This is a genomic window from Streptomyces lasiicapitis, from assembly GCF_014646335.1.
GTDB lineage: Bacteria > Actinomycetota > Actinomycetes > Streptomycetales > Streptomycetaceae > Streptomyces > Streptomyces lasiicapitis.
In genome coordinates this window covers 574,662-632,332 of the sequence record NZ_BMNG01000002.1, presented here as the reverse complement: position 1 = coordinate 632,332, position 57,671 = coordinate 574,662, and the positions used below count along the sequence as shown (strand labels likewise).

Annotated in this window: 20 protein-coding genes and 1 pseudogene (2 of these 21 cut by a window edge); 9 read left to right on the top strand and 12 right to left on the bottom strand. The window is 72.6% G+C overall.

Annotation, left to right across the window (positions count from 1 at the left end; genetic code table 11):
* The 5 genes and pseudogenes from IEY91_RS05840 to IEY91_RS05825 all read right to left on the bottom strand — a co-directional run.
* Positions 1-4,914 carry the beginning of a type I polyketide synthase gene (locus tag IEY91_RS05840; RefSeq protein ID WP_506005009.1) on the bottom strand. The gene continues 6,354 nt to the left of window position 1, outside the view, so only the first 4,914 of its 11,268 coding nucleotides appear in the window; its start codon is at positions 4,912-4,914; its stop codon lies beyond the left edge, outside the window.
* Positions 4,915-5,217: 303 nt separating this feature from the next.
* Positions 5,218-7,041 (bottom strand): annotated as a pseudogene (locus IEY91_RS42760) (acyltransferase domain-containing protein); the annotation flags it as partial.
* Entirely contained in the window at positions 6,966-8,834 is a 1,869-nt protein-coding gene (locus IEY91_RS05835; RefSeq protein ID WP_189173112.1) for a type I polyketide synthase, read from the bottom strand. The pseudogene IEY91_RS42760 and the gene IEY91_RS05835, both read right to left, overlap by 76 nt.
* A gap of 84 nt (positions 8,835-8,918) precedes the next feature.
* Positions 8,919-18,743: a type I polyketide synthase gene (locus IEY91_RS05830; protein WP_189173111.1), complete on the bottom strand. Its 9,825-nt coding sequence runs from the start codon at positions 18,741-18,743 to the stop codon at positions 8,919-8,921.
* A 113-nt stretch (positions 18,744-18,856) separates the two neighbouring features.
* Positions 18,857-34,420, bottom strand: a complete 15,564-nt coding sequence (locus IEY91_RS05825) for a type I polyketide synthase (RefSeq protein ID WP_373287894.1) — start codon at positions 34,418-34,420, stop codon at positions 18,857-18,859.
* Between the two features lie 402 nt (positions 34,421-34,822).
* Here IEY91_RS05825 and IEY91_RS05820 point away from each other — a divergent pair, with 402 nt between their 5' ends.
* Both IEY91_RS05820 and IEY91_RS05815 read left to right on the top strand, forming a co-directional pair.
* Positions 34,823-35,773 (top strand): ABC transporter ATP-binding protein, encoded by a 951-nt coding sequence (locus IEY91_RS05820; RefSeq protein WP_204327968.1) that lies wholly within the window; start codon positions 34,823-34,825, stop codon positions 35,771-35,773.
* Entirely contained in the window at positions 35,770-36,594 is an 825-nt protein-coding gene (locus IEY91_RS05815; RefSeq protein WP_164318072.1) for an ABC transporter permease, read from the top strand. Before IEY91_RS05820 ends, IEY91_RS05815 begins: the two co-directional genes overlap by 4 nt.
* 123 nt (positions 36,595-36,717) lie before the next feature.
* On the opposite strand, the gene IEY91_RS05810 is transcribed toward IEY91_RS05815, so the two are convergent.
* Positions 36,718-38,346, bottom strand: coding sequence for a flavin monoamine oxidase family protein (locus IEY91_RS05810; RefSeq protein WP_164318074.1), 1,629 nt, complete (start codon positions 38,344-38,346; stop codon positions 36,718-36,720).
* 511 nt (positions 38,347-38,857) lie between these two features.
* On the opposite strand from IEY91_RS05810, the gene IEY91_RS05805 reads away from it, so the two are divergent.
* Positions 38,858-39,607, top strand: coding sequence for a P-loop NTPase family protein (locus IEY91_RS05805; protein WP_189173109.1), 750 nt, complete (start codon positions 38,858-38,860; stop codon positions 39,605-39,607).
* A gap of 18 nt (positions 39,608-39,625) precedes the next feature.
* On the opposite strand, the gene IEY91_RS05800 is transcribed toward IEY91_RS05805, so the two are convergent.
* Entirely contained in the window at positions 39,626-42,445 is a 2,820-nt protein-coding gene (locus IEY91_RS05800) for a helix-turn-helix transcriptional regulator (protein ID WP_189173108.1), read from the bottom strand.
* Between the two features lie 1,175 nt (positions 42,446-43,620).
* Between IEY91_RS05800 and IEY91_RS05795 the strand changes: the two genes are divergently transcribed.
* Together IEY91_RS05795 and IEY91_RS05790 are read left to right on the top strand one after the other, a co-directional pair.
* A complete protein-coding gene (locus IEY91_RS05795) occupies positions 43,621-44,904 on the top strand; it encodes a glycosyltransferase (protein WP_189173107.1) in 1,284 nt (427 codons plus the stop codon).
* Positions 44,901-45,710, top strand: coding sequence for a 4'-phosphopantetheinyl transferase family protein (locus IEY91_RS05790; RefSeq protein WP_189173106.1), 810 nt, complete (start codon positions 44,901-44,903; stop codon positions 45,708-45,710). The genes IEY91_RS05795 and IEY91_RS05790 overlap by 4 nt, the downstream gene beginning before the upstream one ends.
* On the opposite strand, the gene IEY91_RS05785 is transcribed toward IEY91_RS05790, so the two are convergent.
* Positions 45,670-46,245 (bottom strand): TetR/AcrR family transcriptional regulator, encoded by a 576-nt coding sequence (locus IEY91_RS05785; protein ID WP_189173105.1) that lies wholly within the window; start codon positions 46,243-46,245, stop codon positions 45,670-45,672. The two genes, IEY91_RS05790 and IEY91_RS05785, sit on opposite strands and share 41 nt — an antisense overlap.
* A gap of 149 nt (positions 46,246-46,394) precedes the next feature.
* On the bottom strand, positions 46,395-48,314 hold the full coding sequence (locus tag IEY91_RS05780; protein ID WP_189173104.1) for an ABC transporter ATP-binding protein: 1,920 nt from the start codon (positions 48,312-48,314) through the stop codon (positions 46,395-46,397).
* Between the two features lie 168 nt (positions 48,315-48,482).
* Between IEY91_RS05780 and bglX the strand changes: the two genes are divergently transcribed.
* Positions 48,483-50,786, top strand: coding sequence for a beta-glucosidase BglX (gene bglX / locus IEY91_RS05775; RefSeq protein ID WP_189173103.1), 2,304 nt, complete (start codon positions 48,483-48,485; stop codon positions 50,784-50,786).
* An 81-nt stretch (positions 50,787-50,867) separates the two neighbouring features.
* Here bglX and IEY91_RS05770 read toward each other — a convergent pair whose 3' ends face one another.
* Together IEY91_RS05770 and IEY91_RS05765 are read right to left on the bottom strand one after the other, a co-directional pair.
* Positions 50,868-51,746: a GNAT family N-acetyltransferase gene (locus IEY91_RS05770; protein ID WP_189173102.1), complete on the bottom strand. Its 879-nt coding sequence runs from the start codon at positions 51,744-51,746 to the stop codon at positions 50,868-50,870.
* Positions 51,747-51,895: 149 nt separating this feature from the next.
* Positions 51,896-52,612, bottom strand: a complete 717-nt coding sequence (locus IEY91_RS05765; protein WP_164318092.1) for a TetR/AcrR family transcriptional regulator — start codon at positions 52,610-52,612, stop codon at positions 51,896-51,898.
* A gap of 138 nt (positions 52,613-52,750) precedes the next feature.
* Here IEY91_RS05765 and IEY91_RS05760 point away from each other — a divergent pair, with 138 nt between their 5' ends.
* Positions 52,751-53,902, top strand: coding sequence for a medium chain dehydrogenase/reductase family protein (locus IEY91_RS05760; protein ID WP_189173101.1), 1,152 nt, complete (start codon positions 52,751-52,753; stop codon positions 53,900-53,902).
* A 12-nt stretch (positions 53,903-53,914) separates the two neighbouring features.
* Here the strand turns inward: IEY91_RS05760 and IEY91_RS05755 are convergent, their stop codons facing one another.
* Positions 53,915-55,270 (bottom strand): MFS transporter, encoded by a 1,356-nt coding sequence (locus IEY91_RS05755; protein ID WP_189173100.1) that lies wholly within the window; start codon positions 55,268-55,270, stop codon positions 53,915-53,917.
* A 26-nt stretch (positions 55,271-55,296) separates the two neighbouring features.
* On the opposite strand from IEY91_RS05755, the gene IEY91_RS05750 reads away from it, so the two are divergent.
* Together IEY91_RS05750 and IEY91_RS05745 are read left to right on the top strand one after the other, a co-directional pair.
* A complete protein-coding gene (locus tag IEY91_RS05750) occupies positions 55,297-55,818 on the top strand; it encodes a CGNR zinc finger domain-containing protein (protein ID WP_189173099.1) in 522 nt (173 codons plus the stop codon).
* Between the two features lie 260 nt (positions 55,819-56,078).
* Positions 56,079-57,671, top strand: the 5' portion of a protein-coding gene (locus IEY91_RS05745) for an ABC transporter ATP-binding protein (protein WP_229696726.1). Its footprint extends 480 nt past the window's final position; 1,593 of the gene's 2,073 nt are visible here — the first part of the coding sequence; the start codon lies at positions 56,079-56,081; its stop codon lies beyond the right edge, outside the window.

Sequence of the window (57,671 nt, the reverse complement as noted above, 5' to 3'; positions counted from 1 at the left end):
GTGCGCGTCGCGGGCGGACTCGTCCAGGGCGAGGAGGGAGACCACACCGGCGAGTCCCGGCTCGGCCACGTCATGCAGCCGTGCGGTCAGGGCTTCTCGGGTCAACTCAACTGCGGGGAGCGCGAGGTCGACGACCTCGGCACCGGCCTGCGCCAGCGCCTCACGCGCACCGGCCACCCACAGGTGTTCCGCCGCGTTCTCCGGGAGTACGAGAAGCCAGCGGCCGGACAGCCCGGATGCGGGCAGGGTGCCGCTCGGCAGCGGCTTCCAGGTGACCCGGTAGCGCCAGCCGTCGAGGGTGGACCGCTCACGCTTCTGCTTGCGCCACGACGACAGGACCGGCAGTACGGCGCCCAACTCGGCAGAGGCGGTACCGTCCGCCACCTCCAGTTCGGCCGCCAGCTCCGCCAGGTCCTCGCGCTCCACGGCCTCCCAGAACCGGGCCTCCACGTCGGCCACGGCGGACAGCGGCATGCCGTCCGGCACCTCGCCGTCGTCGGTGAGCCAGTAGTGCTGGCGCTGGAAGGCGTAGGTGGGCAGGTCGACGACGGCGCCCGCGCCGGGGAAGAGGGCCTTCCAGTCGGGTTCGGCGCCGTGCACGTGGGCCTCGGCGAGCGAGGCGGCCAGTCGGTCCGCGCCGCCTTCGTCGCGGCGCAGGGAGCCGAGCGACACGGCCGTCTCTTCGCAGCCTGCGGCCTCGATGGTGGCCTGGACGGGGACGGTGAGCACCGGGTGCGGGCTCATCTCCAGGAACAGACCGTGTCCCTCGGCGAGGAGACCGCGCGTGGCGTGCTCGAAGAGGACCGTCTGGCGCAGGTTGCGGTACCAATACCCGCCGTCCATCGGGGTGTTGGCGGCCAGCCACTCCCCCGTGAGGGTCGAGAAGAGCGGGACCTCGGCGGCCTGCGGGACAACCCCGTCCAAGGCCTCCGCGATCTGCTGCTCGATCTGTTCCACGTACGAAGAATGCGAGGCGTAGTCGACGGGGATGGTGCGGGCGCGGATGTCGCGGGCCACGCACTGCGCGACCAGTTCCTCCAGCGCCTCGGGCTCGCCCGAAACCACCACCTGGGCGGGGCCATTGACGGCCGCCAGCTCGATCCGGCCTCCCCAAGCCGCGATGAGCTCCCGGACTTCCTGCTCCGGCAGCGGCACGGACACCATGCCGCCCTTGCCCGACAACTCCCGGATGGCGAGGCTGCGCAGCGCCACCACGCGGGCCGCGTCCTCCAGCGACAGCACACCCGCCACACAGGCGGCAGCGATCTCACCCTGACTGTGGCCCACCACGGCGGCGGGCTTCACACCCGCCGCCTGCCAGACGGCGGCCAGCGACACCATCACCGCGAAGAGGACGGGCTGGACCACGTCGACGCGGTCGAAGTTCTCGCCGCTCAGCTCCTCAAGGAGGTCCCAGTCCACAAAAGCGGACAACGCCTCGGCGCACTCCCGCATCCGCTCCGCGAACACCGGGCTGGAGTCGAGGAGTTCGACCGCCATCCCGGCCCACTGCGAACCCTGTCCCGGGAACACGAACACCGGCCGACCGGCACCATTGACCGCCCGTCCCGCCACGACGTGCGCGGCGGTGAGGTCGCTCTGCGCCAACCGCTCAAGTCCGGCGAGGAGTTCGTCCCGGTCCCTGCCGAGTACGACGCCCCGGTGCTCGAAGCGCGACCGCGCCACGGTCAGGGACCAGCCGACGTCGGCGAGACCGATGCCGTCGGCCGTGCCGCTGCCTCCGATGCTGTCGTCGGCGAGCAGCCGCTCCCGCAGCCGTGTCGCCTGCGCCCGCAGGGCGTTCTCGCTCTTGGCCGACAGGGCCAGCGGGACCACGCCCGGGAGCACCGACGGCGCGGGGGCGGCGTCGGTCCGGTCACCGGCTCGGGGGTCGGTGTCGGTGTCGGTGTCGGTGTCGGTGTCGGCGGGCAGTCGACCTTCCATGGGTGCCTGCTCCACGATCACGTGCGCGTTGGTGCCGCTCATGCCGAAGGAGGAGACGCCCGCGCGACGCGGCCGACCCGCCTCCCGCGCGGTCCATTCGCGCGCCTCGGTCAACAGCTCGACGGCCCCTTCGGACCAGTCGACCTCGGTCGTCGGTGCCTGTGCGTGCAGGGTCCTGGGCAGCACGCCGTGCCGCATGGCGAGGACCATCTTCATGACGCCCGCGACGCCCGCGGCCGCCTGCGCGTGCCCGATGTTGGACTTCACGGAGCCGAGCCACAGCGGCTCCTGGTCCTCGGGGCGGTCCTTGCCGTAGGTGGCGATGAGGGCCTGGGCCTCGATCGGGTCGCCCAGCGAGGTGCCCGTGCCGTGGGCCTCGACCGCGTCCACGTCGGCGCCGGTGAGCCCGGCACTGGCGAGGGCGGCACGGATGACGCGCTGCTGGGAGGGGCCGTTGGGGGCGGTGAGGCCGTTGCTGGCGCCGTCCTGGTTGACGGCGGAGCCGCGTACGACCGCGAGGACCCGGTGGCCGTTGCGGTGGGCGTCGGACAGGCGCTCCAGGACCAGCATGCCCACGCCCTCGCCGACGCCGAAGCCGTCGGCGCCCTCGGCGAAGGGCTTGCAACGGCCGTCGGCGGCGAGGCCGCGCTGGCGGCTGAAGGCGACGAGGGTGTCGGAGGTGGCCATGACGGTGGCGCCGCCCGCGAGAGCCATGTCGCACTCGCCGTTGCGCAGGGCCTGCGCGGCCAGGTGCAGGGCGACGAGGGACGACGAGCAGGCCGTGTCGACGGTCACCGCCGGGCCTTCGAGACCGAAGGAGTACGAGATGCGGCCGGAGATGACGCTGGTGGAGTTGCCGGTCATCAGGTGGCCTTCGAGGCCGTCGGGGACGACCCGCACGCTTTCGCCGTAGCCCTGCGACGAGGCGCCGACGAACACGCCGCCCGCGCTGCCGCGCAGCGTGGCCGGGTCGATGCCCGCGCGCTCGAAGGCCTCCCAGGAGGTCTCCAGGAGGAGGCGCTGCTGCGGGTCCATGGCCAGGGCCTCGCGCGGGGAGATGCCGAAGAACGAGGCGTCGAACTCGCCGGCCTCGTGCAGGAATCCGCCGCCGCGCGAGTACGTGGTGCCCTGGTGGTCGGGGTCGGGGTCGTAGAGGGACGCGGTGTCCCAGCCGCGGCCCTCGGGCAGCCCGGAGGTGGCGTCGGCGCCCTCGCCGACCAGCCGCCACAGGTCTTCGGGGCTCGCCACGCCGCCGGGGAAGCGGCAACTCATGGCGACGATGGCGATGGGGTCGTCGGCGTGGCCACTACCGCTGCGCCCGGACGCGTCGGCTGTGGGACTGGCGGCCGCCACGTCCGCGTCCCCGCCCGTCAGTTCGGACTTCAGGTGGCGGGCCAGGGCGAGCGGGCTCGCGTAGTCGAAGACGAGGGTGGCGGGCAGCCGCAGGCCGGTCGCCTCATTGAGGCGGTTGCGGAGTTCGACGGCGGTCAGCGAGTCGAACCCGAGGTCGCGGAAGGCACGTTCGGTGTCCACCTGGTCGCCGGAGGCATAGCCGAGGACGGCGGCGGCCTGGCCGCGTACGTGGTCGAGGAGCGCCCGCTCCCGCTCGTCGTCCGGCAGTCCGCGCAGACGTCGTACGAGGGCCGAGGCCTCGCCGTCCGACCCGTCGCGGTCGGCGACGGCGCGCCGGGCGGGGCCGTGCACGAGGCCGCTGAGCAGCGGCGGCAGGTTCCGGCCGTGGGCGGTGCGCAGCGCGGTGGTGTCGAGGCGTACGGGGACCAGGGCGGCGGCACCGAGGCCGAGGGCGGCGTCGAGGAGGCCGAGGCCCTGCTCGGTGGCGAGGGGGGCGATGCCGGAGCGGGTCATACGGTCGAGGTCGTCGGGGGTGATCTGGCCGGCCATGCCGCCGCGTTCGGCCCACAGGCCCCAGGCGAGGGAGGTGGCGGGCACGCCCTGGCCGCGCAGGTGCTGCGCGTAGGCGTCGAGGAAGGTGTTGCCCGCAGCGTAGTTGCCCTGTCCAGCACCGCCGAGGACACCGGCGACGGAGGAGAAGAGGACGAAGGCGGCCAGGTCGGCGCCTTGGGTGAGGGCGTGCAGGTTGACGGCGGCGTCGACCTTGGGGCGGAGCACGCGGTCCAGCTGCTCAGCGCTGAGGGAGGCGGTGATGCCGTCGTCGAAGACGCCCGCGGTGTGCACGACGGCGGTGAGCGGGTGCTCGCCGGGGACGCGGGCCAGGGCGTCGGCGAGGGCGTCCCGGTCCGCGGCGTCGCACGCGACGACGTCGATGGCGGCGCCCAACTCCTCTATCTGGTCGACGAGTTCGGCCGCTCCTGGCGCGTCGGGGCCGCGGCGGCCCAGGAACAGCAGGTGCCGGATGCCGTGTGCGGCGACGAGGTGCCGGGCGACGAGGCCGCCGAGACCGCCGGGGGCGCCGGTCACCAGGGCCGTGCCGTGCGGGTTCAGGGCGGCGGGCGCCGGGTCTTGGGCGGGCTCGCCGAGGTCGCGGCCGAGCCTGGGGACGCGTACGGCTCCGGCGCGGATGGCGCACTCGGGCTCGCCCTGCGCGTACGCGGCGGGCAGCGCCCGCAGCGACTCGGGGTCGCCGTCCACGTCGGCGAGGACGAACCGGCCGGGCTCCTCGGACTGCGCCGAGCGCAGCAGGCCGAGCACGGCGGCGTGCGCGACGCCGGGCAGCGGCTCGTCCGGGGTGACGGCGGCGGCGCCGCGGGTCAGGACGATCAGGCGCGCGTCGGCGAAGCGGTCGCCTGCGGCGAGCCAGGTCTGTACGAGGGTGAGGGCGGCGTGGGCGGCGGTGTGGACGGCGTCGGCGGAGACGGGCGGGTGCGCGGCGTCGGCGGAGACGGGGGTGTGCGCGGCGTCGGCGGTGTTCGCGACGTATGCCGCGTCCGCCGTACCGGCGGGGCCGTCGTCGGCTCGGGTGCCGTCGGCCGCGACCACGACGTCGGGCACGGGCGCGGTGCCCTCGGCGACGGCCGCGGTGAGGTCCGCGAGGGTCGGGTACGAGGCGACGTCGAGGCCGTCGCCGTCCTCGCCGAGGAGGCGGCACAGCTCACCCGCGTCGGTGCCGTCGGCGCCGAGCACGGCCCAGGAGGCGGCGCGGTCCGCCCGCGCGGTGGAGACGGCGGGCGGCTCGACCCAGTTGACGCGGTACAGGTTCGGTACGCGGGTGCTGCGGGCGGCGAGGCTCTGGCGTACGTCGACGGTGCGGGACACCAGCGAGCCGATCCGGGCGACCGGCGCGCCCGCGTCGTCGGCGAGCAGCACGGAGACGGTGTCGCCGCCGGTCCCGGAGCGGGTCAGGCGTACGCGCAGGGACTTCGCCCCGGTGGCGTACAGGGACACGTCGCTCCAGGAGAACGGCAGCCGTGGCGCGCCGCCCTCGTCGCCGTCGTCCGAGTCGTCCTGGGCCAGGTGTGCCGCCTGGAGCGCGGCGTCGAGGAGCACGGGGTGCAGGCCGAACCGGCCGGCCTCGTCGTGCCGGTCCTCGGGGATGCCGACCTCGGCGAACACCTCGTCGCCACGCCGCCAGACACTCCGCAGCCCCTGGAACGCGGGCCCGTACTGGACGTCCGCCGCGGCGAACTCCTCGTACAGACCGTCGATGCCCACCGCCTGCGCGTCGCGGGGCGGCCACTGGGCGAGGTCGAATGCGGCGGCGGAGTCCGCGGTGGGCGCCGCCGCCGAGGCCAGCACACCCGTGGCGTGCCGGGTCCACGGCTCCGCCTCCGCGCCGCCCGCGTCGGGCCCGGCTTCGGGGCGGGAGTGGAAGGCGAGCGTCCGCCGCCCGGAGGCGTCGGCGGGCCCGACGGTCAACTGGAGCTGTACGCCGCCCGTCTCGGGGACGACCAGCGGCATCTCCATGGTGAGCTCTTCGACGAGGTCGCAGTCGACCTGGTCGCCCGCGCGCGTCGCCAGCTCCACGAACGCGGTCGCGGGCAGCAGCACGGCACCCGCCACGGCGTGGTCGGCCAGCCACGGATGCGTACGCAGGGAGAGGCGCCCGGTGAGCAGGTGCCCGTCCCCGTCGGCCAGCGGCACGGCGGCGCCCAGCAGGGGGTGTCCCGTGTCCCCGAGCCCGGCGGCGGTGACGTCACCGGCGGTGGGGGTGGCGTGGAGCCAGTAGTGCTGGTGCTGGAAGGGGTAGGTGGGGAGGTCTACGCGGGTGCGGGAGCCGGGGTGGAGGGCGTTCCAGTCCAACTCCGCGCCGTGTACGTGGGCTTCGGCCAGCGAGGCCGCCAGGCGGTCCGCGCCGCCTTCGTCGCGGCGGAGGGAGCCGAGGGTGGCCGCCGGGGTGGCGGTCGCGTCGATCGTCGCCTGCACGGGGACGGTCAGGACGGGGTGCGGGCTCATCTCCAGGAACAGGCCGTGCCCTTCGGCCAGGAGGCCGCGCGTGGCGTGCTCGAAGAGAACCGTCTGGCGCAGGTTGCGGTACCAATAGCCCGCGTCCATGGGCGTGTTGGCGTCCAGCCAGGCGCCGGTGAGGGTCGAGTACAGCGGGACCTCGGCGGCCTGCGGGGACACGGCCGACAGCGCCTGGGCCATCTCGGTCTCGATCTGCTCCACGTACGAGGAGTGCGAGGCGTAGTCGACGGGGATCGTCCGCGCACGGATGTCCTGGTCGACGCACTGCGCCACCAGCTCCTCCAGCGCCTCGGGCTCACCGGAGACGACCACCTGGGCGGGGCCGTTCACGGCGGCGAGTTCGATCCGGCCGTCCCAAGCCGCGATCAGCTCCCGCACCTGGTCCTCGGGCAGCGGTACGGACACCATCCCGCCCTTGCCCGACAACTCACGAATGGCCTGGCTCCGCAGGGCCACCACACGAGCCGCGTCCTCCAGCGACAGCACACCCGCGACGCACGCCGCCGCGATCTCACCCTGACTGTGACCCACCACAGCCGCAGGCTTCACACCCGCCGCCTGCCACACCGCAGCCAGCGACACCATCACCGCGAACAACACCGGCTGGACCACGTCGACACGGTCGAACCGCTCACCGTTCAGCTCTTCCAGCAGTTCCCAGTCCACAAAAGCGGACAAGGCCTCGGCGCACTCCCGCATCCGCTCCGCGAACACCGGTGAATCGTCGAGGAGTTCACGCGCCACCCCGCCCACTGCGACCCCTGCCCCGGAAACACGAACACCGGCCGGACCGTCCCGCCCAGAGCCCGCCCAGTGACCACACCACCAGACGCACCCTCGCCCTCGGCCAGCCGCTCAAGCCCGGCCAGCAGCTCGTCCCGGCCGCGCCCGAGCACGACACCCCGCTGCTCGAACCGCGACCGCGAGGCCGCCAACGACCAAGCAAGGTCGCCCAGTTCAAGCCCGGCGTCGGCCAGCAGAAGCTCCCGCACCTGCCCGGCCTGCGCCCGCAGCGCATCCCCGCTCTTCGCCGAGAGGGCCAGCGGCACCACACCCGCCACCACCGACGGAGCGGCAGCTCCCTCCGCCTCCTCGGCAGCCGGCTCCTCCGCCACCGGAGCCTGCTCCACGATCACATGCGCGTTCGTCCCGCTCATGCCGAAGGAGGAGACACCCGCGCGCCGGGGCAGCCCCGGCTCCCGCTCGGGCCAGTCCCGCGCCTGCGTGAGGAGTTCGACGGTGCCCGCGGACCAGTCGACCTCGGAGGTCGGGCTGTCCACGTGCAGCGTCTGCGGAAGGACACCGGCCCGTATCGCCATGACCATCTTGATCACACCGGCGACACCGGCGGCGGCCTGCGTGTGCCCGATGTTGGACTTCAACGAGCCCAGCCACAAGGGCTGTTCCTCCGAGTGCTCCTTGCCGTACGTGGCGAGGAGCGCCTGGGCCTCGATGGGGTCACCCAGCGTCGTACCGGTGCCGTGCGCCTCGACGGCATCGACGTCACCGGCCGCCAGGCCCGCGTTCGCCAGCGCGGCCCGGATCACCCGCCGCTGCGAGGGACCGTTCGGCGCGGTCAGACCATTGCTCGCACCGTCCTGATTGACCGCGGAACCTCGTACGACCGCAAGCACCCGATGACCGAGCCGCCGAGCATCCGAGAGCCGCTCGACCAACAGCATGCCGACGCCCTCGCCCCAGCCCGTGCCGTCCGCCGCCTCCGCGAACGCCTTGCACCGGCCGTCGACAGCGAGCCCGCGCTGACGGCTGAACTCCACGAAGGTCTCCGGCGACGACATCACCGTCACGCCGCCCGCGAGGGCCATCGTGCACTCGCCGTTGCGCAGCGCCTGCGCGGCGAGATGCAGGGCGACCAGGGACGACGAGCACGCCGTGTCGACGGTCACCGCCGGGCCCTGGAGGCCGAGGACGTAGGAGAGGCGGCCGGACATGACGCTGGTGGTGTTGCCGGTGAGGAGGTGGCCCTCGACGCCTTCGGGGGCCTGCCGGACGCCCTCGCCGTAGCCCTGGTAGCCGGAGCCGACGAACACGCCGGCGCGGGTGCCGCGCAGGGTGGCCGGGTCGATGCCCGCCCGCTCGAACGCCTCCCACGCGGTCTCCAGGAGGAGGCGCTGCTGCGGGTCCATGGCGAGGGCCTCGCGGGGCGAGATGCCGAAGAAGGCGGCATCGAAGTCGCCCGCTTCGTGCAGGAAGCCGCCGTGGCGGGCGTAGAAGGTGCCCTGCTTGTCCGGGTCGGGGTCGTAGAGGCCGTCGACGTCCCAGCCGCGCCCTTCGGGGAGTTCGCCGATGGCGTCGGCGCCGTCGGCCACCAGGCGCCACAGGTCCTCGGGACCGCGTACGCCGCCGGGGAAGCGGCAGCTCATGCCCACGATCGCGAGGGGCTCTCTGGAAGCCGCCGTGAGCTGCTGGTTCTGCCGTCGCAGCCGCTCGGTCTCCTTCAGAGACGCGCGCAGCGCTTCAACGACCGTGTCCGAAGGCCTCGTCATGTCCGGCTCCACATCCGTGCTGCGTCATTTCGTGCTGCGTCAGTTCGTGCGGCGTAATCGCGTGCTGCGTAATCGCGTGCTGCGTCAGGAATCGTTGTTGTCCAGGGCGAGCTGGATCAGGTTGTCCAGGTCCATGGCGTCGATCGAGGCGTCCGCGTCGTCGTCATCGGCCGGGGCCGAGGCATGGGCTGCGTCCGGGGTCGCGTGCTGTGCGGCGAGGCGCAGGACGGCGTCCATCAGGCCTGCCTCGCGGAGGCGGGCGAGGGGTACGGACGCGAGGGCCCTGCGGACCTCGGCGTCGGCTTCGGTGTCCGCCGGGTCGCCGTCCACGTCACCGGATCCGGATCCCGCTCCGGCATCGGGCAGGAGTTCGGCGAGGAGCTGCAGGGACAGTTCCGCCGGGGTCGGGTGGTCGAAGACGAGGGTGCTGGGCAGGCTCAGGCCGGTCGCGGCGTTCAGGCGGGTGCGGAGTTCGACGGCGGTGAGCGAGTCGAAGCCGAAGTCCTTGAACGCGCGGTCCTCGCGGACGGCCTCCGTGCCCGTGTGCCCGAGTACGGCGGCGACCTCCTCGCGTACCAGCTTCAGTACGGTCCGCTCACGCTCGTCGGCCGAAGCCGCGGCGAGCCGCTCGCGCAGGGCGGCCGCGGCGTCGCCGGTTCCGGTCCCGTCGGCCGAACGCGCACCAGGCGCGCCCGACGCGGCGTCCAGGGCCCGGCGGGCCTCCGGCAGGTCGTCGAGCAGCGGGCTCGGCCGCCGCACCGTGAACGCCGGGGCGAACCGCTCCCAGTCCACGTCGGCAACGGTGACCAGGGTGTCGCGGACGCCGAGCGCGTGCCGCAGCGCGGCCACGGCCGACTCGGGCCGCATGACGGGCAGGCCCCGCTTGCGCAGGTGCGCCGCCGCCTCGTCGTCCCCGGCCATCCCCGAACCGGCCCACGGCCCCCAGGCCACCGACGTCACCGCACGCCCCTGCGCCCTGCGGCGCTCGGCGAGCCCGTCGAGGAAGGCGTTGGCTGCCGCGTACGCCGCCTGGCCGCCGCTGCCCCACACGCCCGCGATGGACGAGAACAGCACGAACGCGTCCAGCGGTGTGTCACCGAGCAGCTCGTCCAGGTGTGCCGCGCCCGCGGTCTTCGCCGTGACGATCTCGGCGAAGTCCGCCGGTCCCGTCTCGCCGATCACGCGGTCCTGCCCCAAGCCCGCCGCGTGCACGACTGCGCTGAGCGGCGCGTCCACGGGGATCTCCGCCAGGAGTCCGGCGAGCGCGTCCCGGTCGGCGACGTCGCAGGCGGCGATGGTGACCTTCGCGCCCAACTCCTCCAACTCGGCGCGGAGTTCGGTGGCTCCGGGCGCATCGTGGCCGCGCCTGCTCGTCAGTACGAGATGACGCGCGCCGCCGCCCGCGCACCACCGCGCGACGTGGGCGCCGAGGGCGCCGGTGCCGCCGGTGATCAGTACGGTGCCGCGCGGCTGCCAGTGCCCGGCGGGAGCCGTGCTCCTGGGCGCGCGCACGAGACGGCGTACGAGGACTCCCGAGGGGCGGACGGCAAGCTGGTCCTCGGTGGAGTCCTCCGTGGCGGTGCGGGAGAGGAGGGTCGTGAGGTGGGTGCGCGCGGAAACCGTGACGGTCTCGGAGGCGTCGGCGAGGTCGAGGTCGATGAGGCCGCCCCACACCTCCGGGTGTTCCAGGCCCACGACCCGCCCGAATCCCCATGCCTGCGACTGCGCGACCCCGCGCACGGACTCGGTGGCACCGACGGACACCGCGCCGCACGTGGCGATCCACAGCCGCCCGCCGACCTCGGCGTCCACGACGGCCTGCGTCAGGGCGAGGGTCGCGGCCATGCCGTGGGTGAAGGCTGCCGACTCCGCGAGCGCCCCTGAGTGCCCGTACGGGCGCTCGTCCAGGGCCAGGAGCGAAAGCACCCCGGCGAGGGGGGCGTCCAGCTCCCGCAGGAGCGTCGTCATCTCCGTACGATCGGCGGCCTCGTCCCCTACGACGACGCGCTGAACGTCCGCACCGGCGGCGGCGAGCGCCTCTTCGGCGGCCGCGCACCACGGGTGGCCGGCGGCGGCGTCCGGGACCACGAGCGCCCAGGTGCCCTGGAGGGCCGGACCTGCGCCGGGCGCGGAGGTTCCGGACAGCGGCTTCCACGTGACCTGGTAGCGCAGAGCGTCCACCTGCTGCTGTTCCTGCTGCCGGCGCCGCCAGGACGCGAGCGCGGGCAGCACCGACTTCAGGGACGCGTCCTGATCGAGTTCCAGCGTCTCCGCAAGCCCTTCGAGGTCCTCGCGCTGGACGACCTCCCAGAACTCGGCGTCCACACCGGTGCCTTGACCGTCGGCCGACGCGGACTCCTTCGGCTGCGGCCAGTAGCTCTGGTGCTGGAAGGCGTACGTGGGGAGTTCGACGCGGGCGCGGGACTCGATCGGGGCGTACAGCGGCTCCCAATCGACCTCTGCCCCGCGCACATGGAGCTGGGCGAGGGCGGTCAGGAAGGTGTCCGCTTCCGGGCGGTCCTTGCGTACGGCGGCTATGAGGCCCGCCTGCGCGGTGGGGTCGGTGAGGGTGTCGTGCGCCATCGCCGTGAGTACGGAGTCGGGGCCGAGCTCAAGGAGTGTCGTCGCGCCGAAGCCGGTGAGAGCACCGAGGCCGTCGTGGAAACGGACCGCCTCGCGGACGTGACGTACCCAGTACTCGGGGTCCTTGAGCTGGGCCGACTCGGCCAACTCACCAGTGACGTTCGAGACCACCGGCAGCTTCGGGTCCTGGTAGACCAGCCCTTCCGCGACCTTGCGGAAGTCGTCGAGGACCGGGTCCATCAGCGGCGAGTGGAACGCGTGCGAGACCTTCAGCCAGCGCACCGTACGCCCCTGCCCGCGAAGGATCTCCTCCAAGCCCTCCAGGACCGAGCGGTCACCGGAGAGGACCACCTGCGCGGGACCGTTCACCGCCGCCACACCGGCACGGTCCTCCATCCCCACCAGCAGCGGCAGCACATCGGCCTCCGCCGCCTGCACGGCGAGCATCGCTCCACCCTCGGGCAGCGCCTGCATCAACCGCCCGCGCGCAGCGACGAGTTGGGCCGCATCCTCCAGCGACCACAGTCCGGCTACGTACGCAGCCGTCAACTCACCGATCGAATGACCGCCGACGATCTCGGGACGCACCCCGAACGACTCAGCCAGCCGGAACAGGGCCACCTCGACGGCGAACAGCGCGGGCTGCGCGTACCCCGTCTGCTCCAACAGCCCGGCGTCCGTACCGAACATGACCTCCTTCAGGGGCCGGTCGAGGAGCCCGTCCAGGTGTGCGCAAACCTCGTCCAGCGCGTCCGCGAACACCGGGAATGCCTCGTACAACTCACGGCCCATACCGAGCCGCTGGCTGCCCTGCCCGGTGAAGACCACCCCGAGGCGGCCCTCGACAACGGACCCCGACACCACGCCCGAACGGCTACCGGAAGCCAACGCCTCCAACCCGGACAGGAACTGTCCTCGTCCCTGCCCGAGGACCACAGCCCGGTGCTCGTGCACAGCACGACCCGAAAGCAGCGACCAGCCCACGTCCACGGGCTCAAGCTCGGCGCGTCCGGTCACGTGCTCGCGCAGCCGCTCGGCCTGCGCCCGCAGTGCGTCCGCGCTCCGGCCCGACACCAACCATGGTGTCGCAGTAGATAGAACGCTCGTTTTAGCAGCGACAGTAGGTGCCGCCACCGACGCCTGCTCCACGATCACATGCGCGTTCGTCCCGCTCACACCGAACGACGACACACCCGCACGACGCGGCACGCCCTCACGCCCCGGCCACTCCCGGGCCTCCGTCAGCAGCTCGACCGAGCCCGCCGACCAGTCCACATGTGTGCTGGGCGCGTCCACGTGGAGTGTCGGCGGAAGTGTCCCATGGCGCATCGCCATGACCATCTTGATGACGCCCGCGGCGCCGGCGGCGGCCTGGGTGTGGCCGATGTTCGACTTCACCGATCCCAGCCACAGCGGCCGGTCGGCCGCCCGCTCCTGCCCGTAGGTCGCGAGGAGCGCCTGCGCTTCGATGGGGTCGCCCAATGACGTACCGGTGCCGTGGGCCTCGACGGCGTCGACGTCACCGGCCGCAAGGCGGGCGTTGGCGAGAGCGGCGCGGATCACGCGCTGCTGGGACGGGCCGTTGGGGGCGGTGAGGCCGTTGCTGGCGCCGTCCTGGTTGACGGCGGAGCCGCGTACGACCGCGAGAATCTCGTGGCCGTTGCGGCGGGCGTCCGAAAGGCGCTCCAGCAACAGCAGGCCGACACCCTCGCCCCAGCCCGTGCCGTCCGCCGCGTCCGCGAACGCCTTGCAGCGGCCGTCGGCGGCGAGACCGCGCTGGCGGCTGAACTCGATGAAGGCGCTCGGCGTGGACATCACGGTCACGCCGCCCGCGAGGGCCATGTCGCACTCGCCCTGCCGCAGGGCCTGCGCCGCGAGGTGCAGTGCGACGAGGGCCGACGAGCACGCCGTGTCGACGGTCATGGCGGGGCCTTCGAAACCGAAGGCGTACGACAGGCGGCCGGAGACGACGCTGGCGGCGTTGCCCGTGCCGATGTAGCCCTCGGCGCCGTCGGGCGCGTCCTTGAGGAGGTCCAGGTAGTCCTGGCCGTTGGTGCCCGCGAACACGCCGGTGCGGCTGCCGTGCAGCGTCGGCGGCGCGATGCCGGCGCGCTCGAACAGTTCCCAAGCGGTCTCCAGGAGGAGCCGCTGCTGCGGGTCCATGGCGAGGGCCTCGCGCGGCGAGATGCCGAAGAAGTCCGCGTCGAACCCGGCCGCGTCCGGCAGGAATCCGCCCTGGCGGGCATAGGTGGAGCCGGGCGTCGCCGGGTCGGGGTCGTACAGCGTGCCCGTGTCCCAGCCGCGGTCGGCGGGGAACTCGCCCAGCGCGTCGACGCCGTCCGCGACCAGCCGCCACAGGTCTTCCGGGCCGCGTACTCCGCCGGGGAACCGGCAGCTCATCGAGACGATCGCGATGGGGTCGTCGTCGGCTGCCGTCCCCGTGACCGTCGGCGTCACGGTGGCGCTGTCGGTGGTGTCGGCGGTGAGGAGGTGGCCGGAGAGGTAGTCGGCGACGGCGCGCGGCGAGGGGTGGTCGAAGACCAGGGTGGCCGGCAGGTTCAGGCCGGTCGCGGCGCCGAGCCGGTTGCGGAACTCGACCGAGGTGAGCGAGTCGAACCCGAGGCCCTTGAACGCGCCGTCCCCGGGAACCGCCTGCGTGCCGCCGTGTCCGAGCACGGCCGCCGCCTGGGTCCGGACGAGGTCGAGCAGGGCACGCTCGGCGTCCGGGCGGGACAGCGCGCTCAACTGCTGCTTCAGGGGCGGGGTTTCGGAGTCGTCCGCACCGGTGGGGCGGGCCGTGCGGGCGGCTGCCGCCTCCGGCAGGTCGTCGAAGAGGGTGCTGCGGCGGGTCGCGGTGAAGCCGTCCGTGAAACGGTCCCAGACGACGTCGGCGACGACGAGCGCGGCGTCCTGCCGGATCGGCGCCGGGCTGTCCGCCTGGCTGCCGTGCGTCGCGCCCTCGCCGTACGTCGCGCCCTGGGCGCCGCGCGTCGCCGCCTGACCGCCTTGCGTCGCCGCGTGGAGCGTCGCCCTGCGCAGTGCCTCGGTGGCGCGTGCGGGGTCCATGACCGGCAGTCCGGCCTGGCGCATCCGCTCCTCGGAGCCGTCGTCGGCGGCCATGCCGCCACCGCCCCAGGGTCCCCAGGCGAGCGAGACGGCGGGCAGTCCGGCGGCGCGCCGCCGTTCGGCGAGGGCGTCGAGGAAGGCGTTCGCGGCGGCGTAGTTGCCCTGGCCGGGCGCGCCCACGGTGCCGGTGAGGGAGGAGAAGAGGACGAACGCGGTCAGGTCCGCCGCGTCGCGGGTCAGCTCGTCCAAGTGCCGGGCCGACTCCGCCTTCGCGCGGAACACGGAAGCCATCCGGTCTTCGGTGAGGCCGTCGAGCACGCCGTCGTCCAGGACTCCGGCCGTGTGGAAGACACCGGTCAGCGGCGCGTCGTCGGGTAGGTCGTCCAGGAGGCGAGCCAGCGCGTCGCGGTCCGCCGCGTCGCACGCGGCGATGGTTGCCCGTGCCCCCAACTGCGCCAGTTCCGCCCGGAGTTCAAGGGCTCCGGGCGCGTCGGGGCCACGACGGCTCGTCAGTACGAGGTGTTCGGCGCCCTCGCGTGCCAGCCACCGCGCGACGTGCGCGCCGAGGGCACCCGTGCCGCCGGTGACCAGTACCGTGCCGCCGCGCGGGGACCACTCGCCCGCCGGCCCGCCGGACACGTCCGCGTCGCCGAAGGGCGCGCGCACCAACCGGCGTACGAACACGCCCGACCCGCGCACCGCCACCTGGTCCTCGCCCGACGCGGCCCCGAGGACCTGCGCGAGCCGCGAAGCCGCGCGCGCGTCCGCCGTCTCGGGCAGATCGACCAGACCGCCCCAGCGCTCCGGGTGTTCGAGGGCCGCGACCCGGCCCAGGCCCCACACCGCCGCGCCGTCCGCATCGGCGGTGGCGTCCGAGGCGCCCACGGAGACCGCGCCGCGCGTCGCCACCCACAGTGGCGCGGTCACGTCCGCGTCACCAAGGGCCTGGACGAGGGCGAGGGTGCGGAGCACTTCGGCCGGGACGGACTCGCCGTCGACGGCGCGCGTCTTCGAGGCCTCCGATGTCGGCACGCAGGCCGGCAGGGACAGCACTCCGGTCACAGAGGTGCCCTGGCTCTCGCCGATGTCCGAGAGGGCGCCCTTCAGCTTCTCCAGCAGCACGGTTCGGTCCGCGTCCAGCGGCTCGACCCGCAGCACGCGCGCCTGCGCCCCGCTCTGCTCCAACGCCCTTACGGAGGCGTCGATCCACGGCTCCGCCGCGTCCCCGGCGGGCGCCACGACCAGCCACGTGCCCGTGAGCCCGGGCCGCGCCACCTTCGCGAGGGGCTTCCACGCGATGCGGTACTGCCAGCGGTCCAGCTCGGACTGCGCGTGCCGCTGCCGCCGCCATGCCGTCAGCGCGGGCAGCACCGAACGGAACGGCGCCTCCTCGTCGACTTCCAGGGCGCCCGTCAGCGCCGCGAGGTCCTCGTCCTCCACGGCCTTCCAGAAACTCGCGTCCACGGGGTCGGCACCCGCCCTCGCCTCCGCCGCCTTCTCCAGCGGGTTGAGCCAGTAGTGCTCGTGCTGGAAGGCGTAGGTGGGCAGGTCCACGCGGCGTCGGGACTCGACCGGCTCGAAGAACCGGGTCCAGTCGACAGTGACGCCCCGTACGTGGAGCCGGGCGAGGGCGGCCAGGAAGGTGTCCACTTCCGGGCGGTCCTTGCGTACGGCGGCGACCAGGCCCGCCTGCGCGGCCGGGTCGGTGAGGGTGTCGTGCGCCATCGGGGTCAGGACGGCGTCCGGGCCGAGTTCCAGAAGCGTCGACACGCCCTGCGCGGTCAGAGTGGTCAGACCGTCGTGGAAACGGACGGCCTCGCGGACGTGCCGCACCCAGTACTCCGGGTCCTTGAGCTGGGCCGACTCGGCCGGCTCACCGGTCACGTTGGAGATGACCGGCAGCTTCGGGTCCTGGTAGGCCAGCCCTTCCGCCACCTTGCGGAAGTCGTCGAGCACCGGGTCCATCAGCGGCGAATGGAACGCGTGCGAGACCTTCAGCCAGCGCACCTTCCTGCCCTCACCGCGCAGGGTCTCCTCCAGGCCCTCCAGGACCGAGCGGTCACCGGAGAGGACCACCTGCGCGGGGCCGTTCACAGCCGCCACGCCGACACGGTCTTCCATGCCCTCCAGCAGCGGGAGGACATCGGCCTCCGCCGCCTGGACGGCCAGCATCGCCCCGCCCTCGGGCAGCGACTGCATCAACCGCCCGCGTGCCACGACCAGTTGGGCCGCATCCTCCAGCGACCAGACTCCAGCCACGTACGCAGCCGTCAGCTCACCGATCGAATGCCCGCCGACAATCTGGGGCCGCACCCCGAAGGACTCGGCAAGGCGGTACAAGGCCACCTCGACGGCGAACAGCGCGGGCTGCGCGTACCCCGTCTGCTCCAACAGCCCGGCATCCGCCCCGAACATGACGTCCTTCAGGGGCTTCTCCAGCGAGGCATCCAGGTGGGCACACACCTCGTCCAGCGCGTCCGCGAACACCGGGAAGGCCTCGTACAACTCCCGGCCCATACCCAGCCGCTGACTCCCCTGACCGGTGAACAGGACAGCGAGGCGCCCCTCGGCCACAGTCCCCGACACCACACCCGGACCACCGGAGGCGACGGTCTCAAGCCCGGCCAGGAACTCTTCCCGCTCCCGGCCGAAGACCACAGCGCGGTGTTCATGCACAGCCCGGCCCGACAGCAGCGACCAACCCACGTCTGCCGGGTCGAGGTCGGCCCGCGCCACCGCGTGCTCGCGCAGCCGCTCGGCCTGCGCCCGCAACGCCTCCGCGCTCCGGCCCGACACGAACCATGGTGTCGCAGTAGATAGAACGCTCGTTTCAGCAGACTCAGTTACTTCCGCCACCGACGTCTGCTCCACGATCACGTGGGCATTCGTGCCGCTCACTCCGAACGACGACACACCCGCGCGACGCGGCCGCTCGGCCTCCGTCCACTCGCGGGTCTCCGTCAGGAGCTCGACAGCTCCGGCCGACCAGTCGACGTGTGAGTTCGGCCGGTCCACGTGCAGTGTGCGGGGCAGCACGCCGTGGCGCATCGCCATCACCATCTTGATGACGCCCGCGACACCGGCGGCGGCCTGGGTGTGCCCGAGGTTGGACTTGACCGAGCCGAGCCAGAGGGGTTCGCGGTCGCCGGAGGGGCCAGCCGGCCGTTCCTGTCCGTACGTGGCGAGCAGGGCCTGGGCTTCGATGGGGTCGCCGAGCGTGGTGCCCGTGCCATGGGCCTCCACGGCGTCGACGTCGCTCGCCGCGAGGCCCGCGTTCGCCAACGCGGCGCGGATGACGCGCTGTTGGGCGGGTCCGTTGGGGGCGGTCAGGCCGCTGCTCGCGCCGTCCTGGTTGACGGCGGTGCCGCGTACGACGGCGAGGACCTGGTGGCCGTTGCGGCGGGCGTCCGAGAGGCGCTCGAGGACTAGGAGTCCGACGCCCTCGCCCCAGCCGGTGCCGTCGGCGGCCTCCGCGAACGCCTTGCAGCGGCCGTCGGCCGCGAGGCCGCGCTGGCGGCTGAACTCCACGAAGGTGTCCGGTGTGGACATGACGGTCACGCCGCCCGCGAGGGCCATCGTGCACTCGCCGTCGCGCAGGGACTGAGCGGCCAGGTGCAGGGCGACGAGCGAGGACGAGCAGGCGGTGTCGATGGTGACGGCGGGGCCTTCGAGACCGAAGGTGTAGGAGACGCGTCCGGAGGCGATGCTGCCCGCGCTGCCGTTGCCGAGGTAGCCCTCGAATTCCTCCAGGCCCTCGGGGTTGCTGAGGATGCGGTTGCCGTAGTCGCCGTACATGACGCCGACGAAGACACCCGTCCTGGAGCCGCGCACGGACAGCGGGTCCACGCCCGCCCGCTCGAACGCCTCCCAGGTGGCTTCGAGGAGCAGGCGCTGCTGCGGGTCGATGGCGAGTGCCTCGCGCGGGGAGATGCCGAAGAAGGCCGGGTCGAACTGTGCCGCGTCATGCAGGAAACCGCCCTCGCGCGCATAGCTCTTGCCGGGGGTCGTCGGGTCGGGGTCGTGGAGGTCCGCGTCCCAGCCCCGGTCGTCCGGGAAGGGGGAGATCGCGTCCCCGCCGTCGGCGACGAGCCGCCACAGGTCTTCCGGTCCGGCGACCCCGCCGGGGTAGCGGCAGCTCATCGCGACGATGGCGATGGGCTCCCGGCTCACGGACTCGGCGTCCTGTAGACGCTGCCGGGTCTGGTGCAGATCCGCGGTAACTCGCTTGAGGTACTCGCGGAGTTTCTGCTCGTTCGCCATTTCGGTGCGACTCCTTCAACGCAGAGGGCCGACACCATCACATCGGCGGGAGGGCAGGAGCAACAACCCCTACCCTCCCCCTACGGACCCTTTATGAATTCACTGGGATTACTTCAGGAGACGCCGAGTTCGTTGTCGATGAAGTCAAACATGTCATCGTCGTCGGCGTCTTCCAGCTTGTCCGCGACGGCCTCGGCGGCCAGTGCGTCCGCTCCGCCCGGTTCCGCGGCGTCCAGCCTGCCGAGCAGCGCCCGCAGCCTGCCGCGCACGGCGGCACGTTCGTCGTCGGACGGCGGGCCCGCGGCCAGGGCCGCCTCCAGGCCCGCGAGTTCGGCGACGACGCCTCCGGGGCGTGCCCCCACGGAACTCTCCGCCGCCGTGCCGTCGGCGTGCGGCAGGCTCTCGTCCAGATAGTCGGCGAGCGCGGTGGGCGACGGATAGTCGAAGATGAGGGTGGCGGGAAGGCGCAGCCCGGAAAGGGAGTTGAGCCGATTCCGGAGTTCCACGGCGGTGAGTGAATCGACGCCCAATTCCAGGAATCCGCGGGTGGCGCCGATCGCCTCCGGCCCGGAATGGCCGAGCACCGTCGCCACATTTCCGCGCACCGCGTCGAGCAGCGCCCGTTCGCGGTCCGCTCCGGAAAGTCCCGCCAATTGCTGGACGAGGGCGGGGGTGCCGGGATCCGTGCCGTTGGCCGCCGCCGGGTTTCCGGAGCGTGCTTGCGCCCTGTCGACGCGGCGGGCCGGGGTGCGGACCAGGTCCGAGAAGACGGGCTGTACGCCGTCGGGGCCCGCGGCGGCCCGCAGGGATGCGGTGTCCAGGCGGAGCGGGACGAGGGTCGCCGGGGCTTCGGGCGCGGTCAGGGTCCGGTCGGTCACCGCGGTGTCCAGGAGGGCCAGGCCCTCTTCCGTGGCCAGTGCCGCCACGCCGCCGCGCGCCATGCGGCCGAGGTCCGTGCCGTCCAGCTTGCCGGTCATGTCGCTGTCCTGCGCCCAGAGTCCCCAGGCCAGGGAGGTCGCCGGGAGGCCCTGGGCCCGGCGGACGACGGCGAGGGCGTCCAGGAGGCTGTTGGCGGCGGCGTAGTTGGCCTGCCCCGGGCTGCCGAGCACTCCGGCGGCGGAGGAGAACAGGACGAACGCGGACAGGTCGAGGCCGGCCGTCAGCTCGTGCAGGTGGAGCGCCGCGTCCGCCTTCGGACGCAGGACCGTGTCCAGGCGCTCGGGCGTCAGGGACGTGACGACGCCGTCGTCCAGGACTCCGGCCACGTGCACCACCGCCGACAGTTCACCGCCCGCCTCGTCCAGGAGGGCGGCCAGCGCGTCGCGGTCGGCGACGTCGCAGGCGGCCACGGTGACCTTGGTGCCCGCCGCTTCCAGTTCGGCGCGCAGTTCGTCCGCGCCCGCGGCGGCGTCGCCCCTGCGGGAGACCAGGAGGAGGTCCCGTACGCGGTGGTGTCCGGCGAGATGCCGCGCCACCACGCGGCCGAGGCCGCCGAAGGCGCCGGTGACGAGGACGGTGCCCTCGCCGAACGGGGCCGCGGCTTCCTCGGCCGGTGCGGCGGACACCCTCGTCGTCGGCCGCGTGAGCCGGGGGACCCATACCGCGCCGTCCCGCACGGCCACTTCGGGCTCGCCCGCGGCCAGGGCTGCGGCGAGCGCCGAGGCGTCGATCGGGTTCGCGCCCGTGCCCGAGTCGACGCCGGGAGCTGTCTCCGCGTCCACGAGGACGAACCGTCCCGGATTCTCCACCTGAGCGGAGCGCACGAGGCCCCAAAGCGCCGCGCCCGCGGGGTCGAGGTCCGCGCCTGTGCCCTCGACGGGGGCCGCGCCCCGCGTCACGACCACGAGCCGCGCGTCCGCGAACCGTTCATCGGCCAGCCAGGCCTGCACCACGCCCAGCGCGTCGGCAAGGAACGCGGAGACATCTTCCGGGCGTACGAGGGGACGTACGGGCCCGTCGGGGTCGGCAGCCGACGCCCTGACGCCGGCGGACGAGGCCGGCCACACCACTGTCGCCGGAAGCTCCTCCCCCGCCTCGACAGCCGCGCCCAGCACCGCCAGATCCGCGAACGATCGCGCCCCGGCCACCAGCCCGTCACCGCCGAGCACCGCCAGAGGCACCGGTTCGGCGGCAGCGGCGGGCTGCCGCTTCCACTCGACGTGGAACATCGAGTCGCGTACCGCACCGCCACCGAGTTGGTCGTCCGAGACCGGCCGCGATACGAGCGAGTCGACGGTGGCGACCACCTGGCCGCCCTCGTCCGCCAGCGTCAGGGTCACGGAGTCCGCCCCGGCACTGCTCAGCCGTACCCGTACGGTCGCGGCACCCGCCCGGCGCAGCCGGACTCCGCTCCAGGCGAAGGGCAGTCCCAGGCCCTGGCGTTCGTCGTCGCCGTCCTGCCGCCGGGGCAGGAGCAGGGTGGCGTGCAGCGCGGCGTCAAGGAGCGCCGGGTGCAGGGTGAAGGCCGCGGCGTCCGTCGCCTCTTCCTCCGGCAGGGCGACTTCGGCGAACACCTCGTCGCCGCGCCGCCAGGCCGCACGCAGCCCCTGGAACACGGGCCCGTAGCCGTATCCCGTCTCGGCGAGACGGTCGTAGAGGGAGTCCGCGTCGTCGATGGGCTCGGCACCCGTCGGCGGCCACTGGGCGAGGCCGCTCTCGGGCTCCTCCTCATCGGCTTCGTCAGGCGCGGAGGACAGGAATCCGGCGGCGTGGCGAACCCACGGCTCCTCGGGATCACCCTCGTCTCGGGAGTGCACACTCACCGAGGAGCGCCCGTTCTCGTCCGCCGCTCCGACACTCACCTGAAGCTGTACGGCGCCACGCTCGGGCAGCACCAGCGGGGCGGCCAGCGTCAGTTCCTCAAGCACCCCGCAGCCGACCTCGTCACCGGCCCGTATCGCCAGCTCCACGAACGCCGTACCCGGCAGCAGCACCCGCCCCGCCACCGCGTGATCCGCCAGCCACGGATGCGTCGCCACCGACAGACGGCCGGTCAGCAGGTGGCCGCCCGTGTCCACCAGGGGCACCGCCGCCCCCAGCAGCGGGTGCCCGGCCGACACAAGCCCGGTCGCCGACACATCACCTACGGCACCGGCGCCCGCACGCGGCCAGTAGCGGCGCCCTTGGAAGGCGTACGTGGGCAGATCCACGCGGTGCCGGGAGCCGGCAGGTTCGTACAGCGGGGCGAAGTCGACGTCGGCTCCGCGTACGTGGAGCCGGGCGAGGGCGGTCAGGAAGGTGTCCGGCTCCGGACGGTCCTTGCGAACGGCCGCGATCAGGCCGGTCTGGGCAGCCGGGTCGGTGAGGGTGTCGTGGGCCATCGCGGTCAGCACGGCGTCGGGGCCGAGTTCGAGGAGCGTCGTCGCGCCGAAGTCGGTGAGGGCGCCGAGGCCGCCGTGGAAGCGGACCGCGTCGCGGACGTGGCGGACCCAGTACTCGGGGTCCTGGAGCTGGGCGGGTTCGGCCAGTTCACCGGTCACGTTGGACACGACGGGGAGCACCAAATCCCGGTAGGTGAGGTTCTCGGCGACCTTACGGAAGTCGCCGAGGACCGGGTCCATGAGCGGCGAGTGGAAGGCATGGGACACCTTCAGCCGGCGCACCTTGCGGCCGTCGCCTCGGAAGGTCTCCTCCAGGCCCGCCAGAGCCTCGCCGTCACCGGAGAGCACCACCTGGGCGGGACCGTTGACGGCCGCCACGCCCACCTTGTCGGACATGCCTTCCAGCAGCGGGAGGACGTCCGCCTCGGTCGCCTGGACGGCGAGCATCGCACCGCCCTCGGGCAGGGACTGCATCAACCTGCCGCGCGCAGCGACGAGTTGGGCCGCATCCTCCAGCGACCACAGCCCCGCTACGTACGCAGCTGTCAGCTCGCCGATCGAGTGGCCGCCCACGATCTCCGGGCGCACACCGAACGACTCGGCCAGGCGGTACAGAGCCACCTCGACTGCGAACAGCGCGGGCTGCGCGTACCCCGTCTGCTCCAACAGCCCGGCATCCGTGCCGAACATCACGTCCTTCAGGGGCCGGTCAAGGAGCCCGTCCAGGTGCGCGCACACCTCGTCCAGCGCGTCCGCGAACACGGGGAAGGCCTCGTACAGCTCCCGTCCCATGCCGATGCGCTGGCTGCCCTGCCCGGTGAAGACGACGCCAAGACGGCCCTCGACCGCCGACCCCGACACCACACTCGAACCGCCTGCGACGATGACCTCAAGCCCGGCCAGGAACTCGTCCCGCTCACGACCGAAGACCACGGCCCGGTGCTCATGCGCAGCCCGGCCCGACAGCAATGACCAACCCACGTCAGCCGGTTCGAGCTCGGCCCGCGCCACCACGTGCTCGCGCAACCGCCCGGCCTGCGCCCGCAGCGCCTCCGCACTCCGCCCCGACACCAACCACGGTGTCGCAGTAGATAGAACGCTCGTTTTAGCAGCGACAGTAGGTGCCGCCACCGACGCCTGCTCCACGATCACATGGGCATTCGTCCCGCTCACACCGAACGACGACACCCCCGCACGACGCGGAGCACTCTCACGCCCCGGCCACTCCCGGGCCTCCGCAAGGAGCTCAACAGACCCCGCCGACCAGTCGACATGTGTGCTCGGCCGGTCCACGTGCAGTGTCTGCGGGAGGATGCCCTCCTGCATGGCCAGCACCATCTTGATGACACCGGCGACACCGGCCGCCGCCTGGGTGTGCCCGATGTTGGACTTGATGGAACCCAGCCACAGGGGCTCACCGGCCGACCGCTCCTTGCCGTACGTGGCGAGCAGCGCCTGAGCCTCGATCGGGTCCCCGAGCGTCGTGCCCGTGCCGTGGGCCTCCACTGCGTCGACGTCACCGGCCGTGAGACCGGCGTTCGCCAACGCCGCCCGGATCACGCGCTGTTGGGACGGACCGTTCGGAGCCGTGAGGCCATTGCTCGCACCGTCCTGGTTGACCGCAGAGCCACGTACGACAGCAAGAACCTCATGCCCAAGGCGCCGCGCGTCCGAAAGCCGCTCCAGCAACAGCAAGCCGACACCCTCACCCCAGCCCGTGCCATCGGCGGCCTCCGCGAACGCCTTGCAGCGGCCGTCGACGGCGAGCCCGCGCTGGCGGCTGAACTCCACGAAGGTGTCGGGCGTGGACATCACGGTCACGCCGCCTGCGAGAGCCATGTCGCACTCGCCCTGGCGCAGGGCCTGCGCGGCGAGGTGCAGGGCCACGAGCGACGACGAGCAGGCCGTGTCCACCGTGACTGCCGGGCCTTCGAGACCGAACGCGTACGACAGGCGGCCGGAGACGACGCTCGCCGCGTTGCCGGTGCCTAGGTAGCCCTCGCCGCGGTCGGGGGCGGTGCGCAGGACGTCTTCGTAGTCCTGGCCGTTGGTGCCGGAGAAGACGCCGGTACGGCTGCCGCGCAGGGTGGCCGGGTCGATGCCCGCCCGTTCGAAGGCTTCCCACGCGGTCTCCAGGAGGAGGCGCTGCTGCGGGTCCATGGCGAGGGCCTCGCGGGGCGAGATGCCGAAGAAGTCCGCGTCGAACTCGGCCATGTCGTGCAGGAATCCGCCCTCGCGGACGTAGCTCGTCCCGGCGTGGTCGGGGTCCGGGTGGTAGAGCGCGTCCACGTTCCAGCCGCGGTCGTCCGGCATGTCGCCGATGGCGTCCTTGCCGTCGTGGAGGAGCCGCCACAGGTCCTCCGGGGAACGCACGCCGCCCGGGAAGCGGCAGCTCATCGCCACGATCGCGATGGGGTCGCCGTCCACCGGTGCGCCTGGCACGGACGGGGCCGCGGCGGCCGAGGCGTGCGCCGGGGTGAGGCCGTCGAGGAGTTCACCGCGCAGGTGTCCGGCGAGAGCCGCCGGTGTGGGGTGGTCGAAGACGAGGGTCGCGGGGAGGTGGAGTCCGCTGGCGGCGCCGATGAGGTTCCGCAGTTCGACCGCGGTCAGCGAGTCGAAGCCGAGGTCCTTGAAGGGCCGGGTGGCGTCCACGGTCTTGGTCGCGGGGTAGCCGAGGACGGTGGCCACGCGGTCGCGGACGAGGTCGAGGAGCGCGCGCTCGCGTTCCGCGGCCGGCAGCGCGGCGAGTTGGTCCACCAGGGAGGACGGGGCCGCGCCCCGCGCCGATTGACGGTCCGGGCCGCTGGTCGATGCCTCCGTCGACGCGGGCGGGCCGGTGAGCTGGTCGAAGAGGTGGCAGGGGCGGGCCATGGCGTACGTCGGCGCGTACTGGTCCCATTCGACGTCGGCGAGGGTGATCGCGGCGGCCCCCGCCGTCGTAGCCACACCCGCCGTCGAACCCACGTCCGGATCCGAGACCGTGTCCGCCGCGCGCGCCGCGTCCGCGAGGAGCGCGCCCATCGCGGCGACGGCCAGGTCCGGTGCCATCGGGGGCATGCCGCTGCCGCGCACCCGCTGCTCCACCACCCCGCCGTCGACCGCCATGCCGCCGCCGGCCCACGGCCCCCAGGCCAGGGACAGCGCGGGCAGGCCGAGCGACCTGCGGTGTTCGGCGAAGGCGTCGAGGAAGGCGTTCGCGGCGGCGTAGTTGCCCTGGCCGCCGATGCCCATGGAGCCCGCGACAGACGAGAAGAGCACGAAGGCCGTCAGGTGGTCGCTGTCGTGCGTCAACTCGTGCAGGTTCAGGGCCGCTTGGGCCTTGGGACGGAAGACCGTGGCGAACCGCTCGGCGGTCAGGCCGTCGAGAACGCCGTCGTCCAGCACACCGGCCGTGTGGAACACCCCGGTCAGCGGCACGTCCTCAGGAATGCCGTCCAGAACCCGGGCCAGGGCCTCCCGGTCCGCCGCGTCGCACGCCGCGACAGTGACGCGTACGCCCATCTGCTCCAATTCCGCCCGGAGTTCGGGCGCTCCGGGGGCATCGGGACCGCGACGGCTCGTCAGTACGAGGTGCTCGGCACCCGCACCCGCCAGCCACCGCGCGACGTGCCCGCCGAGCGCACCGGTACCACCGGTGACAAGGACGGTGCCCCGCGACGACCACTCCGGGGAGCGCCCGGAGGACAACCCCGAGGGCCGCCCGGGAGACCGCTCCCCCGGCGCCACGTCACCCAAGGGCGCGCGCACCAACCGCCGCACGAACACCCCGGACCCACGCACCGCCACCTGGTCCTCGCCCGACGGCGCACCCAGGGCGTCGGCCAGCCGCAGCCCCGCCCGCTCGTCGGTGTGCGCGGGCAGGTCGACCAAGCCACCCCATCGCTGGGGCTGCTCCAGGGCCGCGACCCGACCCATGCCCCACACCGCCGCCTGCGCGGGCGCCGCCAGGCGGTCCGAGCGGCCCGTGGTCACCGCGCCGCAGGTGGCAGCCCACATCGGCGCGGCCACGTCAGCGTCACCCAGGGCCTGGAGGAGTGCGAGTACGCCCTCAAGTCCCGCGCCGACGGTCGGGTGGGCCGAACCTTCGGAGTCGTCGAGAGCCAGCAGCGAGAGCACTCCCTGGGGGTGGCCGACGCCCGACTCGACCTGCTCGTCGAGGAGTTCACGCAGCCTGCCGGCCAACACCTCGCGTCGGGCCTCGTCACCACCCACCGCGATCCGGATCACCCGCGCACCGCGCGCCTCCAGCCCGGCGACCGCGGCGGCCACCCACGGATGCGCGCCCTCGTCGGCGGGGGCGACCACCCACCACGTGCCGTCGAAGGCCGCGGGGGCGAGGCCCGCCAGCGGCTTCCACGACTCCCGGTACATCCACCGTCCGACCGTGGACGTCTCACGCCGCTGCCGCCGCCAGGACGAAAGCACCGGCAGGACCTCACCCAGCGCACCGCCCCTGACATCGCCCTCCGCGCCCAACTCGGCGCTCAGCGACTCCAGGTCCTCCCGCTCCACGGCCTCCCAGAAACGGGCCTCCACCTCGTCGCCGAACCCGTCCGCACGGGTGGCGGAGCCTGCGGTGGTCGCCGCCAACTCCAGCCAGTAATGGTCGCGTTGGAAGGCGTACGTGGGCAGGTCCACGCGACGGCGCGCCTCGACAGGGGCGTACAGCGGCGCCCAGTCGACCTCGACCCCGCGCACGTACGCCTTGGCGAGAGCGGTCAGGAAGGCATCCGTTTCCGGCCGGTCCTTGCGCAGGGCGCCGATCAGGCCCGCCTGCGCGGCCGGGTCCGTGAGCGTGTCATGCGCCATCGCCGTCAGCACGGAATCCGGGCCCAGCTCAAGGAGCGTCGTCGCACCGAAGGCGGCGACAGCGCCGAGACCGTCGTGGAAGCGGACGGCCTCACGGATGTGCCGGACCCAGTAGTCGGGGTCCTTCAACTCGTCGGCGGTGGCGAGCTTCCCGGTGAGGTTCGAGACGACCGGCAGCACCGGCTCCCCGTACGTCAGGCCCTCGGCCACACGCCGGAAGTCGTCGAGCACCGGGTCCATCAACGGCGAGTGGAAGGCATGGGACACCTTCAGCCAGCGCACCTTGCGCCCCGCGCCGCGAAGGATCTCTTCCAGGCCTTCCAGGACCGTGCGGTCACCGGAGAGGACCACCTGCGTGGGGCCGTTCACCGCCGCCACACCGGCGCGGTCCTCCATGCCCTCCAGCAGCGGCAGCACATCGCCCTCCGCCGCCTGCACGGCCAGCATCGCCCCGCCCTCAGGCAGCGACTGCATCAACCGGCCGCGTGCAGCCACCAGTTGGGCCGCATCCTCCAAGGACCACACTCCGGCTACGTACGCAGCGACAAGCTCACCAATGGAGTGCCCGCCCACGATCTCAGGCCGCACTCCCATGGACTCGGCAAGGCGGTAAAGGGCCACTTCCACCGCGAACAGCGCGGGCTGCGCGTACCCCGTCTGCTCCAACACGCCGGCGTCCGTACCGAACATCACGTCCTTGAGCGGACGATCCAGCAATCCGTCCAGGTGAGCGCAGACCTCGTCCAGCGCGTCCGCGAACACGGGGAACGTCTCGTACAACTCACGGCCCATACCGAGCCGTTGACTCCCCTGACCGGTGAAGACCACCCCGAGGCGGCCCTCGACCACCGACCCGGACACCACGCCCGAACCACTGCCGGAAGCCAAGGCCTCCAACCCGGACAGGAACTGTCCTCGTCCTTGGCCGATGACGACCGCCCGATGATCGAGCGCGGCCCGCCCGGACAGCAGGGACCAGCCCGCGTCGACACAGTCGAGCGTGTCGCACGCGGCGACGTGCTCGACGAGCCGCCCGGCCTGCGCGCGCAGCGCATCGGCGCTGCGCGCCGACACCAACCATGGAAGCACGCTGGATAGAACGCTCGTTTTAGCGGAGACAGTAGGTTCAGGGTCCGCCACCAGAACCTGCTCCACGATCACATGCGCGTTCGTACCGCTCACACCGAACGACGACACACCCGCACGACGCGGCGCACCCTCACGGCCCGGCCAGTCCCGGGCCTCCGTCAGCAGCTCAACAGCCCCCGCCGACCAATCCACATGAGAACTCGGCTCATCGACGTGCAGGGACGGCGGCAGGACACCGGCCCGCATCGCCATCACCATCTTGATGACGCCGGCGACACCGGCGGCGGCTTGGGTGTGGCCGATGTTGGACTTGATGGAGCCCAACCACAGGGGCTGACCAGCCGACCGCTCCTTGCCGTACGTGGCGAGGAGCGCCTGCGCCTCGATCGGGTCCCCGAGCGTCGTGCCCGTGCCGTGGGCCTCCACAGCGTCGACGTCACCAGCCGTCAGGCCCGCGTTCGCCAACGCCGCCCGAATTACGCGCTGTTGGGACGGACCGTTGGGGGCGGTGAGGCCATTGCTCGCACCGTCCTGGTTGACCGCGGAGCCACGTACGACAGCCAGAACCTCATGCCCAAGGCGCCGCGCGTCCGACAACCGCTCCAGCAACAGCAGACCGACACCCTCACCCCAGCCCGTGCCATCGGCGGCCTCCGCGAACGCCTTGCACCGGCCGTCGACGGCAAGTCCCCGCTGGCGGCTGAACTGCACGAACGTGTCCGGTGATGCCATGACGGTGACGCCGCCCGCGAGGGCCATGTCGCACTCGCCCTGGCGCAGGGACTGCGCGGCCAGGTGCAGGGCGACCAGGGATGCGGAGCAGGCCGTGTCGACGGTCACCGCGGGGCCTTCGAGGCCGAAGGCGTACGAGAGGCGGCCGGACATGACGCTGACGGCGTTGCCGGTGAGGACGTGGCCTTCGATGTCCTGGGGGACGGCGGAGTTGCGGGAGATGTAGTCGTCGCCGTTGGAGCCGACGAAGACGCCGGCGCGGGTGCCGCGCAGGGTCGTCGGGTCGATGCCCGCGCGCTCGAAGAGCTCCCAGGAGGTTTCCAGGAGGTGGCGCTGCTGGGGGTCCATGGCGAGGGCCTCGCGGGGCGAGATGCCGAAGAAGTCGGCGTCGAACTCGCCCGCGTCGCGCAGGAATCCGCCCTCGCGGACGTAGGTGCGGCCCGCGCGGTCGGGGTCCGGGTCGTACAGGTCGGCGAGGTCCCAGCCGCGGTCGGCGGGGAACTCGCCCATGGCGTCGCGGCCTTCGGCGACCAGGCGCCACAGGTCCTCCGGGGAACGTACGTCGCCCGGGAAGCGGCAGCTCATCGCGACGATGGCGATGGGGTCGCCGTCGTCCGGAGCGTTGTCGGCGGTGACCCTGGGGGCGCTCTCGCTCGTCTGTGCGGCGCCGAACGCCTCGTCACGCAAGTAGGCGGCGAGGACGGTCGAGTTGGGGTAGTCGAAGACGAGTGAGGCGGGCAGGCGCAGGGCGGTGGCGGCCTGGACGCGGTTGCGGAGTTCCACGGCGGTGAGCGAGTCGAAGCCCAGCTCGCGGAACGCGCGGGCGGGGTCGATGGCGTCGGGCGCGGAGTGGCCGAGGACGGCGGCGGCCTGGGAGCGTACGAAGGTGACGAGGGCGGCGTCGCGCTCCGCGGCGGGGAGCGGGGCGAGCCGTCGTATCCAGTCCGGGCCGGTGACGGTGGGGGTGCCGGAGGGGGCAGGGGTGCCGCCGTCCGCCGGGTCGGCGGTCAGTCGCCGCACCTCGGGGATGGCGTCGAACAGCGGGTTGGGGCGGGCCGCGATGAAGCCCGGCAGGAAGGTGTCCCAGTCGACGGCGGCGATGACGACGTTGGCGTCGCCGCGTTCGACGGCGTCCCGCAGGGCGGCGACCGCGGGCTCGGGCGGCATGGGCGGCATGCCGTCGCGCCGTGCGCGGTCGGAGCGTACGGCGGTGTCGGCGAGACCGGCGCCGTCCCAGGTGCCCCAGGCGATGGAGGTCGCGGGCAGCCCGTCGGCGCGGCGCTGTTCGGCGAGGGCGTCGAGGTAGGCGTTGGCGGCGGCGTAGTTCGCCTGGCCGGCGCTGCCGAGGGCGCCGGACGCGGACGAGTACAGGACGAAGGCGTCCAGGTCCAGGTCGCGGGTGAGTTCGTGGAGGGCGGCGGCCGCAGGGGACTTGGGGCGCAGCACGCCGTCGAAGCGGGCGGGGGTGAGGCCGTCGACGATGCCGTCGTCCAGGATTCCGGCGGTGTGGACGACGGCTGTCAGGGGTGTGTCGGCGGGTATCTCGTCGAGGACGCGTGCGAGCGCCTCGCGGTCCGCCGCGTCGCAGGCCGCGACGGTCACCCGGGCGCCGTGCGCCTCCAGCTCCGCGCGCAGTTCGGTCGCTCCGGGGGCGTCGAGGCCGCGGCGGCTCGTGAGGACGAGGTGTGCGGCGCCCTCGCGTGCCAGCCAGCGGGCGACGTGCCCGCCGAGTGCGCCCGTGCCGCCGGTGACCAGGACGGTGCCTCGCGGCGTCCATCGGGTGTGCCGGGTGAGGTCGGCGCCCGTTGCCTCTCCCCTGAGGAGGCGGCGTACGAAGACTCCGGAGCCGCGCACCGCGAGCTGGTCCTCGGCGCTGGTACCGGCCGCGGTTCCTTGGGTGGCCGCGGCGAGGATGGCGGTGAGGCGGGAGCCCGCGCGGGTGTCGTAGGTGGGGGGTACGTCGACGAGTCCGCCCCAGCGGTCGGGGTGTTCGAGCGCGACGGTCCGGCCGAGGCCCCACAGGTGGGCCTGGGCGGGGTGGTCGAGGCGGTCGCTTCGGCCCGTCGAAACGGCGCCCTGGGTCAGGGCCCACAGGCGGGCATCGGACCCGGTGTCGCCGAGCGCCTGCACCAGTGCGACGGTGGCCGCGAGCCCGGCGGGGACGGCGGAGTGGTCTTCGAGGGGGGTTTCGTCGAGCCCGAGCAGGGAGACGACGCCGACGAACGGGACGTCGGCGGAGTCGGAGCCTGCGCCTGCGCCTGCGCCTGCGTCGTCATTCCCTGCATCGTCCCCGGCCACCTCCCGCAACCGCTCCCCCAGCGCCGCACGCGTCACCGACCCCGCGCCCACGCCCCACCGCACCGGCTCAGCGCCCGAGGCGCCCAACGCGTCGATGACCCCCGTGACCCACGGGTGATCCTGCGCGCTGTCGGGCACCACGACCAGCCACCGCCCCGAAAGCCCGGCCGACGGCATGCGTCCGCCCGGCAGCGGCTGCCAGGCGACGCGGTGGCGCCAGCTGTCGATGACGGCGCGCTCGCGGCGCTGCCGCCGCCACGCGGAGAGGCCGGGCAGCACCTCGCTGAGCGCGCCCTGCGCCGCTCCGCCGAGGGTTTCACCGAGGGTGGAGGTCAGTTCGTCGACGTCCTCGCGTTCCACGGCGTCCCAGAAGCGCGTCTCGGCGGCATCCGTCGCGGCGGGAGCGCCACCGCTGCCGCTGCCGGGCGCTCGCTCCTCGGTGAGCCAGAAATGCCGCCGCTGGAAGGGATACGTGGGCAGGTCCACGACGGCCCGCCCGCCCGGGAAGAGCGCGGCCCAGTCCAGCTCCGCGCCCCGGACGTGGGCCTCGGCGAGGGAGGCGAGCAGGCGCCGGGCGCCGCCCTCGTCACGGCGGAGGGAGCCGAGGGTGGAGGCGGGGCTCTCGGCGTCGTCGATGGTGGCCTGGACCGGGACGGTCAGGACCGGATGCGGGCTCATCTCGATGAACAGGTCGTGGCCCTCGGCCAGGAGACCGCGGGTGGCGTGCTCGAAGAGGACGGTCCGGCGCAGGTTGCGGTACCAGTAGTCCGCGTCCATGAGGGTGTCGTCGGTCAGCCAGTCGCCGGTGAGGGTGGAGTACAGCGGTACGTCGGGCGAGCGGGGCGCGACGGGGGCGAGGACCCGCGCGAGGTGCTCCTCGATGGCTTCGACGTGCGCGGAGTGCGAGGCGTAGTCGACGGGGATGGTGCGGGCGCGGATGTCGCGGGCCACGCACTGCGCGACGAGTTCCTCCAGGGCCTGCGAGGAGCCGGAGACGACGACGTGCGCGGGGCCGTTGACGGCGGCCACGGAGAGGTCGTCGCCCCACTGGGCCAGGATGGTGCGCGCCTGCTCTTCGGGCAGGGGTACGGAGACCATGCCGCCGCGGCCGGAGAGTTCGAGGATGGCCTGGCTGCGCAGCGCCACCACCCAGGCGGCATCCTCCAGGGACAGCGCGCCCGCGACACACGCGGCGGCGATCTCGCCCTGGCTGTGGCCGACCACGGCGGCGGGTTCGACTCCGGCCGCACGCCACACGGCGGCCAGCGACACCATCACGGCGAACAGCACGGGCTGGACGACGTCCACGCGGTCGAACCGTTCGCCGCTCAGCTCGTCGAACAGGTCCCAGTCCACGAACGGGCCGAGCGCGTCCGCGCACTCCCCCATCCGCTCGGCGAACACCGGGCTGGAGTCGAGGAGTTCACGCGCCATGCCCGCCCACTGCGACCCCTGCCCCGGGAACACGAACACGGGACGGACACCACCGGAGGTGGTACCGCCCTGCGCCCGCCCGGACACCACCTGAGCGACCGCCGCCCCACCGGAAGACACCACCTGTCCCGACGTGGCGTCGTCCGCCGCCAAGGCCTCAAGCCCGGCAAGGAGTTCGTCCCGGTCCCGTCCGACGACGACACCCCGGTGCTCGAACCGCGACCGCGCCACCGCCAGCGACCAGGCCACATCCCCCACGCCCAACTCGCCGTGGGCGAGCAGGTGTTCACGGAGCCGCCCGGCCTGCGCCCGCAGCGCCTCCGGAGTCTTCGCCGACAGGGCCACGGGGACGAGCCCCGCCACAACCGCCGACGCGGCACCTCCGGAGGACTCACCCTCCGAGAAGGCAGCGTCGCCCACCGCCTCCTCGGCAGGCGGCTGCTCGACGACGACATGCGCGTTCGTACCACTCATCCCGAACGACGAGACACCCGCGCGCCGCGGCGCGCCGTCGGCCCGCTCGGGCCAGGCCCGCGCCTCGGTGAGCAGCTCGACGGCCCCCTCGGACCAGTCCACGTGCGAGCTGGGCTCGTCGACGTGCAGGGTCTTCGGCAGCAGTCCTTGGTCGATCGCCTGGACCATTTTGATGACGCCGACGACACCCGCGGCGGCCTGCGTGTGGCCGACGTTGGACTTCAACGAGCCGAGCCACAAAGGCTCCTGGCCCTCGGGCCGGTCCTTGCCGTACGTGGAGATGAGGGCCTGCGCCTCGATGGGGTCGCCGAGGGTGGTGCCGGTGCCGTGCGCCTCGACGGCGTCGACGTCGGCGGGCGTGAGGCCCGCGTCGGCGAGGGCGGCACGGATGACGCGCTGCTGGGAGGGACCGTTCGGGGCGGTCAGCCCATTGCTGGCGCCGTCCTGGTTGACGGCGGAGCCGCGTACGACGGCGAGGACCCGGTGACCGTTGCGGCGCGCGTCGGACAGCCGCTCAAGCACCAGCATGCCGACGCCCTCGCCCCACGCCGTGCCGTCCGCGGCCTGCGCGAAGGGCTTGCAGCGGCCGTCGGCGGCGAGGCCGCGCTGGCGGCTGAAGGCGAGGAAGGAGCCGGGCGAGGCCATGACCACGACGCCGCCCGCGAGGGCGAGGGCGCACTCGCCCTGCCGCAGCGCCTGCACGGCCAGGTGCAGGGCGACGAGGGAAGAGGAGCAGGCCGTGTCGACCGTCATGGTCGGGCCCTGCAGGCCGAGGGTGTAGGCGATGCGGCCGGAGGCGACGCTGGCGGCGGTGCCGGTGACGAGGTAGCCCTCCAGGCCGTCGCCCGCGTCGCTGAGGCGGGGGCCGTACTCCTGGGTCTCGGCGCCGACGAAGACACCGGTGCCGGAGTCGCGCAGCGTGGCGGGGTCGATGCCCGCGCGCTCCAGGGCTTCCCAGGAGGCCTCGAGGAGGAGGCGCTGCTGCGGGTCCGTGGCGAGGGCCTCGCGGGGCGAGAGGCCGAAGAAGTCGGCGTCGAACTCGCCCGCGTCGTGCAGGAATCCGCCCTCGCGGACATAGCTGGTGCCGGGCCGGTCGGGGTCGGTGTCGTACAGGGCGGAGAGGTCCCAGCCGCGGTCGGCCGGGAAGTCGGAGATGGCGTCGACGCCGTCGGCGACCAACTGCCAGAGCTCTTCGGGGGTTTCCACGCCGCCGGGCAGCCGGCAGCTCATGGCGACGATGGCGATGGGCTCGTCGTCGGCGCGGCGGGCCGCGGCGGGAACGTACGCGGTGTCGGCGGTGTCGAAGAGTTCGGCGCGCAGATGGCGGGCGAGGGCGTCGGCGCTGGGGTGGTCGAAGACGGTGGTGACGGGCAGCTTGAGGCCGGTGGCGCGCTGGAGGCGGCGGTGCAGCTCCACGGCGGTCAGGGAGTCGAGTCCCAGATCGAGGAAGGGGCGCGACAGATCGCCGGACGGACGTTCGCCGTCGGCGCCGCCGAGGACGGCGGCGACTTCCCCAGCCACCATGGCGCGAAGCCGCCGTTCCTGTTCCGCGCGCGGACGGCCTTCGAGGGTGTCGCGCAGGCTCTCCGGATGCGGCCGGACCTCCGGGTGAGAATTGTCCGCGAATTCCTCGAAGTCGCTCATTGTTCCACTCCGTAGCACCGGCCGAGATGGCTTTCAGAAATTCTCTGACTGTACTCGGGTAAATTCACAGAGCGCGCTTCAGAACGCCGCAGAATTCCTGGCCGCACTTCAGATAAATTTGCCCACAATACCGTGGCAGGCTAACAGTGCGTTCTCCGTCCCCCTACCCCTAACCAGCCCCTATGGGGGCGGTGCGGCGGGCGGATACAGGGGTGTTCGGGAAAGTCGCCCGGCTCTAGGGTCGGGCACGTGGAAAATGCCGTCCGGGTTGAGAATCTGGTGAAACAGTACGCGTCCGACGCACGCCGCGTTGTCGACGGCCTGAGCTTCGATGTGTACAGGGGCGAGGTGTTCGGCCTGCTCGGCCCCAATGGCGCGGGGAAAAGCACGACGGTGGGCATGATGACCACCCGGGTGCGGCCGACCTCGGGCGAAGTCGTCATCGACGGCGTGGACGTGGTCGCGCGGCCGAGACAGGCGAAGCGGGTGCTCGCGGTGGTGCCGCAGCGCAACAACCTCGACCGCTCGCTCTCGGTGCGTCAGAACCTGCTGTTCCACGCCACGTACCACGGCATGCCGCGGGCCGAGCGGCGCGCGCGGGCCGATGAGCTCCTGGAGCAGATGGGCCTGGCCGACTACCGCAAGTCGAAGGTCGACGACATGTCCGGCGGGCAGGTGCAGCGTGTGATGATCGCGCGGGCGCTGATGCACCGTCCGAGCGTGCTGTTCCTCGACGAGCCCGCGACCGGACTCGACCCGCAGGCGCGGCTTTTCGTGCACGAGCGGGTCGTCGAACTCGCCGGGCGGGGTGTGACGGTGGTCGTCACCACTCACGACATGGACGAGGCCGCCAAGCTCTGCGACCGCGTCGGCATCGTCGACCGGGGCACCCTGCTGGCCCTGGACACCCCCGAGGGCCTGGGCAAACTGCTGCCCGCGCACTCGACGCTCGCGCTGACCGTGGAGTCGGCGCAGGGTCCCGCGCCGGTGGCGAAGCTGCTCGCGGACCTTCCCGGGGTGCGCCAGGTCGACGAAGACGAAGGGGCGCCGGGCACACCGCCCGTGGACGGCTTCCGGTTCCGCATCTACACGGACACCGAACCGGTGGCGGCGCTGCAGCCCGCGCTCGCGGCGCTGACGGCCGCGGACCACCGGGTGACGGATGTCGGCGTCGGAAAGGTGTCCCTGGAAGACGTCTTTCTCCACCTCACCGGAAAGAACCTGCGATGACTGCGACGACCGCGACCGAAGCACCCGCCGCGGAGGTCACTGCCGCGCCGGCCAAGAGCCAGCTGCACACCTTCGGCGCCATCCTGTGGCGCGATGTCTTCGTCGCCCTGCGGCAGTTCCCGACGTTCATCGGGCAGGCCATCATCCAGCCGTTCTTCACGCTGTTCGTGTTCGGCGTGCTGCTCAGCGACGCGGGATATGTGGACGGCGACTACAGCGCGGTCCTGCTGCCCGGTGTGCTCGCCCTGAACGGATTCCTCGGCGGCATGCAGAACACGGCGCTGCCGCTCGTCGTCGATTTCTCGTACACGCGGGAGATCGAGGACCGGCTGCTCTCACCCATCTCGCTGCGCCTGGTGGCCGTGGAGAAGATCCTCTTCGGCGCGCTGTACGGATTCGTGGCGTCGCTGATGATGACGCCGGTCGGCATGATCCTCCTGGACCTTTCGTGGCCGATCAGCAAGACCGTACCCGCTCTCGGCATCGCCGGGCTCGGCGCGCTCGCCGGGGCGTCGATCGGTCTGTGCCTGGGCACGTCGGTGAGCAGCGACAAGGTGGACGTGATGTTCACCCTCGTCCTGATGCCGCTGCTGTTCACGGGCTCCACGCAGTTCCCGCTGGTCGCGCTTGACGAGGTGCGCTGGTTCCAGGTGATCTGCGGCGCCAATCCGCTGTCGTACGCCAGTGAGGGCATGCGGGCCGTGACGTCCCCGAACGTCGAGCACATGCCGCTGCCGATCACGCTGATCGTGCTCGTCGGCTCCATCTGTCTGTTCGCGACGGTGGGGATACGCGGGTTCCTGCGGCGCGCGCAGGCGTGAGACGTACACGGCGTACACGGCGTACACAGTGGGCGCGGAGACAACGTACGCACTGGAAGGGCCCCGGAGCGGTGAGTCGCTCCGGGGCCCTTTCCGTTGCTCGTCTGCTCGTTCCTCGTGCGCTCAGTCCTCGGGCAGGTCCACGGGCGCGAGGTCCGCGAACAGGTCGCCGGGCCCTGGGTTCAACGGCATGGTGGCGCCCCCGAGATGGCGCTGGACGCCCCAGAGGGCGTTGAGGCCGGTCGTCACGGCGCCCTCGGCGAAGCCCGCCGTCCAGGAGACGTCGTCACCGGCGAGGAAGAAGCCGCGCTGGGTGCGCGCCAGGTCCTCCTGCATGAAGTGGGTGAACAGCCGCCGCTGGTAGCGGTAGTGGCCCGGCAGGTTCGCCTTGAAGGCGCCCTGGAAGTGCGGGTCGGTCTCCCAGGTGACCGTGCGCGGAGGGGCGATGACGCGGGAGCGGATGTCGACGCCGGGGTAGATGCCGGCGAGCGCGTCGAGGACGCCGTCCAGGCGCTCCTCGGGGGTCAGCGGGGCCATCTTCAGGGAGTCGTCGTTCCAGGTGTACGACAGGCACATGACGCCGGGGCGGTCGGGGCCCTCGTCGAAGAGGTAGACGCCGCGGGGCATGCGGTCGGTGAGGGTCGTACTCATCACGTCGCGGCCGGTGAGCGGGTCGCGTTCGCGCCAGAAGGGGCGGTCGACGAGGACGAACAGCTTGGACGAGCCCATGTAATGGCTGCGTTCCACCGCGGTCCACACGGGCGTGGGCAGCAGCGCCTGGTCGCAGCGGACGTTGGTGACCAGCGTCCGCTTGTGCGGGGTGAACACGGCCGTCGGGAAGGTGCGGGCCGTGCCGCTCCTGTCGTGGACGGTGATGCCGCGGGCGGTGCGCTCGACGCGGGCGACGCCGCCGCGGGGGCCGCCGCGGTGCAGGGTCTCCAGGGAGGTGCCCGCGGGCCAGTGCACGAGGTCGTCGGGCGCGCGGGACCACAGGCGCTGGGGAAGCTGCTGGGAGCCGCCGACGACGAGCCGGTGGTCGTCCTCGGCGCCGGTGTAGACGACGCGCAGGATCTCCAGCATGGAGTTGGGGAAGTCGGTGTCCCAGCCGCCGGCGCCGAAGCCGACCTGCCCGAATATCTCGCGGTACTTGAAGGACTGGAAGGACGGCGAGCGGGAGAGGAAGCCGTAGAAGGACTCGTCGTCCAGGGCGCGCACCAGCGGGTTCCAGATGGCTTTGATGGCGGCGGTGTCGCGGCGGCGGATCGCGTCGTCCATGGCGAACAGCTCGGCGTGCTCCTGGAGGGTCTTGTCCCAGGCCATGCCGACTTCCTGGTAGATGTCCGGGAGTTCGGTGGCGCGCCGGGCGTAGTGCCGGGTGCCGTTGAGGGCGACGACGGTGCTGCCGCTCGCGGCGGTCAGCGGGTTGGGGAAGGGCCGCGTCTCGAGGCCGACCAGATCCAGGTAGTGCCGCAGCGCGGTCGCCGACGCGGGGAAGCGCATGGCGCCGAGCTCGGCCACTGCGTCCGGGCCGCCGTCGAAGCCCGCCGAGCGCATCCGGCCGCCCACCTGCCCGGCCTCGTAGACCACGGGGCGCAGCCCGAGGCGCATGAGTTCGTAGGCGGTGACGAGGCCCGATATGCCCGCACCGATCACCGCGACGGGTGTCCCGAACTCGCCTTCCGGGATTTCGCCGAGGCCGTGCGGACTCGACAGCCATTCGTCGTACGCGAAGGGAAAGTCCGGGCCGAGCATGGTGATGGAATCTGTTGTTCCGAGACGCGAACTGCCGTTGAGGGCAACCAACGGATACTCCTCTGACCGTGGTGGAGGCCGGCCCGGGGTTACGTTGCAGACGGCCGCGGTGAACCGGGCTGCGGCAGCAGGAGAAGGGTCCGCGATCGGCACGGCCGGGCCTCGCCCCGTGGGGGCCGGTCGGACCCGCGAATCGCCCTCGAATCGACGGCACGTCTGACGGTGCCCTTGATTATGGCGACTGCTCGGGGGTGCTCAGAAACCCCTCAACATCCCCTTACGCCTCCTACGTTGCGCAGGGGGCGGCGCCCGGCCCGTGCGGGCGACGCGGGAGGGACGGGCCGAAAAATTCAGGCGACACGCAATGAGTACTTTAGTAGCCAGGTCTCGATCCTGAAGACTGTACGAAAGTCAGCGGAAGCCCTGAAATGATCTAGGGTGTCCGCACCGCGCTCCCCCACAGTCCCCGCGTGCCCGCACCCAGCACCATTCGCCAGGAAGGGAAGACTCCATGCATTCAGGGTCGGACGGCCGGAGGTTCGCGGTGCATGACCACCGGCCGGGTGCCACACCGGGCGGATCTCCGCCGGAGCCCTTGGCCCTGGAGGTGCGGCGCACGGCGGACGAGGCGTCCGGCGCCCTCGGCGCCCGTGCGGCGAGCGGGGCCCGCCCCCTGCGGATCGAGCCCCACGCGTGCGTGGCGGCGTTCTCCGACGACGACGCGGCCGACTTGTTCCTGGCCCGGCTGCTGCGCGGCGACAGACCGGGGCGTTCCGTGTCGGTGTACGGCGTGGACGTGCGCGCCGACCGCGCGGCAGTGCAGCGGCTCGTCGGCGTGGTGTCGGTGGGCATGCCGCTGCCCGAAGTCCCGGTCCGTGACGCCCTGATGACGGCGGGGAGACACAAGGGCCTGTCCGCGGAGACGGCGTCGCAGCGCACCGCGGACTTAACGGACGTGCTCGGCCTGCGCGCGGTCGAGCACGCCGCCGTGTCCGGCCTCTCCCCCGGCCAGCGCTCGCGCGTGGCCCTCGGCTGCGCGCTGCTGCACGTACCGAAGCTGCTGCTGCTGTGTCAGCCGCTGGACGACGTGGACAGCGCGTCCGAGAAGATCATCTGCCGGGTCCTTGGCCGCTATACGGCGTCGACCGGGACCGCGGTGTTCTCCACCCGGTCCCGGTCGACCGCACACCGCGTCGCGGGCCGGGTGTTCTCGGTCCACGACGACGAGGTGTGCTTCACGTGCCCTTCGGCGCCCCACTGAGGGCGGCCCGCGAGGCGCTCAGCACGCGGTGTCCGCGAGCAGGTCGTGCGGCAGGTCCTTGCGCCGCGTGACGTTCAACTTCCGGTAGACACGCGTCAGATGCTGCTCGACCGTGCTGACCGTGATGAACAGCTTGCGCGCTATTTCGCGGTTGCTGTGCCCGAAGGAGGCCAGCGAGGCCACGCGCCGCTCCGCGTCGGTCAGTTCCTCCGAGGGGCAGCTCTCCCCGTCGCGCGCGGGGCGGTCCGGTGTGCTCACTTCGCCGTCGGTGTACGGCAGGAGGTGTTCGCACAGTGACTCGGCCCGCGCGTCGCGGGCGATGCGCCAGGCGCGCCGCGCCATCATGCGGGCCTGGCCCAGCTCGCCGAGGGCGTGGTGGGAGCGGCTGAGCGCGCCGAGGACCCGGACCAGTTCGAGCCGGTCCTCGCACTCCTCCAGTTCCTCGATGGCCTCGTGCAGGGCGTGGTGGTGGCGGCGCAGTCCGGCGACCTCGGCGAGCACGCGCAGGGTCAGGGCGCGCGTACGGGACTGTCCCGAGCCGCACTTGGAGAGCTGTTCCTTGACGAGCCGGTCGGCCTCGGCCTCGCCTCCGGTGCGCAGGTGCATCTCGGCGGCCGCGGACCGCCACGGCACGAGTGCCGGCTGGTCGATGCCCCAGCGCGTCATCAGCTCGCCGCACGTGAGGAAGTCGTCCAGGGCCGGGCGGACTCGTCCGGTGGCCGCGTGGAGCTGGCCGCGGGCGTGCAGCAGTTCCAGGCCGTAGCGGGTTTCGGGGAGGCCGTCGGGGACATGGTGGTCCAGGTAGGTCATGGCCTGCTCGTACTGGCCCATCGCGGTGTGCGCGGAGACCAGGGTGGCGAGGACCGAGCCGATGCCGACGCCCCAGCCGAGCGGTGTCATCCACGACAGCGCGTTGGTGCCGTAGCGGACGGCGTCGACGGCGTTGCCCTGGCGCAGCGCGATCTTGGCTCTGATCGCGGACAGGGGTGCCTGCCAGCCGGGGCCGCCGAGCTTGGTGGCCTCGCGCAGCAGCGCGTCGCACCAGTGCGCGGCGCGGGTGAGCCGGTCGGAGTAGATGAGGGTGGACAGGGAGCAGGTGAGCGCCTCCAGGGTGGCGTCGCTCAGCGGGGTGCCCTGCAGGACGGTCTCGGCGAGGTCGGCGGCGTGCTGGTCGACGCCTCGGGTGAGGACCGTGTTGAGGGCGGCGCCCGCGCGGCTGCGCGGGTCGTGGCCGCGGGCCGCCGTGAGGTCGGCGGGGCCTTGCGGGGCGGGCCAGTTGTCGGCGCCGACGCGGTCGCGCAGGGCGGGGTAGGTGGTGCGCACCGCGCCGGTGGCCAGGTAGGCGGCGACGGCGGAGGAACCTTCGTACGCGCCCTGGCACTTGCGGGCGATCTCGGCGGCCTCCTCGAACCGGCCCTGCCAGAGCAGCCCGGCGAGCAGCACCGGCACGGCCTGTTCGCTGAGCCAGCCCTCGTCGAAGGCGGCGCGCAGCGCGGCCAGGTGGGGTCCGACGGTGGAGGGGCGCACCCGCCACACGCAGCGGGCGAGTTCGGCCAGGATCTCGCTGCGGCGTGCCCCCCGCGGGCACGCCTGGTCGGCGAGTTGGAGGCAGGCGATGGCGAGGGAGACGTCCTCGTCGCGGCGGGCGCGGGTGGCGGTCTCCCAGAGGGTGTCGAGGGATTCGGTGTCGGTGACCTCGCCGGCGGCGACGATGTGCCGAGCGACGACGGGGGGTTCGGCGCCGCCGCGGCGCAGCAGGACGGCCGCGTGGCGGTGCAGGGTGAGGCGGTCCTCGCGGGTGAGGTCGTCCAGTACGGCCGTTCTGGCCAGGGGGTGGCGGAACGTTCCCGCCTGGGTGAGTCCGGCCGATTCGAGGGCGCGGCGGCTCAGGGCGACGGTCTCGTGGTCGAGTTCGAGGAGTCCGGCGAGCGCGGTGTCGGACGCGGTGTCGTCGAGGATCGCGAGGCCGCGGGCCACGGCGAGGACGGCGTCGTCGCCGCGGTGCAGGCAGCTGAGCACGGACTGCCGGTAGGCGTCGCCGACGGTGAGGGTGTGCAGGGCGGGCAGGGAGGTGTCGGAGCTGGGGCCGTGGGCGAGGATGTCGTGGGTCAGGGCGCGGATCAGGAGCGGGTTGCCGCCGCTGATGCGGTGGACGTCGGGGGCGAGGCGGCGTGCGCTGGCCTCGTCGACGTGGTCGCGCAGCATCTCGGCGGTGGCCCGCTCGCCGAGGGTGCCGAGCCGCAGTTGGGTCAGGCGGGGGTGGCGCAGCAATTCCGCGCTGAACATGGGCCGTTCCGCGTGCGGTCCGGTGCGCAGGCCGAGGACGATCACCACGGGCTTGGCGCGCAGTTCACGCATCACGTGCTGGAGGCATTGCAGGGACGGGATGTCGGCGTACTGGACGTCGTCGATGAGGACCGCGAGGGGGCGGCCGTCGGCCATGGCGTGCAGAGCCGCGGTCAGTGAGCGCATCACATGCGCGCGTACGTGCTCCTCCCGCTCGCTCGCGGGGTCGCGCAGCATCGCGGTGAACCGGGCGTCGTCGAGGAGCCGCTCCACGCGCGCGGCGGCGCCACTCTCCCGCTTCTCCAACTGATCGGCGCCCAGGAGCAGTTGACCGAAGAGCGCCATGGGCGTCCGGCGCTCCGCTCGTAAACCCGTCGCCTTGAGGACCGTGAGGCCGCGCGCCTCGGCCTGCTCGGCGACGCCGTTGAGGAGCTCACTCTTGCCGGTGGCCACCGGCCCCCTCACCACGACGACCCGGGAGGGCCGTTCGGCGCTGCTCCCCAGAACCTCCTCCAACAGAGCCCATTCATCGACTCGCTCGACCAGGCTCATAGTGCGGTTTCCTCCCCGTAAGAAATTTCGCAAACTGCCCTGGGCGCCTTATTCGCATAACGCACTCATCAAGTAACCACTGGAGCCGCTTTGCAGGATACCAGGGCATATTCCTGATATCCCGACCGGCTTCTCACGGCCCCCGAGCAACAACACAACTATGACTGAATCTTGACGACGAGGTAGCCCCGAAAGAAGTGAGCCCACCCCCCAAATCCATGATGACTCGCAACGTTCAGCCCTCCCCACTCCGGCCTCGGGTGTGGTATTGGACCCGACCCTGACCGCGTCCACATACGGAACTTTGAATTCCAATTGAAGGGAAGGCGAAGAGGAACCGGCCATACCGGGCTACGCGCGGAGATCATCAAGTCATCCTGTCCGGAAACACCCCTGGCCACGCGCTCGCCGGAGCATGCCACGGGCGGGATCACGCCGACCGCCACCTCCCCCCAACACCGCCTGGACACACGCCCGTCGGCCCTCGGGCCGCCCTTCCGGCCCCTGCCCGAGGGTCCGCTCCGTACTCCTCCGCGGTGGCCCCTCGGGCAGCTCGCCGCCCCTCCGAGGGCAGCGTCGTTAAGGATCCGTTAGGCGTTGGTGGCGGGAAAAGTCCCTCCTGGAGTCACCGAAACAGTGAACTGAACACAATCCAACGGCAATTTGAAGGCAAAATTCACCAAGGAAGTCCATGGCGTTCAGGGCACCCCGGCCGCCACTCGGCGGCGGTCCCGCCCGAAGTCACCCCGCATGTCGGTACGTACACCTGCGGGGACTGCCAGATGCGTCACATTGTTACGCCGCCGTTTCGGGCCACGGTCCATTCCATGGCGGGTGAACGGACCGCAACTCGGCACGGCCGCCGCCGCGCCGGGCCGAGAGCCGGGACACGCCCAGGGCCTGATCCACAAGACAGGCCCTAGGGGACGGATAGGGGTGGAGGGCGGCGCGGCCCCCGGATAGCCTCCGGCAACGGGCAGCCATCCGTGATCCTCCCGGGGCCTGGCTCTCCTTCCACGTGCACAGCAGACAGGCACAACACGTTCACGCCCTCCCCCCGGTCACCGCCGGCCAGGGCACGCCGATGTGACGCGCACCCGCGCAGACCCGTAGAGGACGACGATGGCGAGAAATCGACCCCGAGCAAGCGCACTCCGTCCCGGGAGCGTGCCGCGATGACCGTGTCCGGCACTGGCGCCGAAGAGACCGGGGCGACCGGGCCGACCGGGCCGACCGGGGGCCAGGATCGAGCCGCCCCCGGCGGAGCCCCCGACGACGCGGGCCCCTCGGCCCGCACCACCGTCACCGTCATCATCCCGACCTTCAACGAGGCCGGGAACGTGGAGGAGTTGCTGACGCGCCTCGCCGCGGCCCTGCCCGCGCACCTGGACTGCGCGGCCCTGTTCGTCGACGACAGCACCGACGACACCCCGGCCGCCATCGAACGCGCCGCCCTCACCTGCCCGTTCCCCGTGAACGTCATCCACCGCGAGGTCGCGACGGGCGGCCTGAGCGGAGCCGTGGTCGAGGGCCTGAAGGCCGCCGCGTCGGAGTGGATCGTCGTCATGGACGCCGACCTCCAGCACCCGCCGTCCCTGATGCCCGAACTGGTGGAGACGGGACGCCGCGCGGGCGCCGACCTCGTGGTCGCCAGCCGGTACGCGGGCGGCGGCAGCCACGCCGGTCTCTCCGGCCGCTATCGCGTCGCGGTGTCGCGCGCCTCGACGCTGGTGACGAAGGGTCTGTTCCCGTCGGCGCTGCGCGGCATCAGCGACCCCATGAGCGGCTTCTTCGCGATCCGCCGCAGCACCGTGCACGCCAACACCGACATCCTCAAGCCGCTCGGCTACAAGATCCTGCTCGAACTGGCCATCCGCTGCCGCCCGCGCGCCGTCGCCGAGGTGCCGTTCTCCTTCCAGGAGCGGTACGCGGGCGAGTCGAAGTCGACCGTGCGCGAGGGGATGCGGTTCCTCGCGCACCTGGTGTCGCTGCGCACCGCGACCCCGGTGGCCCGGATGGTGGTCTTCGGCCTCATCGGCCTGACCGGCTTCCTGCCGAACCTGGGCGCCCTCGCCGCGCTCACGGCCACGGGCCTGCACTATCTGCCCGCCGAGATCCTCGCCAACCAGTTCGGCGTGCTGTGGAACTTCCTCTTCATCGACCTGCTGCTGTTCCGCGACCGGCGCGGGCACCGCCACTGGGCCGACCGCCTCGGCCGGTTCGCGCTGCTCGCCAACGCCGACCTCGTGCTGCGCATTCCGCTGATCGCGCTGCTCGTCGACGGCATGGGCATGGCGGTGCTGCCCGCGACCGCCGTCGCGCTCCTCACGACGTTCGTCATCCGTTTCGTCGCCACCGAGCTGTTGGTCTATCTCCCCCGGCGCGGCGGCCAGGAGAAGGAAGCGGGCGCGGACGCCTCGCACGCGTCCGGGAAGCGGGAGAAGGAGGGCACGCCATGAACACCGGTGTCAAGGACGGCGGTACGCGCACGGCGTCGACGCAGGCCGATGCACCACCGTTGGCACTGCTGGCGCGGATCGTGCCCGAAGACGTCGTGTGCCGAGAGGTCCTGGGTGACCCCGACGGCATCGTCCTGCACCCGGACGAGCAGGCGCTGATCGCCCGGTCCGTGGAGAGCCGGCGCCGCGAGTTCACCACGGGCCGCCACTGCGCGCACCGCGCCCTGGAGGACCTCGGGCACCCCGCCGATTCGATACTCCCCGACGCCAAGGGCAGCCCGCGCTGGCCCTCTTCGGTCGTCGGCAGCATCACGCACTGCGACGGCTACCGCGCTGCCGCCGTCGCCCACGCGTCCCGCGTCCGGTCGCTCGGCGTCGACGCCGAGCCCGGCGGGCCGCTCCCCCACGGCGTACTGGAGGCGGTGGCCCTGCCCGCCGAACAGCGGCGGGTGGGCGAACAGTTGGCCCGGTGGCCCGGGGTGCGCTGGGACCGGCTGCTGTTCAGCGCCAAGGAGAGCATCTACAAGACCTGGTATCCGCTGATGCGGGCGCCCCTCGGGTTCGAGGAGGCCGACGTCGTGTTCCACCGGTCGCGGGAGGCGGAGGCGGACACGGAGCCGGACGCAGGCATGGGGATCGGTACGGGTGCGGGTACGGGTGCGGGGACCTTCACCGCGCGGATTCTTCCTCCGGTACGCGAACGGGGATTCCCCCAGCAGCTCACGGGCCGCTGGCTCGCGCGGGACGGTCTGGTCCTCACCGCGATCACGCTGCGCGCAGCACCCGCCCCACAAGCTCCTCGATGAGCTTGTCGGTCGAGAACGGCGCGAGCAGGTCGGGCACCGTCAGATCGTCGACGATCATGCCCAGCATGGCGAGGTAGAGCAGGACGACGCCGGTGCGGTCGCCGGGCAGTTTCGCGCCGAGGTGGAAGTCGATGTTGGCTTCGAGCTGCTCGGCCATGAACCTGGTGAGCTCGGCGTGCAGTTCGGGGCGGCGGGTGGCTTCCAGGCGCAGTTCGAGGAGCGCGATGTGGCTGCTGCGGTCGGCCCGCGTCCGCTCGACGAGCTGCTTCCCGAGCGTCACGACGAGCTCCATGGACGGCGCCTCGGTCATGGTGTCGGCGAGCGCCGACTCCTCCGGGGTGAGCCGCTCCAGGATCCGCCGCATGATCTGCGCGAGGAGTTCCGCGCGGTGCGGGAAGTAGTTGCTCGCGGTGCCCTTGGGCACCTCCGCCTGCGCGTCGAGGGCCCGGAGCGTGAGCCCGCGGGACCCCTCGCGGGTCAGCACCTCGATCGCGGCGTCCAGGAGCGCCGTACGCCTGGCCGGGTTCTGTCGCATGACGGTCCTCTCCCCTTACCTGTGCGGACAGCTTTCCTGTACGTACCGCACGTACTCCATGTGCAGTACTGCGTACTGACCACTGCAACCAGAGTGCCATGCCGGGTGCCGACGCCACCACCCGGCCCGCCCGTCCCACCCGTCCCGCCCTACACGGCCACGGCGACCTCGTCATCCTCTCTGGCCATGCCGGCCACGCCGGCCTCACTCTTCCCAGCGAACTGCGTCCGGTACAGCTCCGCGTACCGCCCCTCCACCGCGAGGAGTTCGTCGTGCGTCCCGCGCTCCACGATGCGTCCGCCTTCGACGACGAGGATCTGGTCGGCCGCCCGCACGGTCGACAGACGGTGCGCGATGACCACGGCGGTGCGCTCGGCGAGGGCTTCCGCGAGGGCCTCCTGCACGGCGGCCTCGGACGTGTTGTCCAGGTGGGCGGTCGCCTCGTCCAGGATGACCACCCGCTGGCGGGCGAGCAGCAGTCGCGCGATGGTCATGCGCTGCCGCTCACCGCCCGAGAGCCGGTACCCGCGCTCGCCGACCACCGTGTCGAGCCCGTCCGGCAGCGACCGCACGAGGTCGTCGAGGCGGGCCCGGCGCAGCACGTCCCACAGTTCGTCCTCGCTCGCGCCGGGGCGGGCGAGCAGCAGGTTGGCGCGCACCGACTCGTGGAAGAGGTGGCCGTCCTGCGTGACCATGCCGATGGTGTCGCGCAGCGAGTCCGCGGCCAGGTCGCGCACGTCCTGCCCGCCGACGCGTACGACCCCGGAGTCGGCGTCGTAAAGCCGCGGAAGGAGTTGCGCGATGGTCGACTTGCCCGCGCCCGAGGAGCCGACGAGTGCCACGGTCTGACCGGGCTCGGCGCGGAAGGAGAGGCCGTGCAGGACCTCGTCGCCGCCGCGTCCGTCCAGCGAGGCCACTTCCTCCAGGGAGGCGAGGGAGACCTTGTCGGCGGACGGGTAGCCGAAGCGGACGTCGTCGAACTCGACGGCCACCGGCCCCTCGGGCACGCTCCGCGCCTCGGGCTTCTCGTCGATCAGCGGTTTCAGGTCGAGGACTTCGAAGACCCGCTCGAAGCTCACCAGGGCGCTCATCACCTCGACGCGCGCGCCGGCAAGCGCGGTCAGCGGCGCGTAGAGGCGGGTCAGGAGCAGCGCGAGCGAGACGACGGCGCCCGCCTCCAGCGTCCCGTCGAGCGCGAAGTAGCCGCCGAGGCCGTAGACCAGGGCGAGGGCGAGCGCGGACACCAGGGTCAGGGCGGTGATGAAGGCCGACTGCGCCATGGCGGTGCGTACGCCGATGTCGCGCACCCGGCGGGCCCGCGCCGCGAACTCCTCGGACTCGTCCGCCGGGCGGCCGAACAGCTTGATGAGGGTGGCGCCGGGCGCCGAGAACCGCTCCGTCATGCGGGTGCCCATCGCGGCGTTGTGGTGCGCGGCCTCGCGCTGCAGGCGCGCCATCCGGGTGCCCATGCGCCGCGCGGGCACCACGAACACCGGGAGCAGCACCAGCGCGAGCAGGGTGATCTGCCAGGACAGGGCGAGCATCACGGCGAGGGTCAGCACGAGCGTGACGACGTTGGACACGACGCCGGAGAGCGTGTTGCTGAACGCCCGCTGCGCGCCGATGACGTCGTTGTTGAGGCGGCTGACGAGCGCGCCGGTGCGGGTGCGGGTGAAGAAGGCGACGGGCATGCGCTGCACATGGTCGAAGACGGCGGTGCGCAGGTCGAGGATCAGGTTCTCGCCCAGGTTCGCCGACAGCCAGCGGCCGAGAAGGCCGAGGCCCGCTTCGGCGATCGCGATGACGGCGATGAGCACGGCGTACCGGACGACGGTCGAGGACTCGTCTCCGGACACGATCGCGTCCACGACCCGCCCGGCGAGTACGGGGGTCGCCACGGCGAGCAGCGCGGTCACGACGCTCAGCAGGACGAAGTGGGTGATGCGGCGGCGGTGCGGGCGGGCGAAGTCGGTGATGCGGCGCAGCGTGGCGCGTGCGAAGGGTCGGCGTTCCTGCTCGGCGTTCATGACGCTGTGCAGCTGGGTCCAGGCTGTGGTCTCCATGCTCATGTGGGGAACAGTAGGACCTGAAGTTAAGTTGAGGTCAAGGATCGCATCACCCGTCTCAGGGACCTCTGTCGCGTCTATTGACCCGCCTGTAACCGGAACGTACTTTCGCTTCAATTCTTGAGCGCATCACTCCGGTTACTCGTGTCCTGACGTGAGAAGGTCGAACGCATGCGAGATGTACGAAGGCGTACGCTGCTGTCCGCGATCGGCGGCACCGCCGTCGTGGGCGGTGCTCTGAACCCCGGGATCGCCGAGGCCGTACCGGCCGCACCCGCCGGGGCGCCCGCCGCTCCGGACCGCGGGACCCCGCACGAAGGCAAAGTGCGCGAGCTCCTCGACCGTATGACTGTCGAAGAGAAGCTCGGCCAGCTCCAGCAGCTCGCCTGGTCCTGGGACACCGGTCCGGGCGGCGGCGAGACCAAGGATGTCGAGGACGCCGCGCGGTCCGGCCGGCTCGGCTCGGTGCTCTCCATCTTCGGCGCCAAGAGCAGCAACGCCCTGCAGCGCATCGCCGTCGAGGAGTCCCGGCTCGGCATCCCGCTGCTGTTCGGCCTGGACGTCATCCACGGCTTCTGGACGACGTTCCCGATCCCGCTCGCGCAGGCCGCGAGCTTCGACCCGGACGTGACGCGGACGGACGCCGAGGTGTCCGCGAAGGAGGCCCGTTCCAACGGCGTGCACTGGACGTTCTCGCCGATGATGGACGTCACGCACGAGCCGCGCTGGGGCCGCATCGCCGAGGGCTGCGGCGAAGACCCGTATCTGACGGCCGAGTTCGCCGCCGCCAAGGTCGAGGGCTATCAAGGGCCGGGCAAGCACGGGTATGCCGCGAAGGACCGAGTGGCCGCGTGCGCCAAGCACTTCGTGGCGTACGGAGGCGCCGAGGGCGGGCGCGACTACAACACCGTCGACGTGTCGGAGTCGCGCCTGCGCAACCTCTATCTGCCGCCGTTCAAGGCGGCCCTGGACGCGGGCGCGGCCACGGTGATGGCGTCCTTCAACACCATCGGCGGCGTCCCCGCGCACGGCAACTCCCACACCCTGACCGGCATCCTCAAGAAGGAGTGGGGTTTCGACGGCGTCGTCGTCAGCGACTGGACCGGCGTCCAGGAGCTGATCGCGCACGGCTTCGCCGAGGACGGCGCGGCGGCCGCCAAGCTCTCCTTGAACGCGGGCGTCGACATGGAGATGGTCAGCACCAACCTCCGCGAGCACGGCAAGAAGCTGCTGCGCGACGGAAAGATCAGCGAGCGGCGCCTGGACGACGCGGTCGCCCGCATCCTGCGCCTGAAGTTCGCACTCGGTCTCTTCGACGATCCGTACGTCGACGAGGACGCCGCGATCGACGGGCCGACCGCCGCCGCCCGCAAGGCCGCCCGCGAGACGGCGGCGCGCTCGATGGTGCTCCTCAAGAACGACGGCGGGGCGCTGCCGCTCAAGACCTCGGCCAAGTCCATCGCCGTCGTGGGCCCGTTCGGGGACTCCGACGATCTGCTCGGCACGTGGGTGGTCCCGGCCGCCGCGAAGAAGTACCCGTCCGTGAAGGTCCTCGGCGCGGTCAAGCGCGCGGCGCCGGGCGCGAAGGTGACGTACGCGCGTGGCGTCGACCCTGAGGGCAAGGACACGGCGGGCATCCCGGCCGCGGTCGCCGCCGCGAAGGCCGCCGACGTGACGGTCGTCGTCGTGGGCGAGCCGCCGTCGATGAGCGGCGAGGCCGCGGCGCGCAGCGACATCAGCCTGCCCGGCGCGCAGGAGCGCCTCGTCGAGGCCATCGCGAAGACCGGCAAGCCGTTCGTGGTCGTCCTCGTCAACGGCCGCCCGCTGACCATGGGCGGCTGGCTGAAGTCGGCGCCCGCCGTCCTGGAGGCCTGGCACCCGGGCGTCGAGGCGGGCAACGCCATCGCCGACGTCCTCTTCGGCAAGGTCGACCCGGGCGGCAAACTGCCCGTCTCCTTCCCGCGCACCGTCGGCCAGATCCCCATCCACTACAACCACGAGTCGACGGGCCGCCCGTACGACGCCGACAACAAGTACTCGTCCAAGTACCTGGACCTGCCGCCGGACCCGCAGTTCCCCTTCGGCCACGGCCTCAGCTACACGACGTTCGAGATCGGCGCGCCGAAGCTGAGCCGCGACACCGTCTCGGCGGGTGCCCTGCGCGAGGGCGACACCCTGGAGGTGTCGGTCACCGTCTCCAACACCGGCCGCCGCAAGGGCGACGAGGTCGTGCAGTTGTACGTCCACGACCTCGCGGCGAGCATCACCCAGCCCGTGCGCAAGCTGCGCGGCTTCCGCCGGGTCACGCTCGGCGCGGGCCGGTCCACCGTCGTCCGCTTCCGCGTCGGCGCCGAGGACCTGGGCTTCTGGACGAACGACACCCACGGCGAATTCCTCGTGGAGGAGGGGAAGTTCGATCTGTACGTGGGGAACAGCTCGGCGGCGAAGGGCAAGCGGACGCTGACGGTTACGTGAGCGGGTGGCCGGGGTGGGCGGCGTCGGTCGCCCACCCCGGCTCCGTCGACCGAGCGGTCGACCATGCGGTCAGCCAGGCAGTCAGCCGAGCTCCAGCGTCGTGACCCCGAAGACCCGCTCCCGGGCGAACTCCCGTACCGGGCCCGTGTACATGCGCGCCGTGTCGAACGTCGGCTTCATCCCGCGCGCCTCCGCCAGCGCCACGGCCTCGGTGTTCGTCTCCGGTACGTCCATGGCCACGGCCGCGCCGCCGGACTCGGCCGCGAGGGCGTCGAGCAGCGCCTCGGCATCGGCGCGGGTGTCGGCGAACAGCGGCCCGACGCGCGGCGCGTCGCGGCCCGGACGCAGCACCCCGTACCCGGTGACACGGCCGTCGACGACACTCGCCAGCGCGCGGTGGCCCGGCGCGGTCAGCCAGGCGTCGAGGAAACGGGGCCGGTCGGCCGGGTAGCAGGCGCTGTCGTACGCGGTCAGGGCGTCCCGGTCCACCTCCGCCACCGGTTTGATGTGCGCGGGCAACGGTCCGGGCGCGCCCACCGGGCCGACGTAGCGCAGGTTGCCGTGGGCGCGCTCGAAGCCGGAGCGCCGGTAGTTGTCCTGCTGCGCCGGAACGCCGTCCAGGCCCACGACCCGGTCCCCTGCGTGCGCGAGCGCGGTCTTCCAGGTGGTGCGGCCGTGGCCGCGGCCGCGCTGGTCGGGGCGGACCAGATAGAAGCCGAGGAAGGCGTACGCGGCGCCGTAGTTGACCACCGAGATCGCCGACACCGGCTCGCCGTCGACCCGGCCCACGAAGAATCCGTCCGGGTCCTGCGCGAAGAAGGCCGCCGCGTCGCCGAGGCCCGGGTTCCAGCCCTCCCGCGCCGCCCACTCGGTGACCAGGCGCCAGTCGTCGGGCGTCGCCGTCGAGACGACGAGCTGTCCGGGGGCCGCACTCTCCTGGCCGGGGGCCGTACTCTCCATCGCCGCACCTTCCTTGAACGGTGTTTCCGCGAGCGGTCGTTCCGCGAACCCTGATTCCGCGCATCCGCGCAACGGGCCCCATCCTGCCCCGCCCGGCGCGCCGTCGTCCGGCCCACCGGGCCGATCAAGCCGTACGGCGGCCGGGACGCCTACCCGGGCAGCCCCATCGCGTCGGCCAAAGCCTCCATCTCGGCCTTCAGCAGCGTGCCCGCGCGGTGCCCCATCCCCGCGTACAGGCCCTGCACTTCGAGGCTGACGACTCCGTGCAGCCGGGCCCACGCCGTGACCGTGCCCGCCAGCGCCGTGGCCGGGTCGGCGTCCGGGGCCCAGGACTTGACCCACTCCTCCACGGCGGGGCTGTCGTTCAGCCAGAACCGCATCTCCGCGCGCAGCTCGAGCGCGGCGCCCCGGCAGTCACCCCGCCCGAGCACGCCGAGCAGGGGCCCGAGCACGGCGCGGGCGCGGTCGACGGTCTCCGGGGGCGCGTGGTAGCCGGGGGACGGCGTGCCCGCCAGGAGCTGGTAGACGTGCGGCGACTCGACCGCCCAGGCGCGGAACGCCACGGCGAGGGCGAGGAGCCGCTCGCGGGGCGGGGCGTCCGCGGCGCGGTCGGCGGCCGTGCGCATGGCGGCGGCAGCGGCGTCGTAACCGTCGCAGATCAGCTCCGTGAGGAGGTCGTCGCGCTTGCCGAAGTACTTGTAGAGGGCCGGGCCGGTGAGGCCGAGCCCCTTCGCCACCGCGTTGAGGCTGAGCGCGGGGGCGCCGCCCGCGCGGATCTGCTCCAGGGCGGCCTCCTTGATCTCGGCGCGCACCTGTTCGCGGTAGCGCTGGCGCGGGGTGCTGGTGCTGCTGCTGCCGTCCGGCACGGGAGCCCCTTTCTCTCACTGTGGTTAGAGACTCTAACTCAAGCAAGAGGGGGGCTTGACGAGTCCTCGAGAGGGGTGCATTCTTGGGTTAGAGGTTCTAACCACAGCGAGAGCTTCACTCCCGAGAGAGGCACCATCATGCGAGAGACCCACGCAGCCGAGCACCAGCCGACGTCGACGGCCACGACTGAGACCGCGCCCGTCACGACCGCCACCACCATCACCACCGAGATCGTGCTGCCCGGCGTCGTCGAGGTCGACGGACTGGAGGTCCGGCACGTCGCGGCGCCCACCCCGGGCCGGGGTGAGGTGCTGCTCGCGATGGAGGCCACGGGCGTCTCGTTCGCGGAGCAGCAGATGCGGCGGGGGAAGTACTACGACCAGCCGCCGTTCCCGTTCGTGCCGGGGTACGACCTGGTGGGCCGGGTGGCCGCGACGGGACCGGGCGTGGATCCCGCGCTCGCCGGGCGGCGCTTCGCCGCGCTGACCAAGACCGGCGGCTGGGCGAGCCACGTCGTGGTGGCCGCGGCGGACCTCGTCGAGGTGCCGGACTCCGTGTCGTCGGCGGACGCCGAGACGCTGGTCGTGAACGGCATCACCGCCTGGCAGATGCTGCACCGCACCGCGAAGGTCGAGGCCGGCGACACGATCGTCGTGCTCGGCGCGAACGGCGGCGTCGGCTCCGCCCTCGTACAACTGGCGCGGATCGCGGAGGTGCGGGTGATCGGCACGGCGTCGCGGCGCCACCACGACAAGCTGCGCGAGCTGGGCGTCACACCCGTCGACTACCGCGACCCCGACCTGCACGGACGGCTGCGCGTACTCGCGCCGAACGGGGTGCGGGCGGTCTTCGACCACGTGGGCGGCGAGGGCGTCGTGGACTCGTTCCGGCTGCTCGCGCCGGGCGGCACCCTCGTGTCGTACGGCACGGCGTCCACGCGTGACGCCGCCGGGTCCTCCAAGGCCCCCGTCCTGAAGCTCTTCGCACGCCTGGCGATGTGGAACGCGATGCCCAACTCCCGGCACGCGCACTTCTTCAACATCTGGGCGGGCAAGCGCCGCGCCGCCGCCTTCCGCGAGCGGCTGCGCACCGACCTCGGTCAGGTCTTCGCGCTGCTCGCCGAGGGCAGGATCCGGCCGCAGGTCGCCGCGCGCGTCCCGCTGTCGCGGGCGGCCGACGCGATGCGGCTCGCGGAGTCCGGCACGGTCGCGGGGAAGGTCGTCCTCGTACCGGACAGCGAGGTTCTGGAGGGCGAGGTCCCGGACGGCGGGCGCACGTCGGAGGCGTAGGGCTCACAGGGGTCACCCGGTGCGGCGCCGACCGGCCCGGCGCCCGCGACTTGCGCGGGTCGTGACCGCCAGAGCCACCGCGGTCATCGCGGACAGCAGCGCCCAGGCCGGGGTGAAGCTGCCGGTGAGGTCCTTGAGCAGGCCGAGCGTGGGAGGGACGAGGACGATGGCGATCTGGTTGACGGACATGGCGAGGCCCAGGGCGAACCCCGTCCGGCCCGGCGGAGCCACCTCGGCGACGTGGGCGACCCACGGGCCGTACCACCCGAATCCGAAGAACCCGAGCCAGACGAGCACCGAGCAGGCCACGGCGGGGGAACGCCCGAGCGGCGTCATGAGGACCGCCATCCCCGCGAGCACGGCGACCATGCAGACGCGTACGACGACGTATCTTCCGGAACTGGAGCGATCGCTCCAGGCCGCCAGGCCGATGCGGCCGACGACACCCGCCCCCTGCGCCGCCACCAGGACGAGCGCGGCGGTTCCCGCGCCGAGGGACGCGGTCTCGTGGAGATGGAGCACCGTCAGGATGCCGACGCCGCACTGCACCGAGATCAGGCTCGTCCCGGACAGCATGATCCGTACCATGGACGGCTCGCGGAACATCCGTACGCGGGACCGGAGTTGAGCGGCGAGCGGGACGCGCACCGCCTCCGTGGGCGATGGCGCCTCGGGCCCGGCCTCACCACGGAACGGCGGCCGACGATAGAAGCCCATGAAGACACCGGCGCCGAGGAGCGCCACGAGCCCGCCGGCCACGAGGGTCGACCGCCAGCCGAAGGCCACGGCGAGGACGGGCAGCACGGCCGAGGCGAGCGCGGCGCCGAGCGGCAGGCCCGCCTGGCGGATGCCCATGGCGAGCCCCATCCGGGATCCTTCGAACCAGGACGCCACCGATTTGCTCCCGCCGGGCTGGACGGTGCTGTATCCCGCGCCGACGACCACCAGGACACAGAGCAGGGACACATAGCCCGGCGCGGCCCCGCCCGCGCACAGGACCACGGCGACGAGCGAGGCGCCGAACCCGACGACCCAGCGCTCGTCGTAGCGGTCGAGGAGCACCCCGGCGACCAGCAGTCCGACCAGCGGTACGACCTGCGCCGCCGAGATCAGCAGGCCCAACTGGGCGGTGCTCAGGGCCAGATCGCGTTGCAGGTGGACGCCCATCGCCCCGATGCCCTGCACGAAGAAGCCGGCCGCGGCCTGGGTGAAGGTGGCGATGCCGAGGACGACCCAGCGGTACCGCCACGCGGCCGCGGCAGAAGCCGTGCTCGGGCCTGCGGCCGGGATCGCGGACGGATCAGCGGACGGAGTTGCGGGCGGGCCCGCGGGCGGATCGGCGGGCGGGCCCGCAGTGCGTTGGCGCATGCCCACCACGCTGCTGTAATAGCCTTATGCATCTCAACCCTTACGGCGAGGATGCCGTGAACCTGGCCGCGAACCTGGCCAACCGGCGCCCGTCGAGCGCCACGGAACTCGCCGTCCGCTGCCGCGCCGCCGGGCTCGCACTCGAAGGCCCGGTCACCCCGGCCGACTTGGACCGCGCGCACGAGGCACTCGACGCGTGGGAGCGAGTGGTGGACGCGGCCGACGCACACGAGCGCGCCGACCTGCTCAACGGAATGCTGGCGGCGGCCACCGCCCACCCTCGGCTGACCGACCACACCGGCAGCGGCTGGCACCTGCACTACCGCGACGACCGACAGCCCCTCGGCTCGCTGCTCTTCTCGCTGATCGCCGTGGGCACCGCGCTGCATCTGACGGGGCGCGGCATGCACCGCCTCGGCCGGTGCGCCGTGGCCGAATGCGCCACCCTATTCGCCGACACCTCCCGCACCGGGCGGCAGCGGTACTGCTCCCAGCGGTGCGCCAATCGCGACGCGGTGCGCAGACACCGGGCCCGCGCCTCGACGTGACCGGCGCCCGGAGCGCCCCGCGTCAGCGCCCGGAGGGTCCCGCGGCAGCGCCCGGACCGCCCCGCGTCAGTGTCCGGAGCACCCCGTGGCACCGACTTCCGGCCACATCATCAACTCCCGCCAATTCACGACGCTTTCAGACATCCGTACGAAAGTTTCGCCCGTCATGCACCATTACGCCGGTCTCCTCGACAGGATCGACAGGGCCGCGTCCGAGCGACCGCTGTGGACGCGCACACCCCTGTCACCTGGGAGGAACTTTGGCACCTGGTCCCCAAGAGACCGGCAGGCGGCGGCCCGGCACCCCCTCGCCGCCCGAACAACTGCTCTTCGGCGGGCGGTTGCGTGGATCGTGGGGCTGGACCGCGCACGAGGGCGCGCGGCTCAACACGTCGTTCCTGACGATCCTGCGGCAGATCCCCACCCTGTTCCGGCACACGGTGTCACTGGCCTGGCGCGCCGACCCATGGGCGCTGGTGGTGGTCGCGGTGGCCCAGCTCGGGCAGGCCGCGGCGACCGCGTTCGGGTTGCTCGCCACCAACCGCGTCCTGGTGTCGCTGTTCGCGGCGGGGCCGACGGCCGACCGGGTGCGCGACGCGCTGCCGTCGCTGGTGTGGGTGGCAGCGGCCAGCGCGTTCGCGGCGACGCTGCGGGCCGTGTCCTTCGCGGCCGCGGGCCGCCTCGGGCCGAAGGTGGAGCGCCTCGCGGGGCTCTCCATGATGGAGAAGGTCATCCGCGTGGAGATGGAGCACATCGAGCGCGCCGACTTCCACGCGGTCGTCGACTCCGGACAGCACGGCCAGACCGCGGCCCGCCGTCTCATCGAGCACACCCTCGGCATCGTCGAGGCGCTGATGGCGCTGCTCGCCGTCAGCGGGGTCCTCGCGGTGCTGCACCCGGTGCTGCTTCCGCTCCTCGCGGCCGTGGTGGTGCCCAAGGCCTGGGGCACGGTGCGGGCGGCGCGGCGTACGTACGAGTCGGTGCAGATCTGGCTGGAACACGTGCGCCAACAGGGCGCGTTGCGGCGGCTGTTGATCTCGCAGAAGGCCGCGCCGGAGCTGCGGGTGCACGGCGCGGGGCCGTTCCTGCTCGACCAGTTCGACCAGATGGCGGCGCAGGCCGCGGACGAGCAGACCCGCCTCGCACACCTGGAGGCCCGTACCGACCTGGCCACGTCCGCGCTTTCGGGGCTGACCGCGGGCGGCGCCTACGCCCTGCTGGCCTGGCTCCTGACGAACGGTCACATGCCGCTCGCGTCCGGCGCCACCGCCGCGCTCGCCCTGACCAGCGGCACGGCGGGCCTGCGCCGCATGGTGACGCACATCCATCATCTCTACGAACAGAGCCTGTTCATGAACGACTTGATCCGCGCCCGCGAGGAGGCGGCACAGCGCGCCATCCCCGCCACCGGCACACCGGTGCCCGAGCCGCCCGAGGTGATCGCCTTCGACCGGGTGACGTTCCGCTACCCCGAACGCGAGACGCCCGCGCTCGACGAGGTGTCCCTGACCATCCGCAAGGGCCAGGTGATCGCCCTGGTCGGCGCCAACGGCTCGGGCAAGACGACGCTCAGCAAACTCCTCGCGGGCCTGTATCTGCCCACGTCGGGCGCCATCACCTGGGACGGCACCGACCTGCGCGCGCTGCGCCGCGACGACGTCTTCGGGCATGTCTCCCTTGTCCTGCAGAACTTCCAGCAGTGGCCGTTCACGGCCCGCGCCAATGTCGCCATCGGCCGCCCCACGGAGATCCACGACGCGGACCGCCTCGACGCGGCGGCCGCGTACGCCGACGCGCACCGCGTCCTCGACGACCTGCCGTACGGCTGGGACACCCTGTGCGAGAAGGGATAC

Coding starts and splice junctions, on each gene's coding strand:
- IEY91_RS05810 (WP_164318074.1), bottom strand. CDS start 38,346: ATGCTCGGCCCGGACTTTCCCTTCGCGTACGACGAATGGCTGTCGAGT.
- IEY91_RS05755 (WP_189173100.1), bottom strand. CDS start 55,270: ATGCGCCAACGCACTGCGGGCCCGCCCGCCGATCCGCCCGCGGGCCCG.
- IEY91_RS05750 (WP_189173099.1), top strand. CDS start 55,297: ATGCATCTCAACCCTTACGGCGAGGATGCCGTGAACCTGGCCGCGAAC.
- IEY91_RS05800 (WP_189173108.1), bottom strand. CDS start 42,445: ATGAGCCTGGTCGAGCGAGTCGATGAATGGGCTCTGTTGGAGGAGGTT.
- IEY91_RS05760 (WP_189173101.1), top strand. CDS start 52,751: ATGCGAGAGACCCACGCAGCCGAGCACCAGCCGACGTCGACGGCCACG.
- IEY91_RS05780 (WP_189173104.1), bottom strand. CDS start 48,314: ATGAGCATGGAGACCACAGCCTGGACCCAGCTGCACAGCGTCATGAAC.
- IEY91_RS05830 (WP_189173111.1), bottom strand. CDS start 18,743: ATGGCGAACGAGCAGAAACTCCGCGAGTACCTCAAGCGAGTTACCGCG.
- IEY91_RS05835 (WP_189173112.1), bottom strand. CDS start 8,834: ATGACGAGGCCTTCGGACACGGTCGTTGAAGCGCTGCGCGCGTCTCTG.
- IEY91_RS05815 (WP_164318072.1), top strand. CDS start 35,770: ATGACTGCGACGACCGCGACCGAAGCACCCGCCGCGGAGGTCACTGCC.
- IEY91_RS05805 (WP_189173109.1), top strand. CDS start 38,858: ATGCATTCAGGGTCGGACGGCCGGAGGTTCGCGGTGCATGACCACCGG.
- IEY91_RS05785 (WP_189173105.1), bottom strand. CDS start 46,245: ATGCGACAGAACCCGGCCAGGCGTACGGCGCTCCTGGACGCCGCGATC.
- IEY91_RS05770 (WP_189173102.1), bottom strand. CDS start 51,746: ATGGAGAGTACGGCCCCCGGCCAGGAGAGTGCGGCCCCCGGACAGCTC.
- IEY91_RS05795 (WP_189173107.1), top strand. CDS start 43,621: ATGACCGTGTCCGGCACTGGCGCCGAAGAGACCGGGGCGACCGGGCCG.
- IEY91_RS05790 (WP_189173106.1), top strand. CDS start 44,901: ATGAACACCGGTGTCAAGGACGGCGGTACGCGCACGGCGTCGACGCAG.
- bglX (WP_189173103.1), top strand. CDS start 48,483: ATGCGAGATGTACGAAGGCGTACGCTGCTGTCCGCGATCGGCGGCACC.